Below are 55,432 nucleotides of genomic sequence, written 5' to 3' on the forward strand. Positions count from 1 at the left end.
CATCCCGGCGGATGTCACCGAGCTTCCCACCGGCGCCGGCGCGAGCGACGAGACGCTCCCCGGGAGCGCCTTCCACGTGCGCAACGACGGTGGCGGCCTGAGCTTCATGGGCGCCGCTCCCCCGGAGGGCGACCAGCCGCACCGCTACTTCTTCGTCGTGCACGCCGTCGGCGAGGAGACGCTCGGCGTCGACGGCTCGGCCTCCCCCGCTGTCGTCGGGTTCAACCTCGCGTTCAAGACGCTCGGCCGCGCCATCATCCACGGCACCTGGCAGGCCTGACCCGCACGGTCAGCGGCGACGGGCGGTGAATCCCTCGGTGACCCGACAGTTGCCGGCCGTCCGGTACGTGTAGCGGGCCTGGGTCATCTTCGTGCCGGCCACGCGGCCGCGCAGCGTGGCCGTGTACCAGACGTTGCCCTTGCGGTACTGCTTGGTCGCGTCCACGTAGCCGTGCCGCGGCACCTTGACCTTCGGGAACGTCAGCGAGACGTTCCGGTAGGTCGGGAAGCCACCGAAGCCACCACCGCAGGTCATGCGCATGTTGGCGCCGCGGAACCCGGCGATGCGACCGTTCTTGACCTTGAAGGTGAAGGTCTTGTTCGAGCTCCGCCAGGCGCCGGCCCGCGGCTTGGCCGGTGCCTTCACGGCCCGGACCCGGATGGCGCGGCTTGCGCTGACGCCCGACCCGCTGACGGTGATCCGCACCGCGGTGCGCTTCTTCTTGCCCGTCAGGCGCAGCGGCACGTCGACGGCGAGCTCCTCCCCCGGCTGGAGCGCTCCTACCTTCTTGCGGACGGTCTTCATTCCCTTGCCGCGTGCCGTCACCACGATGTTCCGGGCTCGGTACCGGCCGGAGTTCTTGACGAGGACCTCGTGCCGGTGCACGACACCCCGGACGAGGCGGACCTGCTCCTGTGTCCTGCCGAGCAGGCGGGGCTGCGAGACGGTCAGACGGGGCTCCGCGTACTGGTTGGTGAGCCGCGCGCCCATCGCATCGACCGGCGCGTCAGGGTTCTCACGATCGATCATCATCACGACCACGCAGTCCCAATCGCGCGGACTCCGCAGACCTCGCTCCCACACCCAGTACTTCCTGCCGTCGGGGACGACCCCGTCGTCGTAGTGTCCGGTCAACTGGCACTGACTGCCCGACGTGACTCCCAGGTGCGCACGGACCGCCGTGTCCCGGTCGATCGGGTCGCCCTTCACCCACGCATCGGCCTCGAGGACGATGTCGCCGTCCTCGTCGTAGTGCACGGAGACGTTGACTCGCTGCAGCTGGCGGTGGGCGGGCGTTGCGGGCCGCGGGAATCCGGGGAGCGACGTCGTGAGAACCGCCGTCTTCTTCTCGAGCCGACGTTCGGGCGCGGCCTGGGCCGGTGCACCGCCGACCGACGACAGGACGGTGCCGACGAGTGCGGCGGTGATCAACGCGACGGACAGTCTTCCCCGGGACATGCCGAGATGCTACGACATCAGCGTGTGCACGCGGGCTACTTCGCGTAGCTGTCGGCGATGCCGCGGACCTTCTCGACGTAGGCCATCGAGTTGTTGTAGGCGTAGACCGCCTTGACCCAGCCGTCGCCCGACAGGTCGCGCTCGCGGTAGCACAGGTGGTTGGCGGCGCCGAGGGCCGCGTCGTCGATGTCGTGCGGGTCGGCCACGCCGTCACCGTCGGCGTCGGCGCCGTACTGCTCCCACGACGACGTGAGGAACTGGAACGGGCCGACGGCCCGGTCCCACTCCTCGTCGCCGTGCAGGGCGGTCGACGCCTTGGTCGCCTCGATCGCGCGCGTGCCGTTCTCGCCGTTGAGCGGCGGGCCGACGATCCGCTTGCTCGGCACGCCCGCCGCGTCGAGCCCGGCGCCACCCAGCGTGCCGTGCGCCGACTCGACCGAGCCGACCCCGGCGAGCGTGTTCCACCGCAGGCTGCACGTGGGCTGCGCCTCACGCTGGCTGATCTCGGTGCGGGCGTACGCCTGCATCGCGCGCACCGGGATCTGCCGGTCGGCCGCGGTCCGGGTGACCCAGTCCTCGTCGGGCTCGGTCGTGGAGCCGGCGGCCAACGGGACCTTCTCGGCCTGCTGGGCCGGCGGTCCGCTGACCGGGTCGTCGTCGGTGCGATCGACGACGAGCCACGCCACGACGATCGCCACCGTGGCGAGCACGGCGGCACCGAGGGCGAGCCGGCCTCGGTGCATCAGACCGCGGGGGGCTGGTCCGTCGGCGGCTGGTCCTGGGTGGAGACCGGCGACTCGGCCTGCTTGGCCGCGCGGATGGCCTCCTCGACGGCGCTGCTGGTGTTCTCCTGCCCGTAGGACGACTCCGTGACGACCGGCTCGTCCAGGTCGATCCGCCGACGCGAGCCGCCACCGTCGGTCGGGATCGAGCCGACGACGTTGCCGATCTGGCTCAGCGCCGCGGTGACCTCGGCGGGGATGATCCACGTCGAGGCGTTGTGACCCTGCGCGATCTTCGGCAGCGTCTGCAGGTACTGGTACGACAGCAGCTTCTGGTCGGGGTTGCCGTCGTGGATCGCCTGGAAGACGGTCTCGATGGCACGGCCCTCGCCCTGCGCGGTCAGAATCGCTGCGGTCTTCTCGCCCTCGGCGGTCAGGATGGCCGACTGCTTCTGGCCCTCGGCCGTGAGGATCGCGGCCTGCTTCTGGCCCTCGGCGCTGAGGATGGCCGACTGGCGCTCGCCCTCGGCGGTCAGGATCGCCGCGCGCTTGTCGCGCTCGGCGCGCATCTGCTTCTCCATCGCGTCGATGATGGTCGGCGGCGGATCGATGCTCTTGAGCTCGACCCGGCTCACCTTGATGCCCCAGCGAGCCGTCGCGGCGTCCAGCTCGGCGCTCAGCGTGCGGTTGATCTGGTCGCGGCTGGTCAGCGCGTGCTCCAGCGTCATGCCACCGATGATGTTGCGCAGCGTGGTCGTCGTGAGCTGGTGGATGCCCTCGATGTAGTTGACGATCTCGTACGTCGCGGCCACCGGGTTGTTGACCGTGTAGAGGATGACGGTGTCGATCTCGACCGTCAGGTTGTCCTCGGTGATGACGCCCTGCGGCGGGAAGGAGACGACCTGCTCACGCTGGTCGACGCGGTACCGGACGCGGTCCAGGAACGGGACGATCAGGTGGGGTCCGGGCGTCAGGGTGGTGCGGTACTTGCCGAGCCGCTCGACGATCCCGGCGAAGTTCTGGGGGATGATCTTGAGGCTCATCGTCGCGGTGACGATCAGCAGGATCACCAGCAAGAAGAAGAACACCAGCAGGGCGGACGCGAACATTCAGTGCTCCTTCCGGACGACCCGAGCGATCGGGCCGTCGATGGCGGCGACGAGCAGCTCGTCACCGGGTTCATAGGTCGCTTCGGGATCGACCGGACGGGCAGTCCAGAGGTCGGTGCCGATCAGCACCCGCCCGGCGTGCCGGTTGACACGCTCGTCGACGATGGCCAGCTCGCCCACGAGGCCGTGCTGACCGAGCGGGAGCGACGGGCCGTCGTGGACCTTCGCCGCGATGCGCGGGCGGACCAGGGCCAGCAGGGCCACCGAGACCACGCCGAAGAGGGCCAGCTGGATTGCGATCGGGGCACCGAGGCCGGCGGCCGCGGCCGCGGAGAACGCGGCGATGCCGAACATCAGGAAGATCAGCTCGCCACTGGCGAGCTCGATCAGGCCCACGATGACGCCGAGCGCGGCCCACGTGAGCCAGATGTCGTCCCCGAACCAGTCCATGTCCCCTCCTAGTTCGCTCGTCGCCGCACCGGCGGCCGGCGGGCCGAGAAGCGTCCCGCGTCGTGGATGACCTCGAGTCGCTGGCGGAACGCCGTCGACAGGTTCTGCGACGTGAGCGTCTCTTCGATGGGCCCGGAGGCTACCACGGCTCCGCCGGAGAGCAGGAGCGCGTGGGTGAAGCCCGGCGCGATCTCCTCGAGGTGGTGCGACACCATCACGAGCGACGGGCCGTACAGGTCGGAGGCGAGCGCCTCGAGGCTCTCGACGAGGTCCTCGCGGGCGCCGACGTCGAGCCCGGCGGCCGGCTCGTCGAGCAGGACCACCTCGGGGTCGGTCATCAGCGAACGGGCCAGCAGGACGCGCTTCTTCTCGCCCTCCGAGAGCGTCCCGAAGGTGCGGTGGGACAGCCCGGCGATGCCGAGCTCCGCGAGCATCGCCATCGCGCGCCGGTGGTCCTCGTCGTCGTACTCCTCGTTCCAGCGGCCGAGGACGGCGTAGGCGGCGGAGAGAATGAGGTTGCGGACGGTCTCGTCGCCCGGCACCCGGTCGGCGATCGCGGCGCTGGTGTGGCCGATGCGCGGCCGCAGCTCGAACACGTCGACCGCTCCGAGGCGCTCGCCGAGGATCTCGGCGGTGCCGGAGGTGGGGTGCATGTTGGCCGAGGCGACCTGCAGCAGCGTCGTCTTCCCGGCGCCGTTGGGGCCGACGATGACCCAGTGCTCCCCCGGTTCCACGCGCCACGAGACGCGGTCCAGCAGAGGCTTGCCCGAGCGCACGATGGTGACGTCGGTCAGGTCGAACACGGCGGTCACACCACCAACCTATCGGTTGGGTGCAACGACCTGGGGATACCCTCGACACGATGAGCACCCCCGCCTCGGGACACGTCCCCACGCTGCACCTGACCGCCCCGACGGCACTGGTCACCTTCAGTGGTCCTGACCGCTCCGGCGTCTCCACCCGCGTCTTCTCCGCGCTGGACGCCCACGGGGTGGAGGTGATCGACGTCGAGCAGCTGGTCGTGCGCGGCCGCCTTGTCCTGAGCGTCCTGGTGACGACCCCCGACGACGTGCCCGCCTTCGAGGCCGACCTCGCCGCGGTGGGCGCCGAGATGGGGCTCGAGGCGGAGGTCGTCCACGGCACCGGCGACAACCGTCCCCGGCGGGTCGGCCGCGCCCAGGTCGTGGTGCTCGGCGCCCCCCTGATGCCCGATGCGCTGGCCGCCCTGACGCAGGGCATCGGCCGGCTCGGCGGCAACATCGACCGCATCGTGCGCATGGCCCGCTACCCCGTGACCGCGATCCGGATGGAGGTGTCGGGCGCCGACCCCGACGCGCTGCAGTCCGAGCTCGCGACGATCGGGCACCAGTACGGCACCGACGTGGCGGTCCAGGAGCACGGCATCCTGCGGCACGCCCAGCGGCTCGTGGTGATGGACGTCGACTCGACCCTCATCCAGGGCGAGGTCATCGAGATGCTGGCCGCCCACGCGGGCTGCGAGCAGGCGGTCGCGGCGGTCACCGAGCGGGCGATGCGCGGCGAGCTCGACTTCGCGGCCTCCCTGCACGAGCGGGTCGCGCAGCTGCGCGGCGTGCCCGAGTCGGCGCTGGACGACGTCTACCGCAACCTCGAGTTCACGCCCGGCGCGCGCACCATGATCCGCACGCTCAAGCGGCTCGGCTACCGGTTCGCGCTCGTCAGCGGCGGGTTCACCCAGATCATCGAGCGCATCGCCGACGACCTGGACATCGACTACTTCGCGGCCAACGAGCTCGAGGTGCAGGACGGTGCGCTGACCGGTCGCGTCGTCGGCCGCGTGGTCGACCGCGCCGGCAAGGCCACCGCCCTGCGCGACTTCGCCGGCCGGGCCGGCATCAACGTGCGCAACACCGTCGCGATCGGCGACGGAGCCAATGACCTCGACATGCTGGCCGCCGCGGGCCTGGGCATCGCGTTCAACGCGAAGCCGCTCGTGCGCGACCAGGCCCGGACGTCGGTCAACGTCCCGTACCTCGACGCGATCATCTATCTGATGGGCATCACCCGCGAGGAGGTCGAGGCGGCCGACGCCGCCGACGCCGCCCCGCGGGTCGAGTGGCGCTGAGTCCTACTCGTCGTCCTCGAGGCGGAAGCCGATCTTCATCGTGACCTGGTAGTGCTCGACCTCGTTGTCGACGATCTGGCCGCGAATCCCGACGACCTCGAACCAGTCCAGGTGGCGCAGGGTCTGCGAGGCCCGGCCGATGCCGCTGTCGATGGCCTCGCTGACGCCGTCCGGGGACGTGCCGACGATCTCGGTGACGCGATAGGTGCGGTTGCTCATGGGGCCATCGTCCCACCCGCTCCCGCGGGCCGCCCGGGACCCACGGCGTAGACTGCATGCATGGCACGCGGCGACTCCGAAGAGGTCCACTCGATCACGAGTGCGCGCGAGCCCCACAGCGCCCAGGTCGACCATCGCGAGCGCAACTACCTCATCTCGATGGCGATCCGCGTGGCCTGCTTCCTGTCCTTCGTGGCCGTCGACCACTGGATCCGCTGGGTGTTCCTCGTCGGTGCGGTCTTCCTGCCCTACGTCGCCGTCGTCATCGGCAACTCCGCCATCCGCAACTCCGGCGACGGTCCGTCCCCGTTCGGGGTCGACCGCAAGCAACTGGGCCAGTAGCTTGTTGAGGTTCCTCCTGAGCCCGCGCTGGATCGGGCTCGCGATCTTCGTCGTGGCGATGGCCACCACCTGCTACGTGCTCGGCGGCTGGCAGTACGACCGCTGGGAGCAGCGCAAGGCAGACAACGCTGTCGTGCGCGCCAACCTCGACGCCGACCCCGCCCCCGTCTCCGACGTGGTCACCGGCGGCTGGGATCCCGACCTCGAGTACCGCAGCGTCACCGCCACGGGCACCTTCGATCCCGCGCACGAGCTGACGGTGCGCTTCGCCCACCGCGACGGCCGCCCGGGCGTGCAGGTGGTCACTCCCCTGCGCCTGACCGACGGCTCGGTCGTCCTGGTCGACCGCGGCTGGCTCGGCGGTCCACGCAACGGCGAAGCGCCCGAGGACGTGCCCGACGCCCCGTCCGGTCCGGTCACGGTCACCGGATGGCTGCAGCCCGCCAGCACGGCCGACCGGGCCGCCACCACCCCCCGCGACGGTCAGGTGCGCGCCGTGAACGGTGCGCGCTGGACCGAGTTCCTCGGCACCGAGCCGCTCCCGGGCTTCATCGCGATGACGTCACCCGAGCAGGACGGGCTCGAGGGGCCGGTCGATCCTGACCTCGGCACCGGACCGCACCTGTTCTACGCGATCCAGTGGTACTTCTTCCTGGGCTTGGCGCTGTTCGGCTACGTGTGGTTCGTCCGCGACGAGCTCCGCAACCCGCGTCAGGCCAGGCTGACCAGGTCGGCGTAGGTGTCGGACCAGAGGTCCTCCTCGCCGTCGGGCAGCAGCAGCACCCGGTCGGGCTCCAGCGCGTGCACCGCGCCCTCGTCGTGGGTGACCAGCACGATGGCGCCCTCGTAGGAGCGGATCGCCGCCAGCACCTCCTCGCGAGACGCGGGGTCGAGGTTGTTGGTGGGCTCGTCGAGCAGCAGCACGTTCGCCGACGACACGATCAGGCTGGCCAGCGCCAGGCGGGTCTTCTCGCCACCGGAGAGCACGCCGGCAGGCTTCGCGGTGTCGTCTCCGGTGAACAGGAACGAGCCCAGGACGCTGCGCGCCTCGGCGTCGTTCAGGTGCGGCGCGGCGCTCTGCATGTTCTCCAGCACGGTGCGCGAGGTGTCGAGCGTCTCGTGCTCCTGGGCGTAGTAGCCGACCTTGAGGCCGTGGCCTGGGATGATCTCGCCGGTGTCGGCCCGGTCGGCGCCGCCGAGGAGGCGCAGCAGGGTGGTCTTGCCCGCACCGTTGAGGCCGAGCACGACGACGCGGCTGCCGCGGTCGATCGCCAGGTCGACGTCGGTGAAGATCTCCAGCGAGCCGTAGGACTTCGACAGCCCGGTGGCCATGAGCGGGGTCTTGCCGCACGCGGCGGGCTTCGGGAACGCGATCTTGGCGACCTTGTCGACGGCGCGCACGTCCTCCAGCCCCGCCATCATCTTCTCGGCGCGCTTGAGCATCTGCTGCGCCGCGGTCGCCTTGGAGGCCTTCGCGCGCATGCGGTTGCCCTGGTCGATCAAGCGCTCGGCCTGCTTCATGGCGTTGGCGCGGTCACGCTTGCGGCGGGCCTCGTCGGCCTCGCGCTGCTTGAGGTACGGGCGCCAGCCCATGTTGTAGATGTCGATGACGCCGCGGTTGGCGTCGAGGTAGAAGACCTTGTTGACGGTCTCCTCGACGAGGTCGACGTCGTGGCTGATGATCACCAGTCCGCCGGAGAAGCTCTTCAGGAAGCCACGCAACCAGACAATGGAGTCGGCGTCCAGGTGGTTGGTGGGCTCGTCGAGCAGCAGGATGTCGGCATCCGAGAACAGGATGCGCGCCAGCTCGATGCGACGGCGCTGACCACCTGACAGCGTGCTCAGCGGCTGCTCGAGGACCCGTTCGGGCAGGCCGAGCGCCATGGCGATCGTCGCCGCCTCGGACTCGGCCGCGTAGCCGCCGCCGGCGCCGAACTCGGCATCGGCGCGGGAGTAGCGACGCATCGCGTCCTCGGCCAGCGCCGAGTCCTCCGAGGCCATCTCCTTCTCGGCCTTGCGCATCTTGCGCAGCGCCTCGTCCAGCCCGCGGGCCGCGAGGATGCGGTCGCGTGCGGTGACGCTGGGGTCGCCGACGCGAGGATCCTGCGGCAGGTAGCCGACGGTGCCCGTACGGGTGATCGTGCCCTTGGCGGGCTCGCCGCCGGCACCGGCCAGCATCTTCGTGAGGGTGGTCTTGCCGGCGCCGTTGCGGCCGACGAGGCCGATCTTGTCGCCCTTGGCGACCTGGAAGGAGACGTCGGACATCAGGACGCGCGCGCCGAAGCGCAGCTCCACGTGGGAAGCGGTGATCATGGGGAGTCTTTCGAGGTGAGTACGAACGGGTGACGGGGCGTGCTCACGTCACAGCAACAGGGGATGACTCACTCCTCCATGCTACGGGTCGAGGCACCCGGGCGACGAATCGCGCGGATGACGCACGAACGCCCACCCCTCCCGACTTTTGGAAACGGATTCACGTCCCGAACGGTCAAAGACGTGGATCCGGTTCCAAAAGTGGAGAAGGGGGGCGGAGTCGGCGGCTGGGTCAGCCGATGTTGAAGCCGAGGGCGCGCAGCATCTCGCGGCCGTCGTCGGTGATCTTGTCCGGGCCCCACGGCGGCATCCAGACCCACTCGATCCGGAAGTCGTTGACGAGGCCGTCGAGCGCGGCACGGGTCTGGTCCTCGATGACGTCGGTCAGCGGGCAGGCCGCGGAGGTGAGCGTCATCTGCAGGATCGTGTTGCTGTGCTCGTCGGTGTGGACACCATAGACGAGGCCCAGGTCGACGACGTTGATCCCCAGCTCGGGGTCGACGACGTCCTTCATCGCCTCCCAGATGTCCTCGTCGCTGGTGGCGCCGGGCTGCACGGTGACGTCGGGCAGGTCGCTGTGGTCGGTGGTCATGAGTCCTCCTTGGCCGAGGCTTGCGCCACGGCATCCTTCCAGGCCATCCAGGACAGCAGGGCGCACTTGACGCGTGCGGGGAACTGGGCGACGCCGGCGAAGGCGATCCCGTCCTCGAGCACGTCCTCGTCAGGTTCGACCTGACCGCGGCCCTGCATGAGCTCCTGGAAGGCATTCAGTGTGGTCAGTGCGTCGTCGACGTCCTTGCCGACGACCAGGTCGTTGAGCACCGAGGCCGAGGCCTGGCTGATGGAGCAGCCGACGGAGTCGTACGACACGTCGGCGACACGGCTCCCCTCGAGATGCACGCGCAGCGTGATCTCGTCGCCGCAGGTCGGGTTGACGTGGTGGACCTCGGCCCCGAAGGGCTCACGCAGGCCCGCACCGTGCGGATGCTTGTAGTGGTCCAGGATGATCTCCTGGTACAGCGCATCGACGTTGGAAGCGTTCATTCTCAGGCTCCGAAGTACGACTGGGTGTGGCGGATCCCCGCGACGAGCGCGTCGATCTCGGCCTCGGTCGTGTACAGGTAGAACGACGCGCGCGTCGTGGACTGGACGCCGAAGCACTGGTGCAGCGGCTTGGCGCAGTGGTGGCCCGCACGGACCGCGACGCCCTGCGAGTCGAGCAGCTGCGCCACGTCGTGGGGATGGACCCCGTCGATGGTGAAGCTGATCGCTCCCCCGCGGTCGACGGGCTCCTTCGGGCCGACGATCGTGACGCCGGGCAGCTCGTTCATCGCGCTGAGCGCGTACGCCGTGATCTGCTGCTCGTGCGCCGCGACGTTCTCCATGCCGAGGTCGGTCAGGTAGTCGACCGCGGCACCGAGTCCGACCGACTGCGCGATCGGCGGCGTGCCCGCCTCGAACCGGTGCGGCGGAGCGGCGAAGGTCGTGCGCTCCATCGACACGGTCTCGATCATCTCGCCGCCACCGAGGAACGGCGGCAGCTCGGCGAGCAGGTCGTAGCGACCCCACAGGACGCCGATGCCAGTCGGACCGACCATCTTGTGTCCGGTGAAGGCGACGAAGTCGGCACCCAGGGCGGCCACGTCGACCGGCAGCTGGGGCACCGCCTGCGACGCGTCGATGACGACCAGCGCGCCCACCTCGTGGGCACGTCGGACGATCTCGGCGACGGGGTTGATCGTGCCCAGCATGTTCGAGACCCACGTGACCGCGACGACCTTGGTGCGCTCGGTCAGCGTGTGCGAGTCGAGGTCGAGACGCCCCTCGGGCGTGACGCCGTACCAGCGCAGGTCGGCACCCGTGCGCTGCGCGAGCAGCTGCCACGGCACGAGGTTGGAGTGGTGCTCCATCTGGGTCACCACGACCTCGTCGCCGGCACCGACCCGGCCGCCGTCCCCGAGGACGCGCGCCACCAGGTTCAGCGCCTCGGACGCGTTCTTGGTGAACACGACCTCCTCGCGACGCGGGGCGCCGATGAAGGCCGCCACCTTGTCGCGACCCAGCTCGAAGGCCTCGCTGGCCTCCGCGCCGAGCTGGTGCATCGCCCGGGCGACGTTCGCGTTGTGCTCGAGGTAGTGGCGCTCGATCGCCTCGACGACCTGACGCGGCTTCTGCGACGTGTTGGCGCTGTCCAGGTACACGAGCGGACGATCGCCCGCCATGGTCCTGGAGAGGATCGGGAAATCCTTGCGGATCGCCTCGACGTCGAAGCCGGTCATGATCAGACGGCCGCCTTCGTGAACTTGTCGTAGCCCTCGGCCTCGAGCAGCTCTGCGAGCTCGCGGCCACCGGTCTCGGCCAGGCGGCCCGCGACGAACACGTGCACGTAGTCGGGCTCGATGTAGTTCAGGATGCGCGTGTAGTGCGTGATCAGCAGCACGCCACGGTCGCCCTGGGCCGAGTAGCGGTTGACGCCGTCGGAGACGACGCGCAGGGCGTCGATGTCCAGGCCGGAGTCGGTCTCGTCGAGCACCGCGAACTTCGGGTTGAGCAGCTCGAGCTGGGCGATCTCGTGGCGCTTCTTCTCGCCGCCGGAGAAGCCCTCGTTGACCGAGCGCGACGAGAACGACGGGTCGAGCGTCATCCGCTCGAGCGCGGCGTTGACGTCCTTGACCCACGTGCGCAGCTTGGGGGCCTCGCCGTCGATGGCGGTCTTGGCGGTGCGCAGGAAGTTCGCGACCGACACGCCCGGGATCTCGACCGGGTACTGCATCGCGAGGAACAGGCCCGCGCGGGCGCGCTCATCGACGCTCAGCTCGAGGATGTTCTGGCCGTCGAGGAGGACCTCGCCGTCGGTGATCTGGTACTTCGGGTGTCCGGCGATCGAGTACGCGAGGGTGGACTTGCCGGAGCCGTTCGGGCCCATGATGGCGTGGACCTCGCCGGAGTTGATGGTCAGATCGACGCCGCGGAGGATCTCCTTGGCGCCGTCCTCGGTGTCGACGGACACGTGGAGGTTCTTGATCTCCAGGGTGCTCATGCGTTTTCTCCTTGGTTGGGGAGGTCGACCCAGACGGTCTCTCCCTCGATCTTGGTCTGGTAGACGGGGACCGGTTCGGTGGCCGGCAGGCCCAGGGCCTTGCCGGTGCGCAGGTCGAAGCGCGACCCGTGCAGGAAGCACTCGATCTCGCAGCCCTCGACGTCGCCGTCGGACAGCGGGATCTCGGCGTGCGAGCACCAGTCCTGGATGCAGTAGACGGTGTCGCCGTCACGCACCAGGGCCAGGTCGTGGCCCTCGAACTCGATGCCGAGCGCCGCGCCCTCGGGGACGTCGGCGAGCTTCGCGACCTCCTGGAAGGTCATGCAGTCACCGCCGCAGGGTTGCCGACCACCGTGGCCAGCTCGTCCTCGATGGCGGACATGAGGCGCTCCTGCAGGTCCTCGACACCGATCCGACGGATGATGTCGTTGAAGAACCCGTGGACCACGAGGCGCTTGGCCTCGGTGGGGTCGATGCCGCGGCTCTGCAGGTAGAACAGGTGCTCGTCGTCGAAGCGACCCGTGGTGGACGCGTGACCGGCGCCGGCGATGTCGCCGGTCTCGATCTCGAGGTTCGGCACGGAGTCGGCGCGGGCGCCGTCGGTCAGGACGAGGTTGTCGTTCTGCTCGAACGTGTCGATGCCCTCGGCGATCTTGCGGATCAGGACGTTGCCGATCCACACGGTGTGCGCGTCCTGGCCCTGCAGCGCGCCCTTGTACTCGACGTTGCTGCGGGTGCGCGGCGCCGTGTGGTCGACGAACTGGCGGTGCTCGAGGTGCTGGCCGGCGTCGGCGAAGTAGATGCCGAGCAGGTCGACGCTGCCGCCGGGGCCCCGGTAGTCGACATTGGTCGACGAGCGGACGAGGTCGCCGCCGAGCGTGAACTCGAAGAAGCGCACCGCCGCGTCACGACCGACGCTGATGCCGTTCTGGACCGCGTGGACGGTGTCGTCGTTCCAGTCGGCCAGGTTGACGACGTCGAGCTGCGCGCCGTCGCCCACCACGTAGGTGACCGTGGAGGCGTAGGTGGCCGAGCCGACGTGGTCGAACGTGATCGTGGCCTTCGAGAAGGGCGCGACCTTGACCACGACGTGGCCCCACACCGTCTGCTCGGTGGACGAGCCGCTGAGGACGATCCGCGCGGGCGAGTCCAGCTCGCCGTCGATCGTCAGCAGGGTCGCTCCCCCGGAGTTCTCCACCGCGAGCGCCGAGAGGCGGTCGAGCGGCGCGATGCCGCCGATCGCCTTGGCCTCGTCGGTGGTGATCGTCGTCAGCGTGGCGCCGGCGGGGAGCTCGTCCTTCCACTCCAGGCACGCGTCGGACGGCTCGCCGTCGAGCAGCCCACGCAGCCGCTTGAGCGGGGTGAAGCGCCAGATCTCCTCCAGGCCCGTGGGCTTGGGGTGGTCGGCGACGTCGTACGACGGCTCGGGGTGCAGGTGGCTCTGGACGTGGTCCAGCTCCAGCGCCGCCGCCATCTGGTTGCCGGTTCCCTCAACAGTTGCGGTCGTCATCCGACAGCGCCCTCCATTTGCAGCTCGATGAGTCGGTTCAGCTCCAGCGCGTACTCCATCGGCAGCTCGCGCGCGATGGGCTCGACGAAGCCGCGGACGATCATCGCCATGGCCTCGTCCTCCTCCATGCCTCGCTGCATGAAGTAGAAGAGCTGGTCGTCGCTGACCTTGGAGACGGTCGCCTCGTGGCCGAGGGTCACGTCGTCCTCGCGGACGTCGACGTACGGGTACGTGTCGGAGCGGCTGATCTGGTCGACCAGCAGGGCGTCGCACTTGACGGTGCTGGCCGAGCCGTAGGCGCCCTCGTTGACCTGGAGCAGGCCGCGGTAGGACGTGCGGCCGCCGCCACGGGCGACGGACTTGCTCAGGATCGAGCTGGACGTGTTCGGCGCGACGTGCACCATCTTGGCGCCGGTGTCCTGGTACTGGCCCTCGCCGGCGAAGGCGATGGACAGCGTCTCGCCCTTGGCCTGCTCGCCCATGAGGTAGACGGCCGGGTACTTCATCGTGACCTTGGAGCCGATGTTGCCGTCGACCCACTCCATCGTGGCGCCGGCCTCGCAGGTGGCGCGCTTGGTGACGAGGTTGTACACGTTGTTCGACCAGTTCTGGATCGTCGTGTAGCGGACGCGGGCGCCCTTCTTGACGATGATCTCGACGACGGCCGAGTGCAGCGAGTCGGTCTTGTAGATCGGCGCGGTGCAGCCCTCGACGTAGTGGATGTAGGAATCCTCGTCGGCGATGATCAGCGTGCGCTCGAACTGGCCCATGTTCTCGGTGTTGATCCGGAAGTAGGCCTGCAGCGGGATGTCGACGTGGACGCCCTTGGGCACGTAGATGAACGAGCCACCGGACCACACGGACGTGTTCAGCGCGGCGAACTTGTTGTCGCCGACGGGGATGACGGTGCCGAAGTACTCCTCGAAGAGCTCGGGGTGCTCCTTCAGCGCGGTGTCGGTGTCGAGGAAGATGACGCCCTGCTGCTCCAGGTCCTCACGGATCTGGTGGTAGACGACCTCGGACTCGTACTGCGCGGCGACGCCCGAGACGAGGCGCTGCTTCTCGGCCTCGGGGATGCCGAGGCGGTCGTACGTGTTCTTGATGTCCTCGGGGAGCTCCTCCCACGTGGTCGCCTGCTTCTCGGTCGACCGGACGAAGTACTTGATGTTGTCGAAGTCAATCTGGTCCAGATCGGCGCCCCACGTCGGCATCGGCTTGCGGTTGAAGAGCTTGAGGCCCTTCAGGCGCAGGTCGAGCATCCACTGGGGCTCGTTCTTCTTGGCCGAGATGTCGCGCACGACGGCCTCGCTGAGCCCGCGCTGCGCGCTGGCTCCGGCGACGTCGGCATCGTGCCAGCCGAACTCGTAGTTGCCGACCTCCTTGAGACCCGGGTTCAGGTCTTCGATCGAGGTCGTGTCGTTCGTGGTCGTCATGACGACTCCCCTTCGTGGTGGGACACAGCGGTGGTGATGGTGGTCTGGGTGGCGCGGGGCAGGTGCGTGGTGCACACGCCGTCCCCGTGCGCGATCGTGGCGAGGCGCTGCACGTGCGAGCCCAGGAGCTCGGCGAACACCTCGGTCTCGGCCTCGCACAGCTGCGGGAACTCCTCGGCGACGTGGGCCACCGGGCAGTGGTGCTGGCAGATCTGCTCGCCGAGCGGGGTCGAGCTGGCCGAGGCGGCGAAGCCGTCGTCGGTCAGGGCCTTGGCCAGGACGGACGCCTGGTCCTCGACGGGGATGTCGGCCAGCAGCGTCGCGTAGCGGTGGCGGAAGTCGGCCAGCCGGTGGCGGGCGAAGTCCATGACCGCGGCGTCGCCCCCGGTGGCGCGCAGGAAGCGCAGCGCGTCAGCGGCCAGGTCGTCGTAGGAGTGCGCGAACGTGTCGCGACCGGCGGCGGTCAGGGCGAAGACCCGGGCCGGGCGGCCGCGGCGACGCTCGCCGCGGATGCGCTCCTCGCGGGAGTCGACCAGGCCCTGTTCGACGAGGTGCTCGAGGTGACGGCGGACGGCCGCCGGGGTGAGACCGAGGCGGGTGGCGAGGCTCGTGGCGGTGCTCGGGCCGTTCTCCAGGATGCTCTCGGCGACGCGATCACGCGTCGAGAGGTCGTCGACGGGCGACACCTCTCGATCCATGCTCACGTATTTCACAACGCCATTGTTGCGTTAATGATTCCCCCGGTTCAACGAAGGGGAGCCTCACCGTGTCGCACATCATCACTAGGATCACTTCCATGCTGACCAGGGGGATGCGCACGGTCACGTGCGCCATGGCCATGACGACCGCTCTCGTGCTGGGCGGATGCGGTGACGACGGCGACTCCGACCTGCCGGCCGCCAGCGCGCCGACCACGGCCGCATCCGGCGAGGACGAGGTCGTCGCCGTCCTGGAGGCCTTCTGGGCCGAGCGCGTGCGCGTGGAGTCGTCGGGACGGTACGACACCGCCGACTTCTCCGGGGTCCTCAGCACCACGATGCTCGAGCCGCAGCGTCAGCAGTACCAGCAGTACGAGGAGACCGGCTTCCGTCGCGTGGGCAAGCCGCAGCTGCGCGACTACACCGCCGAGGTCGACGGGGACACCGCGGTGGCCACCGTGTGCGTCCAGGAGGACGAGTGGGGCGCCACCGCCGACGTCAAGATCGCCGAGCCGGAGCCCCAGGGCTGGTACCCCAGCAGCCACCGCCTCGAGCGCACCGGCGACGCGTGGCTGATCGTCGACGCCGCCGAGCCTCCCGCGGGCGTCTCGTGCTGAGGTCGCTGGCGCGGATCGCGGCCGTGCTCGCCGGTGCCGCCCTCACGGTCGGCGGCCTGGCGGGAGCGGCCGACGCAGCGCGCACGTGCACCGCCTACGGGGACAGCGACCCGCGCACGCCCGGCATCCAGTACGGCTGCGTCGAGTGGTCGGGTGACGACACGTCGGACGACGACACCGGGTCGGACAACGGCAACGGCAACGACAACGGGTCGCCCGCCCCGCCCCAGTGCACGTTCCACGGCATCTACGACGACTTCTGCATCGGGAAGCGGGCCTGTTACAAGAACGACCCCGCGGCGGTCCAGGACGTCGAGCGGGCCCGCGAGGACACCCCGGGGCTCGCGGACAAGCCCGCCGACGCCGAGCGCCTCATCTTCACCGGCTGCCGGGAGACTCCCGACTCCGAGGAGGTGCGCCGCTACTACTGGGACACCGAGCTCGAGGAGACGACCGTCTCGGTCGTCGACCGCATCCGCGCCGCCCGCGGAGCGCTCCGGCTGCCCACCGTGACAGCGACCTTCAACCCGCCCACTCGCACGCTGGTCAACATCGAGACCTGGTGGTGGGCCCAGGGCGCACCCGCCGCCGAGATCGTGGGAACCCCCGCCCTGGGCATGCGCGCGATCGCCAGCCCGCGCGGCATGACGGTCAGCGTGGCCGGCCAGTCGGTCTCGTGTCCCCTGGTGACGAGGATGGCCGACACGTGCGCCATGCAGTTCCGGCGGGCCGGCGACCATCCCGCCACGATGACGCTCACCTACGACATCCGGTTCGAGATGGGCGGGACGGTCATCCCCGTCCCTGCGGGCGCCCAGGACCTGATGACCCTCACCACCACCGCCACGACCACGGTGCCCGTCCGTGAGGTCCAGTCGATCGTCACGGACGTCGACTGACCCTTAGGGTCGGGCCATGGGGGCAACAGCTGTCGAGATCGAGGCCGGCGGGCGCACCGTGCGCGTCTCGAGCCCGGACCGGGTCATCTTCGAGAAGACCGATCGAACGCCGGACATCACCAAGCTCGAGGTGGTCGAGTACTTCGTCTCCGTGGAGGACGGGCTCATGCGAGCCCTGCGCGAGCGGCCGACCACCCTGGAGCGCTGGCCGAAGGGCGTCCGCGAGGACATGGTGATGGCCACGCGAGCCGACGGCCACGGCGATGCGTTCTACCAGAAGCGGGTGCCCAAGGGCGCTCCCCCGTACCTCGAGACGGTGCGCATCCACTTCCCCTCCGGCCGTCGCGCCGACGAGATCTGCCCCACCGAGATCGCCGTGCCCGCATGGGCCGCCCACATGGGCACGATCACCTTCCACCCGTGGCCCGTCCGGCGCGCCGACGTCGACCACCCCGACGAGATCCGGATCGACCTCGACCCCCAGCCGGGCACCGACTTCCACGACGCGCAGCGCGTCGCGAAGGTCGCCAAGGAGCTGCTCGAGGAGATCGGCATCCGCGGGTTCGCCAAGACCAGCGGCAACCGCGGCGTCCATGTCTTCGCGCGGATCGAGCCGACGTGGACGTTCACCGACGTGCGACACGCGGCGCTCGCCTTCGGCCGCGAGCTCGAGCGTCGCGACGACGGCGTGACGACCGCGTGGTGGAAGGAGGAGCGCGGCGAGAAGATCTTCGTCGACTTCAACCAGAACGCGCGCGACCGCACGATCGCCAGCGCCTACAGCCTGCGCCCCAAGCCCGGGGCGCCCGTGTCCACGCCGCTGACGTGGGACGAGCTGTTCGACGTCGACGACCCGCGCGAGCTCAACCTCACGACGGTGCCGTCCCTGCTGGAGCGCCGGCCCGACCCCTGGACCGAGATCGACGACGTCCACCACTCGCTGCAGACACTCCTCGACTGGTACGACCGCGACGAGGAGAACGGCCTCGGCGAGATGCCCTACCCGCCCGACTACCCGAAGATGCCCGGCGAGCCTCGCCGGGTCCAGCCGTCCCGCAAGAAGACCGACTAGCCGTCCAGCGCCTCCGCGGCATCACGGGGATGCCCGGTGGTGGCGCGGGTGCGCAGCACGTCCTGGGCCACCTCGACGAGCCGCACGTTCTCGGCCTGGGAGCGACGACGCAGGTACGCGAACGACGTCTCGGCGTCGAGGTCGTACGCCTGCATGAGCACCCCCTGTGCCTGACCGATCACCGTGCGGCTGTCGAGCGCGACCTGCATGTTCAGGTGCGTCACGGCATTGGCGTACGCCACGGCCGCCTGCGACGCAAGCAGCTCCAGCACGTCAAGATCCGCCCGCGTGAACGCCGCTCGGCGCGTGTCGTAGACGTTCAGGGAGCCGTAGCTCCGTCCGCGCGACTCCATCCGCGCACTGATGCTGGACCGGTAGCCGACCTTCATCGCCTCCGGTCCCCAGCGCGGCCAGCGCTCGTCCGTCGCGACGTCCTCCACGAGGAAGACGCTGGTGTCGGTGCGGATCGCGTCGAGGCACGGCCCCTCGTCCAGCTCGGCCTGCAGCCGGTGCGCACGGGCGACCCCCTCGGACGTCTCGCCGAGCGTGTCGATCCGGCCCTTGGCCTTCAACAGCATGATGCCGGAGTCCTCCCCGTCGACCGCGGTGCGCGCGTACTCGGCGATGTGTCGCACCGCCTTCTCCGGCGCCTCGTGCACCTCGGCCGCCATCTCGATCAGCAACCGGTGAATTCCCTGGTCCATCCGCAGCAAGTCCTTCCACGGCCCCACTCGGGGCATCGACATCATCGTGTCACGAGCAAGGACGCGTGGCATCGCGGAGCGCTACCCTCAGGCGGTGACGCACGAGCAGGTGCCCGCGGGCTGGTACGACGATCCCGCCGGCAGCGGGGGCAAGCGGTTCTGGAACGGCCGGTCGTGGACCGAGCGGGTCGAGGGCGGTGCAGCAGGGCTTCCGTTCGGGCGCCTCGAGGCTCGGTCGCGTGCCACGGGTCCCTCGCGGTCGTCGCGGGCCCAGGACCGCATCCCCGACGGCTTCATGCTGCTCAACGGCCACCAGGTGCGGATCGGCGCGGGCCTGCCGCAGGAGCCCCAACGCACCGTCAACGTCCGCGGGATCGTCCTGGCCGTCGTGGTCGCCGCGCTCCTGCTCGCGTGGCTCGTCGGGCTCGCGAGCAGCATCGGCTGACCGTCGTCGGTCACTGCAGGACGTCACCGAGGTCGTACCGCGCGACCTCCTCCAGCTGGGCGTAGGTGCAGGACTTTGGCTCGCGGTCGGGCCGCCAGCGCTGGAAGCGTGCGGTGTGGCGGAACCTCGCCTGGTCGCCCTCGCCCTCCATGTGCTCGTAGGCGACCTCGACCACCCGCTCGGGACGCAACGGCACGAACGACAGGTCCTTCGTGCCGGTCCAGCGGCTCTGCCCGCCCGGCAGCCGACCCGAGGCCTGCGCGGCCTCGTCGCGCCACTGGTTCCAGGGGTGCGACTCCCCCTCGGCCAGCCGGAGCGGCGCCAGCTCGTCGATCAGCTCGGCCCGGCGGGCCTCGGTGAACGACGCCGCGACGCCCACGTGCTGCAGGCGCCCGTCGTCCGCGAAGATCCCCAGCAGCATCGACCCCAGCAGGGGGCGGTCGGCGGTCGAGTTCTTGTGCAGCCGGTAGCCCGCCACCACGACGTCGGCCGTCCGCGCGTGCTTGACCTTCACCATCGTCCGGCCGTTGGGCACGTAGGGAGTGTCCAGCCGTTTGGCGATCACGCCGTCGAGCCCGGCGCCCTCGAACGTGGTGAACCACTCCTCCGCCTCGGCGGGGTCCTCCGTCACGCGGGTGACGTGGACCGGAGCCGACGCCGACGCGAGCGCCTCGGCCAGAGCCGGTCGGCGGACCGACAGCGGCTCGTCCAGGAAGGACCGGTCGCCCAGTGCGAGGAGGTCGAACGCCACGAACGACGCCGGCGTCTCACGGCTCAGCATCGTCACGCGCGACTCCGCCGGGTGGATCCGGTTGCTCAGCGCGTCGAAGCTCAGCCTGCCGTCGAGGGCGATGACGATCTCGCCGTCGAGCACGCACCGGGCGGGCGTGTTCGCGCGGATCGAGGCGACGACGTCCGGGAAGTAGCGCGTCAGCGGCTTGGTCGACCGGCTCGCGATCTCGACCTCGTCGCCGTCGCGGAAGATCACCGCGCGGAAGCCGTCCCACTTGGGCTCGTAGAGCAGGCCGTCGCCGTGCGGCACCTGCTTGGCGGACTTGGCGAGCATCGGCGCCAGCGGCGGCATCACGGGCAGGTCCATGGCTTCAACCTGCCACAACTAGAATGTTCCGGTGCCCTCCACGACGTCCGTTCCCGCTGTCGAGGTTCGCGACCTCGTCATGCACTACGGCCGCGGCGACGGGCAGGTTCGGGCGGTCGACGGGCTGAGCCTCCAGGTCGCTCCGGGCACCGTCACCGCGATCCTCGGCCCCAACGGCGCGGGCAAGACCACCACGATCGAGACGTGCGAGGGATTCCGCCGCCCGCAGTCCGGACAGGTCCGGGTGCTGGGACTCGACCCGGTCGGCGACGCCGAGGAGCTGCGCCCCCGCGTCGGCGTGATGCTGCAGTCCGGCGGCGCGTGGCTGGGCGTGCGCGCCGGCGAGATGCTGCGGCACATGGCGTCGCTGTACGCCCACCCGATGCCGGTCGAGCCGCTCGTGGAACGGCTCGGGATGACCTCCTTCGCCCGCACCACCTACCGGCGGCTCTCCGGCGGGCAGAAGCAGCGGCTCTCGCTGGCGATGGCGATCGTCGGCCGGCCCGAGCTGGTCTTCCTCGACGAGCCCACGGCCGGCCTCGATCCCCAGTCCCGCCGCGCCACGTGGGACCTCGTCGACGAGTTGCGTCGGCACGGCGTCACCACCGTGCTGACGACGCACTACATGGACGAGGCACAGCAGCTCTCGGACTTCGTCCACATCATCGACGCCGGTCGCGTCATCGCGTCGGGCACGCCCACCGAGCTCGTCGCCGACGGCGCCCAGAACACGATCCGGCTGCGCACCCGCGCCGGCCTCGACACGGACTCCCTGGCCAAGGAGCTGCCCGCGGGCGCCACCGTCGCCGAGCCCGAGCCGGGCCACTACGTCCTGACGACCGGGGTCGACCCCGCCGTCCTGCACCGCCTCACCGGCTGGTGCGCCGCGCACGACGTGCTGGTCGACTCGGTCCTCGTCGAGCACCAGACCCTCGAGGACCGGTTCCTCGAGTTGACCGGGCGGGAACTGCGATGACCTCCCTCGACCTCTCCCCCGCCCCCGGCGCCGCCTCCCGGGCGCGCCGCCTCCGGGCGCAGACCGCGATGGAGCTGCGCCTCACCGTCCGCAACGGCGAGCAGATGGTGGTGACGTTCGTCATCCCGCTGCTGCTGCTGATCGTCGGCTCGCGCTCGGACCGGTTCATCGACAGCGACCGGCCCCTCGACGTGCTCGCGCCCGGCGTGCTGGGGCTGGCGATCGTGTCGACCTCCTTCACGTCGCTGGCCATCGCCACCGCCTTCGAGCGCCGTTACGGCGTCCTCAAGCGGCTCGGCGCCACGCCGCTGTCCCGCAGCGGACTGCTCGGCGGCAAGGTCGGCGCCGTCGCGATCCTGCAGGTCGCCCAGTTCGCGGTGCTCGGCGGACTGGCGGTGGCCCTGGGGTGGCGCCCCGAGGAGCCCGTCGCCGGGGTGGTCTGGCTGCTCGTGCTCGGCCTGCTCGGCACCATCGCCTTCGGTGGCCTGGGGCTGCTCCTCGCGGGCACCCTGCGCGCCGAGGCCACGCTGGCCCTGGCCAACCTGATCTACGTGCTGCTGCTGGTGGGCGGCGGTCTGCTGCTGCCGCTCGACCGTCATCCCGAGGCCGCCCGCGGCCTCGTCACCCTGCTCCCCTCCGGGGCCCTGGGCGAGGGCCTGCGCGAGGCCTTCGCGACCGGGTCGCCCGGTACGTTCGTCGTGGTGGTGCTCGCCGTGTGGGCCGTCGTGGCCGCGGCTGCCGCCGGAAGGTGGTTCCGATGGGAGTGAGTGCGGTCTCGCGACGCACCGTGTCGCAGGCGACGGTCGAGTGGTGGGCCTGGGCCAACCTGGTCGCCAACACCCTGATCATCCTCACCGGCGGGCTGGTCCGGCTCACCAGCTCGGGCTTGGGCTGCCCCACGTGGCCCCGCTGCACCGATGAGTCCTTCACCCCGCACGGCGCCCTCGGCTGGCACGGCGCGATCGAGTTCGGCAACCGGATGCTGACCTACGTGCTGGTCGTCATCGCGATCGGCGCCCTCATCGCCACCTGGCGCTGGACGGCGGCCACCCGCACGCAGCTGCGGCTCGTGCTCGGCATCGCCATCGGCATCCCGTTTCAGGGGGTCATCGGCGGCATCACCGTGCTGACGGACCTGAACCCGTGGATCGTGTCCCTGCACCTGGTGCTCTCGATGGGGCTCGTCGTCGCGGCGACGGTGTTCCTGGTCAGCCTGAAGCGCGGCGCGGGCACCGTCGAACGGGTGCCTGCCTGGATCGTGCAGGCGGCCTACGTCGTGCTGCTCGCCGTGATCTACCTCGGCACCATCGTGACCGGCAGCGGACCGCACGCCGGCGACGCCGATGCACCGCGCAACGACCTGGACCCCGCGTGGTGGAGCCGCATCCACGCGCTGAGCGTCTGGACGTTCCTCCTCCTCACGGTGGCGGCGATCGTGCTCACCCGGGGCCGCTCCCGCCGCGCGGGACTCTGGGTGCTGGTGGCCGGCCTGGCACAGGGCCTGATCGGCTACGTCCAGTACTTCACTGATCTGCCGATCGTCCTGGTGGCGGCCCACCTGGTCGGAGCGGCCGTGCTGCTGACGCTGGCCACCCGGTGGCTGCTGGCGTCGCGACCCGTCGCATCGTGAGCGTGTCCTCCGCGTCCGGCCGGTCGCCCGTCAGCACGAACCCGCAGCCCGCGTAGAACGCGATCGCGTCGCGGTTGTCGGCCATGACGCGCAGCCGCACCGGGCGGCTGCCGGCCACCTGCAGCACCGTCTCGACCAGCTGCCGGCCGGCGCCCGCGCGCCGCGCCTCCGGTGCCACCCACATCGAGATCAGCTCGGGCTCCTCGTCGGCGGTGAGGCCGATCATGCCGACGTCGCGGCCATGCTCGTCGGTCGCCAGGAACAGCCTCCCGCGCGCCGCGATCCGCGCGCGCCAGCGCTCCTCGGTGTCCCCGCCCTCGATCCACGCGTGGGCGCTGCAGGCGAAGGCGGCCGGGTCCTCGTCGAGCGCGCGCGTCCGCACCGCCCGCCAGCGGCGCCAGTCCCCCGGCGAGACGGGCGCGATCGTCAGCGTCACGACGCCGGCTGGTCGCGCGAGCGCCGCACGGCCGACGTGACGAGGACGAGCAGCGCGCCGAACACCGCGGTGCCGAACACGACCATGCCCCAGCCCACGATGAACAGGCCCGAGTCGTCGTCGGGCGCCCAATCGGTCCAGCAGGCCACGGCGACGCCGACGACAGCCGAGACGATGACCCCCAGCAGCTCCGTGCGCCGGGCGAGCCACCCACAGGCGACGCCGACCAGCAGCAGCACGACGACGAGTCCCAGGACCTGGGCCACGGAGTACTGGCCGTCCGCATCCGTGCCGAGGAACGCCCACCACGCGGCGAAGGTCGCGACTGCGGGAAGGAGCCAGGCCAGGAGTGCGCGCATGACGCGAGCCTAGGGCCTGCCGCTCAGCCGATGAAGGGGTCGACCGCGGCGGCGACGAACAGCAGCGCCAGGTACGCGTTCGAGAAGTGGAACAGTCGCATCGGCTTGATGATCGACAGCTCCTCGGTCTCGCGCGCGCGGGCCCGGAGGTCGTACGCCTCCAGCAGGAAGACGATGCCCAGCAGGATCGCCATCGACGGGAAGAACCAGCCCGTGTCGGCGACCGGCCACACCAGCACCGACGTCAGGACGGTGGCCCACGTGTAGCGGACGATCTGTCGGCCGACCTCGGCCGAGGGGGCGACCGACGGCAGCATCGGCACGTCGGCGGCGGCGTAGTCCTCGCGGTAGCGCATCGCCAGCGCCCAGAAGTGCGGCGGCGTCCAGAAGAAGACGACCAGGAACAGCAGGAACGGGGTCCACGCGAGCTCGTTGGTGACGGCGGTCCAGCCGATCAGCGGCGGGAAGCAGCCCGCGGCGCCGCCCCACACGATGTTCTGGGTGGTGCGCCGCTTGAGGATCATCGTGTAGCCCACGACGTAGAAGACGTTGGCGGCCAACGCGAGGGCCGACGACAGCCAGTTGACCGTCAGGCCCAGCCACGCGGTCGAGAGCACGCCGAGCACGAGGCCGAAGACCAGCGCGTCCTGCGTGCTGACGTGGTGACGCGGCAGCGGCCGGCGTGACGTGCGACGCATCTTCTGGTCGATGTCGGCGTCGACGACGCAGTTCAGCGCGTTGGCCGAGCCGGCCGAGAGCGACCCGCCGACCAGGGTGGCGACGACGAGCCACAGGTCGGGAACGCCCTTCTGCGCCAGGAACATCACCGGAACGGTGGTCAGCAGCAGCAGCTCGATGATGCGGGGCTTGGTCAACGCCACGTACGCAAGCACCACATCGCGGCGGCTGGGCCGCTCGATACGGGTGTGCTCGTCGGCGGCGTGCGGAGTGACGGTCACATGGCAGAGTCTAATGCCCGACGGATAGGCTCAAGACGCAGACCTTGTTCGACCAACCACGTGACGACCCAGGAGTGCCGCGGTGACCAACGCCCCCCAATCCACCGAACCGACGATCGAGTGGTCGGATGTGGACGACCGCGCCGTCAACACGGCGCGTCTGCTGGCGGCGGACGCCGTCCAGAAGGCCGGCCACGGCCACCCCGGCACCGCGATGAGCCTGGCGCCCGCGGCGTACCTGATCTACCAGAAGCTGATGCGCCACGACCCGGCCGACCCGACGTGGATCGGGCGTGACCGCTTCGTCCTGTCGTGCGGTCACTCGAGCCTGACGCAGTACATCCAGCTCTACCTCGCCGGCTACCCGATGTCGCTCGAGGACCTGCAGTCGCTGCGCACCTGGGGCAGCCAGACGCCGGGCCACCCCGAGTACGGCCACACCCCCGGCGTCGAGGTCACGACCGGTCCCCTCGGCCAGGGCGTCGCCAACGCGGTGGGCATGGCGATGGCCGCCCGCCGCGAGCGCGGGCTCTTCGACCCCTTCGCGGGCCCGGGCGAGAGTCCCTTCGACCACGACGTCTACGCGATCTGCTCCGACGGCGACCTCCAGGAGGGCGTCTCGGGCGAGGCCTCCTCGCTCGCGGGCCTGCAGCAGCTGGGCAACCTCACGGTGCTGTACGACGACAACAAGATCTCCATCGAGGACGACACCGACGTCGCGTTCACCGAGGACGTGGCCCTGCGCTACGAGGCCTACGGCTGGCACGTGCAGACGGTCGACTGGACCCACGGTGGCGGCGAGTACCGCGAGGACGTCCACGCCCTCGCCGACGCCTTCGCGGCCGCGAAACTCGTCTCCGACCGGCCGAGCCTCATCGTGCTGCGCACGATCATCGCCTGGCCCGCCCCGAACGCCCAGAACACCGGCGCCGCGCACGGCTCGGCCCTGGGCGACGACGAGATCAAGGCGACGAAGCAGCTGCTGGGCTTCGATCCCGAGGTCGACTTCGCCGTCGACGACGAGGTGCTCGAGCACACCCACGGCGCCCTCGAGCGCGGCGCGACGGCGCACGAGCAGTGGCAGACCCGCTTCGACCTGTGGGTCACGGCCAACGGCGAGCGCAAGGCCCTGCTCGACCGCCTGACGAGCCGCGAGCTGCCCGACGGCTGGGACGCCGACCTGCCGGTCTACGAGCCCAGCGAGAAGGGCGTCGCCACGCGCGTCGCCTCCGGTGACTTCCTCTCCGCCGCGGCCCCGAAGCTGCCCGAGCTGTGGGGCGGCTCGGCCGACCTCGCCGGCTCGAACAACACGACGCCGAAGGACCAGCCGTCCTTCCTGCCGCCGCAGAACTCCACTAAGAAGTTCACCGGTGACTGGTACGGGCGCGTGCTGCACTTCGGCATCCGCGAGCACGCGATGGGCTCGATCATGAACGGCATCGCGCTGCACGGCCCCACCCGGCCCTACGGCGGCACCTTCCTGGTCTTCAGCGACTACATGCGACCCGCCGTGCGCCTCGCCGCCCTGCAGGAGCTGCCCGTCACCTACGTCTGGACGCACGACTCCATCGGCCTCGGCGAGGACGGCCCCACGCACCAGCCGGTCGAGCACCTCGCGGCGCTGCGGACGATCCCGGGCCTCGATGTCGTCCGGCCCGCCGACGCCAACGAGACCGTGGCCGTCTGGTCCACGATCCTGCAGCGCCACCACCGCCCGTCGGCGCTGGCGCTGAGCCGCCAGAACCTGCCGGTGTTCCCGCGCGATGGCGAGTACGCGCCCGCGTCGGAGGCCGCCAAGGGCGCCTACGTCCTGCTCGACTCCCCCGCCGACCTGCACCACGCCACGCCCGACGTCGTCATCGTCGCCACGGGCTCGGAGGTGCAGCTCGCCGTCCAGGCGCGGAGCGTCCTGGCCGAGGAGGGCATCGGCGCGCGCGTCGTGTCGATGCCGTGCCGCGAGTGGTTCGAGGAGCAGGACCAGGAGTACCGCGACAGTGTCATCCCGCCGCACGTCCGCGCCCGCGTGGTCGTCGAGGCGGGGGTCGCGTTCGGCTGGCGCGACATCGTCGGCGACGCCGGACGCATCGTCTCGCTCGAGCACTTCGGCGCCTCCGCCAACTACAGCGAGCTCTATGAGCGCTTCGGCATCACGGCGGCCTCGACGGCCGACGCGGCCCGGGAGTCCATCGCCGCGGCACAGCGTGAGGGCGGCGTGCCCGTCTTCGCGCGCCCGACCGGACCGGTGCTCCCCGACACCACCCACTGACCACCATCACAGGAGTGATCGACATGACCGAACGACTGAAGGCACTCAGCGACGCGGGGGTGTCGATCTGGCTCGACGACCTCTCCCGGGAGCGGATCGAGACCGGCAACCTCGCCGAGCTCGTCACCCAGCGCCACGTCGTGGGTGTGACGACGAACCCGACGATCTTCGCCTCCGCGCTGGCCAAGGGCGAGCGGTACGAGGCCCAGGTGCGCGAGCTCAAGGCGTCCGGCGCCGACGTCGACGCCACCGTCTTCGCGCTCACCACGAAGGACGTCCGTGACGCGTGCGACGCCCTGAAGCCCGTGTACGACGCCACCGACGGCGTCGACGGCCGCGTCTCGATCGAGGTTGAGCCGGGCCTGGCGAAGGACACCGACGGCACCGTCGCGATGGCGGAGCGCCTCTGGAACGAGATCGACCGCCCGAACCTGCTGATCAAGATCCCCGCCACCCGCGAGGGCCTGCCGGCGATCGCCGCGTCGATCGCCAAGGGCATCAGCGTCAACGTGACCCTGATCTTCTCGCTCGAGCGGTACCGCGGCGTGATGGACGCTTACCTCTACGGCCTCGAGCAGGCCGACGCCGAGGGCCGCGACCTGTCGCAGATCCACTCGGTCGCGTCGTTCTTCATCAGCCGTGTCGATGCCGAGGTCGACAAGCGCCTCGCCGACGACAGCCCGCTGCGCGGCAAGGCGGCGCTGGCCAACGCCTGGCTGGCCTACGCCGCGTTCCAGGAGGTCTTCTCCTCCGACCGCGCGAAGGCCCTCCTGGCCAAGGGCGCCCGCCCGCAGCGCCCGCTGTGGGCGTCCACCGGCGTCAAGGACCCGGCCTACTCGGACACGCTGTACGTGTCGGAGCTGGTCGTGCCGGGCACGGTCAACACGATGCCCGAGAAGACGCTCGAGGCCTTCGCCGACCACGGCGAGGTCACCGGCGACACCGTCACCGGCCGCGCGTCCGAGGCCCAGCAGGTCATCGACGACCTCGAGAAGCAGGGCATCTCGTACGACGAGGTCGTCGAGCAGCTCGAGGTCGAGGGCCTGCAGAAGTTCGACGACTCGTGGGCCGAGTTGCTCGAGACCGTCCGCGCCGAGCTCGACAAGGGCTGACATGACGTACCGACTCCGCATCCACACGCCCCGGGACGAGTCGGTCGACGAGGCCGTCGAGGCACTCGTCGCGGAATGCTTCGCGTCACGGCTGTTCGACGAGGACGGCACCCTGTGGGGGCCCGAGGCCGAGTCCGAGGCCTCGATCCGGCTCTCGTGGGTCACGCTGCACGAGTCCTCCCGTGCCCTCGTGCCCGAGATCGTGGCGCTCCGCGACGACCTGCGGTCCCGCGGCGTGACGCGGGTCGTCCTGTGCGGCATGGGCGGGTCGTCGCTCGCGCCCGAGGTGATCTGCACGGCCGCCGGGGTGCCCCTGGACGTGCTCGACTCCTCGCAGCCGGACATGGTGCGGTCGGCGATCCGCGACCTCGCGTCCACGGTCGTGGTGGTGTCGAGCAAGTCCGGCGGCACGGTCGAGACCGACAGCCAGCGGCGCATCTTCGAGGAAGCCTTCCGCGACGCCGGCTTCGATCCGAGCGAGCACCTGGTGATCGTCACCGACCCCGGCTCCCCGCTCGACGAGGAGGCCACGGCCGCCGGGTACCGCGTCTTCCGGGCCGATCCCCACGTCGGGGGTCGCTACTCGGCGCTCACCGCCTTCGGGCTCGTCCCCAGCGGGTTGGCGGGAGCCGACATCATCGGCCTGCTCGACCAGGCCGGCGAGGTCGTGCCCGACCTGAGCGACGACACCACCTCGAACCCGGGGCTCCGGCTCGGCACCGCCCTCGGCGTGGCCGCCCGGCAGGGGGTCGACAAGGTCGTGCTGCACGACCACGACCGCCACGGCCTCGGCGACTGGATCGAACAGCTCGTGGCCGAGTCGACCGGCAAGGAGGACACCGGCATCCTGCCGGTCGTCGCGCTGACGCCCGACGACCCCTTCACCTCCGACGAGTTCGTCGTCCACCTCGGCACCAACGAGGCACCCGGTCACCCCTGGGCGGCCGGGGTCGACGCGTCGCTCGGCGCCCAGTTCCTGCTGTGGGAGGTGGCCACGGCGGTCGCCGGCCGACTGTTGGAGATCGACCCGTTCGACCAGCCCGACGTCGAGAGCGCCAAGGCCGCGGCCCGCGAGCTGCTCGGGGGCGACGCCTCGCTGCCCGAGCCCGACCACACGAGCGAACTCGCCGACTTCTACGGGTCGTCCGCCGCGTCGATCGGCGAGGCGATCGCCGACCTGCTCGAGGAGGTCGGCGACGACGAGTACCTGGCGCTGCAGTTCTATCTCGACCGCTGGGCCCTGTCCGGCCTGGAGTCGCTCGCCCCCACCGTGGCCGCCCGCCTGCACCGCCCCGTGACCTTCGGCTGGGGCCCGCGGTTCCTGCACTCGACCGGGCAGTACCACAAGGGCGGCACCCCGGTCGGCGTGTTCCTGCAGGTCACGTGCGACCCGATCGAGGACCTGCCCGTCCCCGGCCGCGACTTCACCCTCGGCCAGTTCATCGTGTCCCAGGCCGCGGGCGACGCCCAGGTCCTGCGTGACAAGGGACGGCCCGTGCTGCGCCTGCACCTGCACGACCGCAAGGCGGGCCTCGCCGCGATCAAGGAGGCGCTGGCATGAGCCCCAACCCGCTGCGCGACCCCCGCGACCGCCGGCTCCCGCGCATCGCGGGCCCGTGCACGGTGGTCATGTTCGGCGTCACCGGCGACCTCGCCCGCAAGAAGCTCATCCCGGCCATCTACGACCTGGCCAACCGCGGCCTGCTGCCGCCGGGCTTCGGCCTCGTCGGCTTCGCCCGTCGCGACTGGGGCGACGGCACCTTCGCCGCGCTGCTGAAGAAGGCCGCCAAGGCCGGCGCGCGCACCGAGTGGAGCGAGACGGTCTGGAAGCAGCTGGCCGCCGGGATCAAGTTCGTCCCGGGCCAGTTCGACGACGACGATGCCTGGGAGGAGCTGGCCAAGACCCTGACCAAGCTCGACGAGCGTCAGGGCACCGGCGGCAACCACGCGTTCTACCTCTCGATCCCGCCGGGACTCTTCCCCACGGTCGTGTCGAAGATCGACGAGCACGGGCTGGCCAAGCCCGGCAAGGGCTGGCGGCGGGTCGTCATCGAGAAGCCCTTCGGCCACGACCTCGAGTCCGCCAAGGAGCTCAACCACCTGATCGGCAACGTGTTCGAGGCGGAGTCGGTCTTCCGCATCGACCACTACCTGGGCAAGGAGACGGTCCAGAACATCCTGGCCCTGCGCTTCGCGAACCAGATGTTCGAGCCAGTGTGGAACGGCAACTACGTCGACCACGTCCAGATCACCATGGCCGAGGACATCGGCATCGGCTCGCGTGCCGGCTACTACGACGGCATCGGCGCCGCGCGCGACGTCATCCAGAACCACCTCCTGCAGCTGCTGGCGCTCGTCGCCATGGAGGAGCCGGTCGCCTTCGACGCCGCCAGCCTGCGCGTGGAGAAGCAGAAGGTGCTGCGCAGCGTCCGCCTGCCGGAGGACCTCGACCACCACACGGCACGAGCCCAGTACGTCGAGGGCTGGGCGGGTGGTCAGCCGGTCGTGGGCTACCACGACGAGGACGGCACCGACCCGAAGTCCCTGACCGAGACCTTCGCGGCCCTGCGCCTCGACATCGAGACCCGCCGCTGGGCCGGGGTGCCCTTCTACCTGCGCACGGGCAAGCGGTTGGGCCGACGCGTCACGGAGGTCGCCGTCGTCTTCAAGAAGGCGCCGCACCTGCCCTTCGAGAACATCGACGTCACCGAGCTGGGCCACAACGCGCTCGTGATGCGTATCCAGCCCGACGAGGGCGTCACGATGCGCTTCGGGGCCAAGGTGCCCGGGACGACGATGGAGATCCGCGACGTCAACATGGACTTCGTCTACGGCGGCTCGTTCGTCGAGAGCAGCCCCGAGGCGTACGAGCGCCTGATCCTGGACGTCCTGCTGGGCGACCCGCCGCTGTTCCCGCAGCACCGTGAGGTGGAGCTGTCGTGGCAGATCCTCGACCCCGTGATCGAGCACTGGTCACGCAAGCGCTCGATCGACACGTACCCGGCCGGGACCTGGGGTCCGCAGTCCGCGATCGACATGCTGGCCCGTGACGGCCGCGTCTGGAGGCGACCCTGATGGACCTCACCCTCGAGGACACCAGCGCCTCCGCCGTGGCCAAGGCGCTGACGAAGGGCCGCTCGCTGGCCGGCAGCCCCGCGATGGACATGGCCCTGACCCTGCTCATCATCACCGACGACAAGAACGTGGCCGAGGCGATGAAGGCCGCGACCGTCCTGCAGCACGAGCACCCCTCCCGCGTCCTGGGCGTCATCCTGGGCGACGGCCGGGGCAAGCCGCGCCTCAATGCCCGGGTGCGCGTGGGCGCGGGCTCTCCGGGCGAGTCCGTGCTGCTGCGGATGTCCGGCCCGCTGGTCAAGCACGCCGAGTCGGCCGTCCTGCCCCTCCTGCTGCCCGACTCCCCCGTCGTCGCGTGGTGGCCGGGCGTCGGACCGCTCGAGCCGTCCACCGATCCCATCGGCCGACTCGCTCGGCGTCGCCTCACCGACGCCGAGCGCACCCCGGCGCCGGTGGACTGGCTGCACAAGCTGGCTCCCGGCTACCAGCCCGGCGACACCGACCTGGCCTGGACGCGACTCACGCTGTGGCGGGCCCTGCTGGCCGCGGCGCTGGACCAGACCTCGGGCAGTGCGACCGGCGGCCGCATCCTGGCCGACGACGTCAACCCCGTCGCCGTCCTGCTGAAGGCGTGGCTCGAGTGCCGTCTGGGCGTGCCGATCGAGTTCGTCGACGACGACTCCGGCTCCCAGATCCAGCGCGTCACCCTCTTCACCGACGTGGGTGACATCGACATCCGGCGCACGGACGAGATGACCTGCGAGTTCAGCGTCCCGGGATCCTCCTCGCGCGTGGTGCCGATCCGGCGTCGCGAAATCGCCGAGCTGCTCGCCGAGGACCTGCGCCGGCTCGATGCCGACGAGATCTACGGCGAGACGCTGCTTCACCTCGACAACGGAGGGTCATGACATGACGATCGAGATCTTCGACAGCGGCGACGACCTCGCGCTGGCCGTGTCACGCCAGCTCGCGGCCCGCGTGCACTCGGTCGCCACCGTGGGCCGCACCCCGAAGGTGGTCCTGACCGGCGGCTCGATCGCGACCAGGATCTACGGCCGGCTCTCGGCCGAGAACGCCGACTGGAGCCGTGCCGAGTACTGGTGGGGCGACGAGCGGTTCGTGCCCGAGGGCCACGAGGACCGCAACGACCGGCAGGCCCGTGAGGGCTTCCTCGACCGGCTCGGCGTCCCCGCCGAGCACATCCACGCCATGCCGGCCCACGGGTGCGACCTGTCGATGGCCGAGGCCGCCGACCAGTACGCGACGACGCTCCCCCAGGACCCGTTCGACGTCGTCCTGCTCGGTGTGGGACCCGACGCGCACATCGCCTCGCTCTTCCCCGGGCACCCCCAGGTGAACGAGACCGAGCGGCTGGCCGTGGAGGTCTTCGACTCCCCCAAGCCGCCGCCGCAGCGGATCACGCTCACCTATCCCGCGCTCAACCACACGAAGGTGACCTGGTTCGTCGTGGCGGGCGCCGACAAGGCCGACGCCGTCGCGAAGGCGCTCGGCGGCGCGCCGATCGAGGAGGCGCCCGCCGCCGGCGCCCGCGGACTCGAGGAGACCGTCTGGTTCCTCGACACGGCCGCGGCGTCGAAGCTCAGAAGATGATCTCGCCGGTCTTGCGCTTGCTGCGCAGGGTGTCGAGGGCTTCCTTGAGGATGTCGGCGGCCTCGGTCTCGGAGCGGCGCTCCTTCACGTAGGCCAGGTGCGTCTTGTACGGCTCGGTCTTCGGCGCGTCCGGCCGGTTGTCCGAGTCCATGCTGGCGGGCATGCCGCACTTGGGGCAGTCCCACTCGACGGGGACCTCGGCCTCGATCGCGAACTGCAGCGTGATCGCGTGGTCGTTCGTGCAGAAGTACGAGATCGCCTGGCGGGGAGCCGCCTCGCCGCGCTCGGCCTCGCCCATGGGGCCCGAGCCGATGCGGCTGCCACGAATGGCGCCGGCGGCCATCAGTTGCTCACCTTCAGCAACAGGCCGAGCGCGAAGACGCACACGACCCAGACCGTGGCGACACCGACGGTGATGCGGTCGAGGTTGCGCTCGGCGACGGACGAGCCGCTGAGCGAGCTCGAGACACCGCCACCGAACATGTCGGACAGTCCGCCGCCTCGGCCCTTGTGCATCAGCACGAGGATGATCATGAGCAGGCTGCTCAGGGCGAGCAGCAGGGAGAACGCGATGACCACGTCTCTCCTTTCGTCAGGACCTCGTGAGGTCGGGCATGTCGTAGAACCGGACGATCCCGGCGAACTCCTCCGCGACCAGGCTGGCCCCACCGACGAGCGCGCCGTCGACGTCGGGCTTAGCCATGATAGCGGCCACGTTCGCAGCCTTGACCGATCCGCCGTACAGGATACGTGTCTGGTCCGCCACGTCCGCACCCCAGGTCTCCGCGAGGCGACCACGGATGGCCGCGCACACCTCCTGGGCGTCCTCGGGGGTCGCCACCTCACCGGTGCCGATGGCCCACACGGGCTCGTACGCGACGACCAGTCCCGCGACCTGCTCGGCCGAGAACCCGGCCAGCGAGCCGTCGATCTGGGCGAGCGTGTACGCCACGTGCTCGCCGGCCTGGCGGACCTCGAGGCCCTCACCGACGCAGACGATGGGCGTCATGCCGGCGGCGAGCGCCTTGGCGGCCTTCTCGTTGACGACCTGGTCGGACTCGGCGTGGTACTCGCGCCGCTCGGAGTGCCCGACGACGACGTAGGAGCAGCCCAGCTTGGCCAGCATGGCCGCCGAGATCTCACCGGTGTACGCACCGCCGTCGTGCGCCGAGACGTCCTGCGCGCCGTAGCCGATCGGCAGCTTGTCGCCGTCGATCAGCGTCTGGACGCTGCGTAGGTCGGTGAACGGCGGGATGACCACGACCTCGCTCTTCGCGTAGTCGTGCTTCTTGTCCGACAGGGTCCATGCCAGTTTCTGGACGAGGACCACCGCCTCCTGGTGGTTCAGGTTGGACTTCCAGTTGCCCGCCATCAGCGGTGTTCGGGTCATGCGCTCTCCTCCGAGCCGGATTCGTCCAGGATCGCCAGACCCGGGAGCGTCTTGCCCTCCAGGTACTCCAGGCTCGCGCCGCCGCCGGTCGAGATGTGGCCGAACTGGTCGTCGGTGAAGCCCAGCTGCCGCACGGCAGCCGCGGAGTCGCCGCCGCCGACGACGGACAGGCCGTCCACCTCGGTCAGGGCCTGCGCGACGGTGCGGGTGCCGGCCGCGAAGGCCGCCATCTCGAACACGCCCATGGGGCCGTTCCAGAACACCGTCTTCGACCCGCGGATGACCTCGGCGAACGCCTCGGCGGACTCCGGGCCGATGTCCAGGCCCATCTGGTCGTCGGGGATCTGGTCGACCGCCACGGTCGTGGCCGGGGCGTCGGCCTTGAACTCGGGAGCGACGACGACGTCCGTCGGCAGCACGATCGAGACGCCCAGCTCGCGGGCGCGCGACAGGTACTCCTCGGCGACGCCGATCTGGTCCTGCTCGAGCAGCGACGTCCCGACACCGTGACCCTGCGCGGCGAGGAACGTGAACACCATGCCGCCGCCGATCACCAGGGTGTCGGCCTTGGTCAGCAGGTGGTCGATGACGCCCAGCTTGTCGGAGACCTTGGAACCGCCCAGGACGACCGCGTACGGCCGCTCCGGCGACTCGGTGAGGCGCTTGAGCACCTCGACCTCGGCCTGCACCAGACCGCCGACGGCGGCCGGGAGACGCTCGGCGACGTCGTAGACGCTGGCCTGCTTGCGGTGCACGACGCCGAAGCCGTCGGACACGAACAGGTCGGCCAGCGCGGCGAGCTGGTCGGCGAAGGCGCCGCGCTCGGCGTCGTCCTTGCTGGTCTCGCCGGCGTTGAACCGGACGTTCTCCAGCAGGGCGACCTCGCCGTTCCCGAGCTCGGCGACGGTGCGCTGGGCGTCGACGCCCACGGTGTCGGAGGCGAAGCGGACCGTTGTGCCGAGCAGCTCGCTCAGCCGCGAGGCCACGGGAGCCAGCGAGTACTGCGGGTCGGGCTCGCCCTTCGGACGACCCAGGTGCGCGAGGACGATGACGCGCGCGCCCTCGTCGACGAGCCGCTGGATCGTCGGGACGCTCGCGCGGACGCGCCCGTCGTCGGTGATCGTCGCGCCGTCGAGCGGCACGTTGAGGTCACTGCGGACCAGGACGCGCTTGCCCTTGAGCTTGCCCAGGTCGTCGACCGTCTTCACGACCGGCCTCTCAGAGCGAGGAGCCGACGAGGGACACAAGGTCGACGAGGCGGTTCGAGTAGCCCCACTCGTTGTCGTACCAGCCGACGACCTTGACCTGGTCGCCGATGACCTTCGTCAGCGGAGCGTCGAAGATGCACGAGTGCGGGTCGGTCACGATGTCGGTGGAGACGATCGGATCGGTGTTGTACTTGAGGAACCTCGAGCCCTCGGCGGCCTTGCGGACGATCTCGTTGATCTCCTCGACCGACGTCTCGCGGCTGGCCGTGAAGGTCAGGTCGGTGGCCGAGCCCGTGGGAACCGGCACGCGCAGCGCGTAGCCGTCGAGCTTGCCCTTCAGCTCGGGCAGCACGAGCGAGACGGCCTTGGCCGCACCCGTCGAGGTCGGCACGATGTTCAGCGCGGCGGCGCGGGCGCGGCGGAGGTCGCTGTGGGGCGCGTCCTGGAGGTTCTGGTCCTGTGTGTAGGCGTGGATCGTGGTCATGAGGCCACGCTCGATGCCGATGCCGTCGTTGAGGGCCTTGGCCATCGGGGCGAGGCAGTTCGTCGTGCACGAGGCGTTCGAGATGATCGTGTGCTTCGACGCGTCGTACAGGTCGTCGTTGACGCCCATGACGATCGTGATGTCCTCGTTCTTCGCCGGGGCGGAGATGATGACCTTCTGGGCGCCGCCGTCGAGGTGAGCCTTGGCCTTCGTGGCGTCGGTGAAGAAGCCGGTGGACTCGACGACGATGTCGGCGCCGACCGACGACCAGTCGAGGTTGGCCGGGTCGCGGTCCTCGAAGGCGACGATCTTCTGGTCGCCGACGTAGATCGCGGTGTCGTCGAAGGTGACGTCGGCGTCGAGGCGACCCAGGATCGAGTCGTACTTCAGCAGCGTCGCGAGCGTCTCGTTGTCGGTCAGATCGTTGACGGCCACGATCTGGATGTCGGCTCCGCTGGCACGCACCGCGCGGAAGAAGTTACGACCGATGCGGCCGAAGCCGTTGATACCTACACGAACAGTCACGGGATGCTCCTGAGTTGCCGGGTGAAAGACTCGTTACGCCCTCACCCTACCGACGCGGCGGCGCGCCCTGCAGGGGGCATCGGACCTGCGAGACGGGTCAGCCGTCGGCGAGCTGGTCGGGGTTGAGGCCGGCCTCGGTGTCGGCGATGCCCAGGTCGTGGGCCCGCTTGTCCGCCATGGCGAGCAGGCGGCGTATCCGCCCGGCGATCGCGTCCTTCGTCAGCGGCGGCTCGTGCAGTTGGCCGAGCTCCTCGAGGCTGGCCTCGCGGTGCTGGACGCGCAGGTCGCCGGCCATCCGCAGATGGTCGGGCACCTCGTCGCCGAGGATGTCGAGCGCGCGCTGGGCGCGGGCACCGGCCGCGACGGCCGCGCGGGCGGAGCGTCGCTGGTTGGCGTCGTCGAAGTTGGCCAGCCGGTTGGCCGTGGCGCGGACCTCGCGGCGCATCCGGCGCTCCTCCCAGGCCAGCAGCGTCTCGTGCGCACCGAGCCGGGTGAGCAGGGCGCCGATGGCCTCGCCGTCGCGGATGACGACGCGGTCGCCGCCGCGGACCTCGCGGGCCTTGGCCGAGACGCCGATGCGGCGCGCGGCGCCGACCATCGCCAGCGCCGCCTCGGGTCCGGGGCAGCCGATCTCGAGCGCGGACGAGCGGCCGGGCTCGGTGAGCGAGCCGCGCGCCAGGAAGGCGCCGCGCCACGCGGCGACGGCGTCGCACGACGGGCCGGAGACGACCTGCGGCGGGAGGCCGCGCACGGGACGCCCTCCCCCGTCGACGAGACCGGTCTGGCGGGCGAGCAGCTCCCCGCCGCGGGCGATGCGCACCACGTACAGGGTGGTCTTGCGGACGCCGGCGCCCTGCTGGACGATGATCTCGCTCTCGTGGCCGTAGACGTCGGCGATCTCCTGACGGAGCCGGCGCGCGGCGGCGGCGGTGTCGAGCTCGGCCTCGATCACGATGCGACCCGAGACGATGTGCAGGCCGCCGGAGAATCGCAGGATCGTCGACACCTCGGCTTTGCGGCAGCACGCCTTGGTCACCGGGATCCGGGCCACTTCCGCCTTCACCTGTGCCGTCATCGCCATCGATCCACACACCTCCAGTTCAGCGGTCCCGAGAAGCCCGCTGGGCCACTCTATGCCTGCGCTGGTGAGCCCGTGGCGAACGTGCGGACAAAGACGTCGGCCAGCGCAGCCGGATCGTGCTGGCCCGGATGCGTGGGAGAACGCACGTCGGCCGTCACGAGCTCGGCGCCGAGCGACCGCGCCGCGCGCTCCAGCGCCCGGACGTCGCCCGTGGCCTGCGTGTCGGCGACCACGACGTCGAGGTGCAGATCGGGCGCGTGCGCGGCCAGCACCTCGAGGTGCTGCTCGGGCGTGAGGTGCTCGGTCTCGCCCGGCTGGTTCACGAGGTTGAGGACCAGGGCACGCCGGGCCGGCGTGCGCAGCAGCGCCTGGCGCAGCTCCGGCACGAGCAAGGTGGGCATGACGCTCGTGAACCAGGAGCCGGGACCGATCGTGACCCACGCGGCGTCCTCGAGCGCCTGGAGGGCCTGCGGGCACGCGGCGGGGTCGGTGGGGTCGAGGCGGACCTCCAGGATGCGTCCCGAGGTCGTCGCGACCTCGGTCTGCCCGCGGACGACCCGGACGCTCTCGGTCGGCCCGAAGTCGACGTCCGCCTCGATGTCGAGCGGCACGTTGGCCATCGGCAGCACGCGACCGCGAGCCCGCAGCAGCTCGGCCACCATGTCGAGTCCGGTGACCTGGTCGCCCTCCATGTCCCACAGCGCGGCCAGCAGCAGGTTGCCGACCGGATGGCCGGCGAGCGGGCCGTCACCGCCGAAGCGGTGCTGCAGGATCGCGGCCCAGCCCCAGCCCCAGTCGTCGTCGCCGCACAGAGCGGCCAGGGCCATCCGCAGGTCGCCGGGCGGCAGGATCCCGAACTCGGTGCGCAGGCGCCCGGACGAACCGCCGTTGTCGGCGACGGTCACGATGCCCGTCAGCCGGTCGGTCACCCGCCGCAGCGCGGAGAGCGTGGCGGCGAGGCCGTGACCCCCGCCCAGCGCGACGACGGCCGGCCCTCCCCCCAGAGCCGAGCTCATTCGCGACCCAGGTCGCGGTGGACGACGAGGGTGCGGACGCCCCGGTCGCGCAACCGCTGGTCCAGGGCCTCGGACATCGCGACGCTGCGGTGGCGGCCTCCCGTGCAGCCGATCCCGACGGTGAGGAAGAGCTTGTCCTCCTGCAGGAACCCGTTGGTGATGAGCGACAGCAGCTCGACGTACCGGTCGAGGAACTCCTCGGCACGGTCCTGGCTGTGGACGTACTCGCGGACCGCCGGGTCCTGACCGCTCAGCGAGCGCAGGTCGTCGACCCAGAACGGGTTGGGCAGGAAGCGCATGTCCGCGACCATGTCGGCGTCGATCGGGATCCCGTACTTGAAGCCGAAGGACACGATCGTGACGTGCAGGCCCCGCTCGTCCTCCACCTCGAACGCCTGGCGCACCCGGTGGGCCAGCTGGTGGACGTTGAGCCGGCTGGTGTCGATGACGATGTCGGCACGACCCCGGATGGTCCGCAGCAGGGCGCGCTCGTGGATGAACCCGTCCATCAGGCGGCCCTGACGGCTCAGCGGGTGGGGCCGGCGCGCGGCCTCCTGCCGGCGCACGAGGATCTCGTCGGCGGCCTCCAGGTACAGCGTGCGGACGTGGATGCCCGCGTCGAGCACCGCCTCGATCGCGTCGACGAGGCCGAAGAAGAAGGTGCGCGACCGGGAGTCGACGACCACGGCCAGCCGGTCGATGTCCTCGGCGGCGTCGACCGACGCCACGAGCTCGCCGAGCATGCCCGGCGGGAGGTTGTCGACCACGTAGTAGCCGAGTTTCTCGAGCGCCTTGGCGGCGGTGCTGCGCCCCGCCCCGGTCATCCCGGTGACGAGGACGAACTCGGTCAGCTTGGTCATGTCGGCCTCAGTCCTCCAGGATCTCGCCCGTGGCCATGTTCACGGCCGGGGCGGGGGGCTCTCCCTCGTGGAGCGCCGCCACGATGGATTGTGCCGTAGCCAGCCCGATCCCGGGGACGTCTGTGATCTCCTCCACGCTCGCGGCGCGCAGCTTCTTCAAGGAGCCGAAGTGGCGCATGAGCGCGCGGCGGCGCGTCTCACCCAGGCCCGGCACCGGGTCGAGCAGGCTCTCGACCATCGACTTGCTGCGGCGCTGGCGGTGGTGCGTGATCGCGAAGCGGTGGGCCTCGTCGCGGACGCGCTGGAGCAGGTAGAGGCCCTCGCTGGTGCGCGGCAGGATCACCGGGTCCTCGTCCTGGGGCAGCCACACCTCCTCGAGGCGCTTGGCCAGCCCACACAGGGCCACGTCCCGGACGCCGAGGGCCTCCATGGCCTGGCGGGCCGCCTCGACCTGCGGGGGTCCGCCGTCGACGACGACCAGGGACGGCGCGTACGCGAACCGCCGGGGCTTGCCGGTCTCGGGGTCGATGCCCGGCTCGGTGCCCTCCTGGCGCTCGACGGCCTTCAGGTGATGGGTGAACCGGCGGGTGATGACCTCGTGCATGGCGGCGACGTCGCTCTGACCCTCGTGCCGGACCGTGAACCGGCGGTACTCGGACTTGCGCGGGAGCCCGTCCTCGAAGACCACCATCGAGGCGACGATCTCGGTGCCCTGCAGGTTCGACACGTCGAAGCACTCGATCCGCAGCGGCGGCGCCGGCAGGTCGAGGGCCAGCTGGATCTCCTCCAGCGCCCGGCTGCGGCTGGTGAGGTCGCCCGACCGCTTGAGCTTGTGGCGGCCCAGCGCCTGCTTCGCGTTCTGCGCGACGGTGTCGAGCAAGGCGCGCTTGTCGCCGCGCTGGGGCACCCGCACCGTGACCTTGCCGCCGCGGCGCTCCTCGAGCAGCTCGGTGACGGCCTGGTGGTCGGAGGGCAGCGCGGGCACCAGCACCTCGCGCGGGATCGCGGCCGGCGCGACGTCGGCGTAGAGCGTCATGATGGCGCTCTCGACCAGCTCGGGGAGCCCGGCGTCGTCGCCGCGGTCGGCCACCCAGCCGCGCTGCCCCCGGATGCGTCCGCCCCGGACGTTGAAGATCTGGACGGCCACCTCGAGCGGGTCGACCACGAACCCGAGCACGTCGGCGTCGGTGCCGTCGCCGAGCACCACCGACTGCTTCTCCAGCACCCGGCGCATCGCCATCAGGTCGTCGCGGTACTTGGCGGCGAGCTCGTACTCCTGGGAGGCGGCGGCGTCGCGCATCCGCTCCTCGATCCCCCGCTCGAACCCGGCCGTCTGACCACCCATGAACGACAGGAAGTCGTCGACGATGTCGCGGTGCTCGTCGGGCGTCACCCGTCCCACGCACGGGGCCGAGCACTTGCCGATGTCGCCCAGCAGGCACGGCCGGCCTGCCGCCTGGGCGCGCTTGAAGACACCCGCGCTGCAGGACCGCATGGGGAAGACGCGCAACAGGGTGTCGACCGTGTCGCGGATGGCCCAGGCATGCCCGTAGGGGCCGAAGTAGCGCACGCCCTTGCGCTGGGCGCCGCGCATGACCAGGACCCGCGGGATGTCCTCGCCGACCGTGACGGCCAGCCACGGGTAGGACTTGTCGTCGCGGTACTTGACGTTGAAGCGCGGGTCGTATTCCTTGATCCAGGAGTACTCCAGCGCCAGCGCCTCGACCTCGGTGTTGACGACCGTCCACTCGACGGACGTGGCCGTGGTGACCATCTGGTGCGTGCGCGGGTGCAGGTGGCCGACGTCCTGGAAGTAGGAGTTCAGCCGCTGGCGCAGGCTCTTGGCCTTGCCCACGTAGATGACCCGGCCCTGCTCGTCGCGGAACCGGTAGACGCCCGGGTCGGTCGGGATCTCCCCCGGCCGGGGGCGGTAGGTCGACGGGTCAGCCACGATCGGGCCTCACGACAGCAGGGGCTTGAGGAACCGGCCGGTGTGCGACTCCGGGTGGGCCGCGACCTCCTCGGGCGTGCCCTGGGCGACGACCATGCCGCCGCCGCTGCCGCCCTCGGGACCCATGTCGATGATCCAGTCCGAGGCCTTGATGACGTCGAGGTTGTGCTCGATGACGATGACCGAGTTGCCCGTGTCGACGAGGCGCTGCAACACGATGAGCAGCTTGCGGATGTCCTCGAAGTGCAGACCCGTGGTGGGCTCGTCGAGCACGTAGACCGTGCGGCCGGTGGACCGCTTCTGCAGCTCGGACGCCAGCTTGACGCGCTGGGCCTCGCCGCCGGAGAGCGTCGGCGCGGGCTGGCCGAGCCGGACGTAGCCCAGGCCGACGTCGACCAGGGTGCGCAGGTGACGCGCGATCGCGGGGATGGCCTCGAAGAAGTCGACGGCCTCCTCGATCGGCATGTCGAGCACCTCGGCGATCGTCTTGCCCTTGTAGTGCACCTCGAGCGTCTCGCGGTTGTAGCGAGCCCCGTGGCAGACCTCGCACGGCACGTAGACGTCGGGCAAGAAGTTCATCTCGATCTTGATCGTGCCGTCGCCGCGGCACGCCTCGCAGCGCCCGCCCTTGATGTTGAACGAGAACCGGCCCTGCTGGTAACCGCGCATCTTGGCCTCGGGCGTCTGCGCGAAGAGCTTGCGCACGTGGTCGAAGACGCCGGTGTACGTGGCCGGGTTGGAGCGCGGCGTGCGACCGATCGGCGACTGGTCGACGTGGATGACCTTGTCGACGTTCTCGGTGCCCTCGATCGTGCGGTGACGCCCCGGGATGGTGCGCGCCTTGTAGATCTGGCGGGCCAGCGAGGTGTAGAGGATGTCGTTGACCAGCGTGGACTTGCCCGAGCCGGACACGCCCGTGACCGACACCAGCTGGCCCAGCGGGAAGGACACGTCGACGTTGCGCAGGTTGTTCTCGCGCGCGCCCTTGACCGTCAGCTGGCGGCCCTTGTCGCGCGGGCGGCGGACCTCGGGGACCGGGATCGACGTGCGGCCCGAGAGGTAGGCACCCGTCAGGGAGTCGGGACTGGAGAGCAGCTCGTCGACGGTGCCCGAGACGATCACCTGTCCCCCGTGCTCGCCGGCGCCCGGGCCGATGTCGACGACCCAGTCCGACGCGCGGATCGTGTCCTCGTCGTGCTCGACGACGATCAGCGTGTTGCCGAGGTTCTTGAGCCGCACGAGCGTCTCGATGAGTCGGTGGTTGTCGCGCTGGTGCAGGCCGATGGACGGCTCGTCGAGCACGTACAGCACGCCCACCAGACCGGCGCCGATCTGCGTGGCCAGCCGGATGCGCTGGGCCTCGCCTCCGGACAGCGACCCGGCGGCGCGGTCGAGCGCGAGGTAGTCGAGGCCGACGTCGAGCAGGAAGCGCAGTCGCTCGTGGATCTCCTTGAGCACGCGCTCGCCGATCTGGCGCTCGCGATCGCTCATGGTGAGGGTCTGCAGGTAGTCGGCAGCCTCGGCGATCGACAGGTGGCAGACCTCGGCGATGTTCTTCTTGCCGTACTTCTCGGACTCGAGGGTGACCGCGAGGATGACCGGCTTGAGGCGGGTGCCCTTGCAGGTGGGGCACGGGACCTCGCGCATGAAGCCCTCCAACCGCTCGCGGCTGGTGTCGGACTCGGTCTCGGAGTGACGGCGCTCGACGAACGCACGGGCGCCCTCGAACTCGGCCCAGTAGGAGCGCTGGCGGCCGTATCGGTTCTTGTACTGGACGTGGACCTTCGTGGCGTGCCCGTTCATCAGGGCGTCCTGCACCTCGTCGGACAGGTCCTGCCACGGGGTGTCGACGTCGAAGCCCATCTCGTCGCCGAGCGAGCGCATGAGCCGCAGGAAGTAGTCGGACACCTGCGTGTACGACCACGCCGTGATCGCGCCCTCGGCGAGCGTCTTCTCGGGGTCGGGCACGAGCAGCTCGGCGTCGACCTCCTTGCGCGAGCCGAGGCCGTGGCACTCGGGGCACGCACCGTACGGGGCGTTGAACGAGAACGACCGCGGCTCGAGCTCGTCGACCTGCAGGGGGTGATCGTTGGGGCACGACAACTTCTCGGAGAAGCGGCGACGGCGCTGCGGGTCCTTCTCGTCGAGACCGACGTAGTCGATGATGACGAGACCCTCGGCCAGGCCGAGCGCGGTCTCGATCGACTCCGTGAGGCGCTGCTTCGAGGACGGCTTGACGGTGAGGCGGTCGACGACGACCTCGATCGTGTGCTTCTTCTGCTTGGCGAGCTTGGGCGGCTCGTCGGCGAGCATGTGGACCTCGCCGTCGACGATGGCGCGGCTGAAGCCGGCCTGCTGCAGCTGGCGGAACAGGTCGAGGTACTCGCCCTTGCGCCCGCGGACGACCGGCGCGAGCACCTGGAACCGGGCACCCTCCTCGCCGGCCTGGATGCGGTCGACGATCTGCTGCGGGGTCTGGCGGCCGATGGGCTCGCCGCACGTGGGGCAGTGCGCCCGCCCGGCGCGCGCGTAGAGCAGCCTCAGGTAGTCGTAGACCTCGGTGATGGTGCCGACCGTGGAGCGCGGGTTGCGCGAGGTCGACTTCTGGTCGATCGAGACCGCGGGCGACAGGCCCTCGATGAAGTCGACGTCGGGCTTGTCCATCTGGCCGAGGAACTGCCGGGCGTACGCCGAGAGCGACTCGACGTAGCGGCGCTGGCCCTCGGCGAAGATCGTATCGAACGCGAGGGACGACTTGCCCGAGCCGGACAGACCCGTGAACACGATGAGCGAGTCACGGGGCAGATCTACGGAGACATCTTTGAGATTGTGCTCGCGGGCACCCCGGACGACGAGACGATCAGCCACTGGTCCAGCGTACTGACGGAACCTGACAGAAACCTCTCGACGATAGGCTCGCGACCATGACGTACACCGGACAGGTCACGGTCGGGGGCGCCCCCGACACCCGCGAGGCCGGCGACCTGGTGATCACCAAGATCGCCGTGGGCCCGATGGCCAACAACGCCTACCTGCTGCGCTGCGCCCTCACGGGCGAGCAGGTGCTGATCGACGCCGCCGACGAGGCCCCGCGCCTGCTCGAGCTCATCGGCGACCGGGGCCTGGCGCGCGTGATCACGACCCACCGCCACGGCGACCACTGGCAGGCCCTGGCCGAGGTGGTGGCGGCCACCGGCGCCGAGACCGTCGCCGGCGAGGACGATGCCGACGAGCTCCCGGTCGACGTGGACGTCCGCGTCCGCACCGGCGCCCGGGTCCGCGTCGGCTCGTGCGAGCTGGAGGTCATCGAGATCGTCGGCCACACGCCGGGCTCGATCGCGCTGGCCTACGACGACCCCGACGGCGTCACCCACCTGTTCACCGGCGACTCCCTGTTCCCCGGCGGCGTCGGGCGCACGTGGTCGCCCGACGACTTCCTGCGGCTCATCGGCGACGTCGAGGGCAAGCTGTTCGCGCGCTTCGACGACGACACGTGGTTCTACCCCGGCCACGGCGACGACTCGACGATCGGCGCCGAGCGCCCCGGCCTGTCCGACTGGCGCGCCCGCGGCTGGTGACCGTCAGAAGGTGACGGGCAGCGACTCGATGCCGAAGACGAAGCTGAGCTGACGGAACTCCAGCTCGGACTCGGGCACGGCGACGCGCAGGTCGGGGAACCGCTGCAGCAGCCTCGGCAGGGCGATCCGCAGCTCCATCCGGGCCAGCTCTGCGCCGATGCAGCGGTGGATGCCGTGCCCGAACGCGAGGTGGCCGCTGGCCGGGGTGCGCGTCGGGTCGAACGTGTCGGGGTCCGCACCGGCGGCGCGCGGGTCGCGGTCGGCCGCGCTGAGGGACACCAGCAGGACGTCGCCCGCCTCGATCCTCTGGCCGAAGAGCTCCATGTCCTGCTTCGCGAACCGGGGGAACGCCACCTGGACCACCGAGAAGTAGCGCAGCAGCTCCTCGATGACGCGGTCGAGCGTCTTGCGATCGCCCGAGCGCACCAGCTCGGCGTAGGCGGGGTCGCGGGTGAGCATCAGGGTGCTGAGCGCGATCATCCCGGCGGTCGTCTCGTACCCGCCGGTGAAGACCCCGTCCGCGAGCCCCGCCAGGTCCTGGTCGGAGATCAGCTCGCCCTCGTCGCGGATGATCTGCCCGATGAGGCCGGGTCCGGGCTCCTTGCGCTGGCGGGCCACGGCGTCGAAGAGGAACTCGCGCTGCTCCGACACCGCGCCGAACGCCGCCGCTCCCCCGTTGGTCGCGTCGAACCGCGCGCTGCCCAGCTTCGAGAAGGCCTGGGTGTCGTCGTAGTCGAGGCCCAGCAGCGCGCAGATCGTGTTGAACGGGATGGGGAACGCCAGCACCCTGGCCAGGTCGGCGCCGGGACCGGCCGCCTCCAGCTCATCGAGGGCCCGCTCGACGAACTGCTCGATCAGCGGCTCGAGCCGCGCCAGGCGGCGCATCGTGAACTCAGGGGTGATGATCTTGCGCAGCCGGGTGTGCACCGGCGGGTCGGTGAACCCCAGTCCCCCGATGTCGTCCGACGTGGCGGGGCCGTCGCCGGAGAACAGGTGCCGGATGTCGGTGGAGTACGTGTCGCGGGCCGTGAGCACCTGGCGCGCCTCCTCGTACCCCGTGACGAGGTACGCGGTGAAGTCGAACGGCAGGTCGAGCCGGTGCAACGGCTCGGACTCGCGGATCTGGGCCAGTCGCGGCACCGGATCCAGGCCCACGCGCTGCAACGGCGCCTTGGTGGGCTCGGGGATGAAGGAGAAGCTGGCGAGGTCGATCCCGCGCTTGCTGACGTGTCGCCGGGCGACCGACGTCAGCACTCTCGAGCGGACTCCCCGCAACCATCTCACCCGCACACGATAGACCGTCGGGGTTGCCGGATCGGGCACACGGCGCGACTCTGAAGGCACCACACGAGGGGGAGCCATGGCGACCAGCACCGAATCGACGCAACAGCCGACCGAACTCCGACGGGTCCTCGGGCCCAAACTCCTGTTGCTCTTCATCGTCGGCGACATCCTGGGCACCGGCGTCTACGCCCTCACCGGCCAGGTCGCCGCCGAGGTGGGCGGCGCCGCCTGGCTGCCGTTCCTCATCGCGTTCGCGGTCGCGCTGCTGACGGCGCTGTCCTACCTCGAGCTGGTCACCAAGTACCCGCAGGCCGCCGGTGCGGCGCTCTACGTGCACAAGGCCTTCGGGGTCCACTTCCTGACGTTCATGGTCGCGTTCACCGTGATGTGCTCGGGCATCACGTCGGCCTCCACGGCCTCACGCGCCTTCGCCGCGAACCTCGCCGTCGGGTTCGACTGGGAGGCGTCGAACCTCGAGATCATGCTGATCGCCCTGGCGTTCATGCTGCTGATCGCGGCGATCAACCTGCGCGGGGTCAGCGAGGGCGTCAAGACGAACGTCGTGCTCACGCTGGTCGAGCTCTCGGGCCTGCTGCTGGTGATCCTCGTCGGGCTCTGGGCGATCGCCGGCGGCGACGCCGACTGGGGCGCGGTGGTCGCGTTCGAGACCCCTGACGACAAGAACGTCTTCCTCGCCGTGACCACGGCGACCTCGCTGGCCTTCTTCGCGATGGTCGGCTTCGAGGACGCCGTCAACATGGCCGAGGAGTGCCACGAGCCGAACCGGATCTTCCCCAAGATCATGCTGACCGGCCTGGGGCTCACCGGCGTCATCTACATCCTCGTCTCGATCTGCGCCGTCGCGATCGTCCCCGTCGGCGAACTCGCCGGCAACGACACCCCGCTGGTGACCGTGGTCGAGCAGGGTGCCCCCGACATCCCGATCGACACGATCCTGCCGTTCATCTCGATGTTCGCCGTCGCCAACTCGGCGCTCATCAACATGCTGATGGCCAGCCGTCTGCTGTACGGGATGGGCAAGCAGGGCGTCATCCCCCACGGCCTGGCCAAGGTCAGCAAGCGCCAGACGCCGTGGGTGTCGATCGCGTTCACCACCGCCTTGTCCCTCGGCCTGATCGCCTACGTCTCGAACGCCAGCACCGAGGCGGTCGCCGTGCTCGGCGGCACCACCAGCCTGCTGCTGCTCGCCGTCTTCGCGGTCGTCAACACGGCCGTGCTGGTCCTGCGCAAGGACACGGTCGACCACTCGCACTTCCGCACCGCGGCCCCGGTCGCCCTGCTCGGCATCGTGACGTGCGTCTACCTCGTCACGCCGCTGTCGGGTCGCCCCGGCTCGCAGTACGAGATCGCCGGGATCCTGCTCGTGATCGGACTCGTCCTGTCCGTGCCGATGTACTTCCTGAGCCGTCGCCGGGGCGAGCGCCTCGAGACGAACCCCGACGACCTGCCGCCGCACGAGATCCCCTGAGGGACCCCGGCGGCGGCGAGGTCAGTGCCCGCCGCCGACGCGCTCGGGGTACTTCTTGGAGTACCAGAGGCTCGCCACGGCCGTGATCGTCAGCGTCGCGATGATCACGCCCAGGCTCAGCAGGGTGGGGATCTCGGGGATGGGCACCGGACCCACGTGGTGCACGGGCTCGCCGCCGTTGATGAACGGCAGCTCGTTCTCGTGCAGCGCGTGCAGCACCAGCTTGACGCCGATGTAGAACAGCAGGAACGCCAGGCCGTAGGACAGGAACACCAGGCGCTGCAGCAGGTCGCCGAGCAGGAAGTAGAGCTGGCGCAGGCCCATCAGCGCGAACACGTTCGCGGTGAAGACGATGTACGGCTCCTTGGTGAGGCCGAAGATCGCCGGGATGGAGTCCAGCGCGAACAGGATGTCCGTGGTGCCCAGCGCGATGATCACCAGCGCCATCGGCGTGATCGCGCGGCGGCCGTTCTCGCGGACGACGAGCTTGAGCCCGTCCCACTTGTCGCTGAGGTTGAAGCGCTTCCGCGCGAACCGGACGACCGCGTTCTCGACGTCGTCGTCCTCGTCGTTGTCGGCCACCAGCTTGACCGCGGTGTAGAGCAGGAACGCACCGAACACGTAGAAGACCCACGAGAACTGCTCGATGGCCACGGCGCCGACAGCGATGAAGATGCCGCGGAACACCAGCGCCAGGATGATGCCGACGAGCAGCGCCTCCTGCTGGTACTTCCGCGGGACGGCGAAGCTGCTCATGATGATGATGAAGATGAACAGGTTGTCGATCGACAGGCTGTACTCGGTCAGCCAGCCGGCGTAGAACTCGATGCCGTACTGGCTGCCGTGGAAGGCCCAGACCCAGGCGCCGAAGGCGACGGCCAGGCCGATGTAGACCGACAGGTAGACCGCACACTCCTTCGTCGTGGGCTCGTGCGGCTTGCGGGCGATCACGACGATGTCGAACAGCAGGATGGCGATGGTCACCGCGAGGGTGACTCCCCATTCGAGCATGCTGACGTTCACAGGCGGTCCTCTGTTCTCTCCGGGTCGTCAAAGACTCGGAGGTCTCTTCCACCGGACTGCAGACGATGACCGGTCCGGCGCCCCGGGATGGTCGACAGTGACCCCCGTGCTGACGAGACGCCGGTGATGGGAATACTCCCCTCCGCGGTCCAGTCTGACAGCCGGGCGAAGGCGGCGCGAACTCAGGTGCCGGCGCCGATCATGCCGCGCAGCTCGCGCTTGAGCTCGCTGATCTCGTCGCGCAGGCGCGCCGCCACCTCGAACTGCAGGTCGGCCGCCGCCTGGTGCATCTGGTCGGACAGCTGGTCGATCAGCGAGGCCAGCTCGCCCGAGGGCAGGTCGGCGAGGTTCTTCGTGTGCTGGCCCAACGGCACCGCCGCGCCCTTGCGGCGGTGGTCGCCGGTGGCGGCCAGCAGTGCGCGGGTGTCCTCGTCCTCGCGGGCGAGCATGTCGGTGATGTCGCCGATCTTCTTGCGCAGCGGCTGCGGGTCGATGCCGCGCTCGGTGTTGTAGGCGACCTGCTTGGCCCGGCGGCGGTTGGTCTCGTCGATCGCCGACGCCATCGAGTCGGTGATCCGGTCGGCGTACATGATGACCTGTCCGGACACGTTGCGCGCCGCGCGACCGATCGTCTGGATGAGCGACCGGGCGGAGCGCAGGAAGCCCTCCTTGTCGGCGTCGAGGATCGCCACGAGGCTCACCTCGGGCAGGTCGAGACCCTCGCGCAGCAGGTTGATGCCGACCAGGACGTCGTACTCGCCCATCCGCAGCTCGCGCAGCAGCTCGACGCGGCGCAGCGTGTCGACCTCGCTGTGCAGGTATCGCGTGCGGATGCCCGCCTCGAGCAGGTAGTCGGTGAGGTCCTCGGACATCTTCTTCGTGAGCGTCGTGACCAGCACGCGCTCGTTGCGGGAGACCCGGTCGTTGATCTCGCCGATCAGGTCGTCGATCTGGCCCTTCGTGGGCTTGACGATGACCTCGGGGTCGATCAGGCCCGTGGGGCGGATGACCTGCTCGACGACGTCTCCCCCGACCTTGTCCATCTCGTAGTTGCCCGGCGTGGCCGACAGGTAGACCGTCTGGCCGATGCGCTGGAGGAACTCGGGCCACTTGAGCGGACGGTTGTCCATCGCGCTGGGCAGCCGGAACCCGTGCTCGACCAGCGACCGCTTACGGCTCATGTCACCCTCGTACATCGCGCCGATCTGCGGGATCGTGACGTGCGACTCGTCCACGACGAGCACGAAGTCCTGCGGGAAGTAGTCGAGCAGGCAGTTCGGCGCCGATCCCGGCGGGCGGCCGTCCATGTGCAGCGAGTAGTTCTCGATGCCCGAGCAGGTGCCGACCTGCTCCATCATCTCGAGGTCGTACGTGGTGCGCATGCGCAGCCGCTGGGCCTCCAGCAGCTTGTTCTCGCGCTCGAGCACCTCGAGGCGCTCCTCGAGCTCGACCTTGATCCGCTCGATGGCGCGGGCCATCGTCTCGGGGCCGGCGGCGTAGTGGGTGGCCGCGCCGACGAAGAGCTCCTGGTCGTCGCTGAGGATCTCGCCCGTGAGCGGGTGCAGCGTCATCAGCCGCTCGATCTCGTCGCCGAAGAACTCCACCCGCACCGCCATCTCCTGGTAGACGGGGAAGATCTCGACGGTGTCGCCCTTGACCCGAAACGTGCCCCGCGTGGCGCTGACGTCGTTGCGGACGTACTGGGCCTGCACGAGCGTGCGCAGCAGGTGGTCGCGCCCCATCTCGTCGCCGACCTTGAAGCCGATCCGGCGCTCGAGGTACTCCTGTGCCGAGCCGAGGCCGTAGATGCACGACACCGTGGCCACGACGATGACGTCGCGACGGGTGAGCAGCGACCACGTGGCCGAGTGCCGCAGCCGCTCGACCTCCTCGTTGATCGAGGAGTCCTTCTCGATGTAGGTGTCGCTCTGGGCGATGTACGCCTCGGGTTGGTAGTAGTCGTAGTACGACACGAAGTACTCGACGGCGTTGTTCGGCAGCAGCTCGCGCAACTCGTTGGCGAACTGGGCCGCGAGCGTCTTGTTGGGCAGCATCACCAGCATCGGGCGCTGCAGCTGCTCGGCGAGCCAGGCCGTGGTGGCCGTCTTGCCGGTGCCGGTGGCGCCCATCAGCACGACGTCGTCGGTGCCGCCCTGGATGCGCTTCGTGATCTCGGCGATCGCGGCCGGCTGGTCGCCGGCGGGCTGGTACTCGGAGACGACCTCGAACGGCGCCACCTGTCGCGTGAGTTCGGAGACGGGTCGCATGGTTCGAGCCTACGGGCGCGGTCCGACACTTTCCTCGTGACGGCCGGGGCTCTCCGCCGACGGACGGTCAGCGGTCGGGCGCGATGCCCAGCGTGCGGATGGTCGTGGCCAGGCCCCGGTACTGGCCCACGAGCAGGCACAGCTCGATCGCCTGGCGCTCGTCCCAGTACGCCCGCAGCCGTCGCCAGGCGACGTCGTCGACGTCCTCGGCGGCCAGCAGCTGGTCGGTCGCCTCGAGGAGCACGGCGTCCGCTGGCTTCCACCCCGTGGGCTGCTCGTCACGGACCCGCTCCATCTCCTCGTCGCTCAGGCCCGCACGGCCGCCGAGCCGGACGTGGTGGCGCCGCTCGTAGTCGCTGTCGCACCGGTGGGCGACGCGCAGGATGACGAGCTCGGTCTCGCGCCGCGGCAGGCGACCGCGCAGCATGAGGGCCCCGGACCAGGCCAACCACCAGCGGAAGAGCGAGCGGTGCCGGCCGAGCGTCGTGAACAGGTGCGCCTCGCGGACCCCGGCGCCGCGGGACAGGACCTTGCCCAGCAGGTGGTTGACCGGTCCGAGCTGGCGCAGCCGACCCGGTGCGATCCTCGGCTCCCTCATCTCGCCGCCTCCTTCTGCGCCTGGGCGAGTGCCCGCGTGAGCTTGCGGTTGAGCGCCCGCATCACCAGCGCGTACGCCGGGGGGCACCAGCGCTGGGCGTAGTGACCGATGCGGATGTCGCGGGACGTGTAGACCCAGTACCTACGGCGCACCAGTCCCGACACGATCGCCTCGGCCGCCTCCGCGGGGCTGATGGCGTGACGCAGGAACTGCTGCTCGACCTTCTGGATCGACGGCGCCGAGCGGTCGACCCCCACCACCTCCAGTCCCTGGACCAGCGGCGTGGCCACCGCGCCGGGGCAGACGAGGCTGACTCCGATCCCGTGGTGTCTGAGGTCGAAGCGCAGCACCTCCGAGACGCCGCGCAGCCCGAACTTGCTGGCGCTGTAGGCCGCGTGCCAGGGCAGCCCGAAGATCCCGGCCGCGCTGGAGACGTTCACGATGTGTCCCCCGCGTCCCGCGTCGATCATCGCCGGCAGGAAGGACGACAGGACGTGCACGGGCCCCATCAGGTTGACGTCGATCAACCGACGCCAGTGCTCCTCCTCGAGGCGGTCGATCGTGCCCCAGACCGAGATCCCGGCGATGTTGAGCAGGACGTCCAGCGACCCGAACCGGGCGTCGACGCCCTCGGCGAAGGACCTCACGGACTCCGCGTCCGTGAGGTCCAACGCCGTGGCGACGAGGACCTCGCCACCCGACGCGCGCAGCTCGTCGGCCAGCTCGTCCAGCGCCCCCTGGTCGAGATCGGTCAGCACGAGTCGGGCTCCCTCCCGGCTCAACGCTCGTGCGGTCGCCGCACCGATCCCTCCCGTCGCGCCCGTCACGAGACACGACTTGGTACGTATGTCCAACTTCGCCATGCCGACACCTTAGGGGTCAGCGAGATCACACTCAAGGGAATCGACGTCAGGATGCGGACCCGCCCGAGATGTGGTCGTTGACCCAGCCGATAGGGTCGTTGCATGGCCATCGTGGAGCGCCGGGCGCAGCGCACGCGCGAGATCCTTGACGCGACCCGGGCGCTCTTCGACGAGCGTCGCATGCGGGAAGCCCAGATCGAGGACATCGCGCGCGCCGTCGGCATCAACCGAGCAATCATCTACCGGCACTTCACCACGAAGGAAGAGCTCTTCGCGATGACGCTGGTCGACTACCTCAACGAGCTCGAGCAGCGGCTCGCGAAGTCAGACGACCCCGAGATGAGCCCCGCCGAGCGGATCGACGTCATCACCGTCGAGTTCCTCGAGTACGGCAGCTTCTACCCCGCGTTCGTCGACTGCGCGCAGTCGCTGCTGCGCCATCGCGGGTCCGAGCTGCTCGAGCAGATCAGCCTCGAGCGCCTCACCGAGCTCGGCGCAGCCATCAACCGCTGCTTCGACCACATCACCAGCGCGATCGAGGCCGGCAACGCGTCGGGGGCCTTCGACGTCAAGGACCCCGAACTCATCGCGAACATCATGTACACCCAGGGCCTGGGCATCCTGAACCTCGTGACGTTCCAGCGCTCGATCCGCGAGATGAACTCCGGCCTGCCCGCCATGGAGCACCTGCCGATGCCCGAGGTCGTCGACCTCGCGAAGCGCTCGATCCGGGCGATCGTCGAGCCCGAGGACTGACCCTCCCCCAGACGAGAACGGGGCCGGTGGCGACTGCCACCGGCCCCGTTCCTGTCTCAGGTCAGCGCTCGAGGATCGCGACGACGCCCTGGCCGCCGGCGGCGCAGATCGAGATCAGGCCACGGCCCGAGCCCTTCTCCTCCAGCAGCTTGGCCAGGTTGGCGATGATGCGACCGCCCGTCGCGGCGAACGGGTGAGCCGCCGCGAGCGACGAGCCCTTGACGTTCAGCTTGCTGCGGTCGATGGCGCCCAGCGGGCTGTCGAGACCCAGACGCTGCTTGCAGAAGTCCGCGTCCTCCCACGCCGCGAGCGTCGACAGCACCTGGCCGGCGAACGCCTCGTGGATCTCGTAGAAGTCGAAGTCCTGCAGGGACAGGCCGTTGCGCTCGAGCATCCGCGGCACGGCGTAGGCCGGAGCCATCAGCAGACCCTCGCCACCGTTGACGTAGTCGACCGCGGCCGTCTCGTAGTCGACCAGGTACGCCTTGACGTCCCAGCCGCGACGCGCGGCCTCGTCCTCGGAGGCGAGCAGCGCGACCGAGGCGCCGTCCGACAGCGGGGTGGAGTTGCCGGCGGTCATCGTGGCCGCGTCGCCGAGCTGCTTGCCGAAGACGGGCTTGAGCTTGGCCAGCTTCTCGACCGTGGAGTCCGGGCGCAGGTGGTTGTCGCGCTCGACGCCGTTGAACGGCGTGACGAGGTCGTCCTGCCAGCCCGACTCCCACGCGGCGGCGAGGTTCTGGTGCGACCGGGCGGCCAGCTCGTCCTGGGCCTCACGGGTGATGCCCCACTCGTGGGTGGTGAGCGCCTGGTGGTCGCCCATCGACAGGCCGGTGCGCGGCTCGGCGTTGCGCGGCTGGTCGGGCGCCAGGTGGCCCGGGCGGATCTGCGCGAGCAGCTTCAGCAGCGCCTTCTTGTCGCCCTTGGCGTTGGCCTGGTTGACCTGCAGCAGGATCTTGCGCAGCTTGTCGTTCAGGGCCAGCGGGGCGTCGGACGTCGTGTCCGTGCCACCGGCGATGCCGAACTCGATCTTGCCGAGCGCGATCTTGTTGGCGACCTGGAACGCAGCCTGCAGGCCGGTGCCGCACGCCTGCTGGATGTCGGTGGCGGGCGTCGCCGGCGACAGCTTGGAGCCGAGGACGACCTCGCGGGTCAGGTTGAAGTCGCGGGCGTGCTTCAGGACGGCGCCGGCGACGACCTCGCCGGCACGCTCGCCCTCGAGCCCGAAGCGGTCGACGAGGCCGTCGAGCGCCGCGGTCAGCATCTCCTGGTTGGAGACGCCGTTGTAGACGGTGTTCGAGCGCGCGAACGGGATGCGGTTGCCGCCGATGACGGCGACGCGACGGATGGTGCCGGCGTCGGACGACGCGGCCTTCGAGGCCTTCTTGGAGGGCTGGTTAGCCATGAGAAACCTTTCGTCTGCGACGTACGTCGCTTTCCTTTGCCGAGGTGCTCTGGGGCAGGCTAGAGTCACCTTAACGCGTTCAGATACCGATGGTATCCGAGAGATCCGAGAGATAGGACACACCCTGCGATGAGCGACCGTTACAAGTCGATGATCCAGAATCCGATCGGTCAGTTCCTGGTGAAGAACTTGGGCCTGCCGAACCCGCCGGAGCTCCGGCGGTACCAGGGTGGCGCCCTCGTGGACGGCCCCGTCCTCATCGGCGGCGAGGGCCTGCTGACCGGCGCCCTCCCGGGCCTGCTCAAAGCCTCCGGCATCGACGCCACCAGCGTCCGCGCCGACGGCCGCCGCTACCAGGGCCTGGTCCTCGACGCCTCGGGCATCGACTCCGCCGCCGGCACCGTGGCCATCCAGGAGTTCTTCACCCCGGTGCTGCGCAGCCTGGCCAACAACGCCAAGGTCGTCGTCATCGGCCTGCTGCCCGAGCGCACCGACTCGATCGGCGCGGCGATCGCCCAGCGCGGGCTCGAGGGCTTCGTCCGTTCGCTCGCGAAGGAGATCGGCGCCAACGGCAGCACCGCCAACCTGGTCTACGTGACGCCCGAGTCGAAGGACGCGATCGGCTCGACGCTGGGCTTCCTCCTCTCGCCGAAGTCCGCCTTCGTCGACGGCCAGGTCGTCCGCCTCGGCACCACCGACCTCGTCGAGGCCGACTCCCCCGCCGACCCGGCGAAGCCGCTCACCGGCAAGGTCGCCCTCGTCACGGGCGCCTCGCGCGGCCTGGGCGCGGCGATGGCCCGCACGCTGCACCGCGACGGCGCCACCATCATCGGTCTCGACGTCCCCCCGCTGGCCGAGGACCTCGAGCATCTCATGGCCGAGCTCGGCGGATCGTCGATCATCTGCGACATCACCGAGCAGGACGCGCCCGAGAAGATCGCCTCCAGCCTCGGTGACGGCGTCGACTTCGTCGTGCACAACGCCGGCATCACGCGCGA

The 55,432-nt window shown here is 70.3% G+C and carries 57 protein-coding genes (1 of these 57 cut by a window edge); 21 read left to right on the plus strand and 36 right to left on the minus strand.

What is annotated here, in order from left to right:
• Window positions 1–280 (plus strand): YbhB/YbcL family Raf kinase inhibitor-like protein (locus AFL01nite_RS11580; RefSeq protein ID WP_371862828.1); only part of this gene is annotated, 280 nt, incomplete at its 5' end.
• A 9-nt stretch (window positions 281–289) separates the two neighbouring features.
• On the opposite strand, the gene AFL01nite_RS11585 is transcribed toward AFL01nite_RS11580, so the two are convergent.
• From AFL01nite_RS11585 to AFL01nite_RS11605, 5 genes are read right to left on the minus strand one after another with little or no spacing between them, the layout of a single operon-like run.
• Window positions 290–1,459, minus strand: coding sequence for a hypothetical protein (locus AFL01nite_RS11585; RefSeq protein ID WP_146827845.1), 1,170 nt, complete (start codon window positions 1,457–1,459; stop codon window positions 290–292).
• A 35-nt stretch (window positions 1,460–1,494) separates the two neighbouring features.
• On the minus strand, window positions 1,495–2,202 hold the full coding sequence (locus AFL01nite_RS11590) for a lytic transglycosylase domain-containing protein (protein ID WP_146827846.1): 708 nt from the start codon (window positions 2,200–2,202) through the stop codon (window positions 1,495–1,497).
• On the minus strand, window positions 2,202–3,290 hold the full coding sequence (locus AFL01nite_RS11595) for an SPFH domain-containing protein (RefSeq protein ID WP_146827847.1): 1,089 nt from the start codon (window positions 3,288–3,290) through the stop codon (window positions 2,202–2,204). Before AFL01nite_RS11595 ends, AFL01nite_RS11590 begins: the two co-directional genes overlap by 1 nt.
• Window positions 3,291–3,740: an NfeD family protein gene (locus AFL01nite_RS11600; RefSeq protein ID WP_146827848.1), complete on the minus strand. Its 450-nt coding sequence runs from the start codon at window positions 3,738–3,740 to the stop codon at window positions 3,291–3,293.
• An 8-nt stretch (window positions 3,741–3,748) separates the two neighbouring features.
• Window positions 3,749–4,552 (minus strand): ABC transporter ATP-binding protein, encoded by an 804-nt coding sequence (locus tag AFL01nite_RS11605; RefSeq protein ID WP_146827849.1) that lies wholly within the window; start codon window positions 4,550–4,552, stop codon window positions 3,749–3,751.
• Between the two features lie 50 nt (window positions 4,553–4,602).
• On the opposite strand from AFL01nite_RS11605, the gene serB reads away from it, so the two are divergent.
• Complete coding sequence (serB, locus tag AFL01nite_RS11610; RefSeq protein WP_146827850.1) at window positions 4,603–5,844, plus strand: phosphoserine phosphatase SerB; 1,242 nt, start codon at window positions 4,603–4,605, stop codon at window positions 5,842–5,844.
• Between the two features lie 3 nt (window positions 5,845–5,847).
• On the opposite strand, the gene AFL01nite_RS11615 is transcribed toward serB, so the two are convergent.
• Window positions 5,848–6,063: a dodecin gene (locus tag AFL01nite_RS11615; RefSeq protein ID WP_146827851.1), complete on the minus strand. Its 216-nt coding sequence runs from the start codon at window positions 6,061–6,063 to the stop codon at window positions 5,848–5,850.
• Between the two features lie 60 nt (window positions 6,064–6,123).
• Between AFL01nite_RS11615 and AFL01nite_RS11620 the strand changes: the two genes are divergently transcribed.
• Both AFL01nite_RS11620 and AFL01nite_RS11625 read left to right on the plus strand, forming a co-directional pair.
• Window positions 6,124–6,405, plus strand: a complete 282-nt coding sequence (locus AFL01nite_RS11620) for a DUF3099 domain-containing protein (RefSeq protein ID WP_146827852.1) — start codon at window positions 6,124–6,126, stop codon at window positions 6,403–6,405.
• 4 nt (window positions 6,406–6,409) lie between these two features.
• Window positions 6,410–7,144, plus strand: coding sequence for an SURF1 family cytochrome oxidase biogenesis protein (locus AFL01nite_RS11625; RefSeq protein ID WP_146827853.1), 735 nt, complete (start codon window positions 6,410–6,412; stop codon window positions 7,142–7,144).
• On the opposite strand, the gene AFL01nite_RS11630 is transcribed toward AFL01nite_RS11625, so the two are convergent.
• The 9 genes from AFL01nite_RS11630 to AFL01nite_RS11670 form a co-directional block, all read right to left on the minus strand.
• A complete protein-coding gene (locus tag AFL01nite_RS11630) occupies window positions 7,117–8,718 on the minus strand; it encodes an ABC-F family ATP-binding cassette domain-containing protein (RefSeq protein WP_146827854.1) in 1,602 nt (533 codons plus the stop codon). The two genes, AFL01nite_RS11625 and AFL01nite_RS11630, sit on opposite strands and share 28 nt — an antisense overlap.
• Before the next feature lie 232 nt (window positions 8,719–8,950).
• Entirely contained in the window at window positions 8,951–9,310 is a 360-nt protein-coding gene (locus tag AFL01nite_RS11635; RefSeq protein ID WP_146827855.1) for a metal-sulfur cluster assembly factor, read from the minus strand.
• The gene (sufU, locus tag AFL01nite_RS11640) at window positions 9,307–9,762 is read right to left on the minus strand and encodes a Fe-S cluster assembly sulfur transfer protein SufU (protein ID WP_146827856.1); all 456 of its coding nucleotides are present in this window, start codon (window positions 9,760–9,762) and stop codon (window positions 9,307–9,309) included. Before sufU ends, AFL01nite_RS11635 begins: the two co-directional genes overlap by 4 nt.
• A gap of 2 nt (window positions 9,763–9,764) precedes the next feature.
• Window positions 9,765–10,997 (minus strand): cysteine desulfurase, encoded by a 1,233-nt coding sequence (locus AFL01nite_RS11645; RefSeq protein ID WP_146827857.1) that lies wholly within the window; start codon window positions 10,995–10,997, stop codon window positions 9,765–9,767.
• A 2-nt stretch (window positions 10,998–10,999) separates the two neighbouring features.
• The gene (gene sufC / locus AFL01nite_RS11650; RefSeq protein WP_146827858.1) at window positions 11,000–11,758 is read right to left on the minus strand and encodes a Fe-S cluster assembly ATPase SufC; all 759 of its coding nucleotides are present in this window, start codon (window positions 11,756–11,758) and stop codon (window positions 11,000–11,002) included.
• Complete coding sequence (locus AFL01nite_RS11655) at window positions 11,755–12,081, minus strand: Rieske (2Fe-2S) protein (protein WP_146827859.1); 327 nt, start codon at window positions 12,079–12,081, stop codon at window positions 11,755–11,757. Before AFL01nite_RS11655 ends, sufC begins: the two co-directional genes overlap by 4 nt.
• Window positions 12,078–13,268 (minus strand): Fe-S cluster assembly protein SufD, encoded by a 1,191-nt coding sequence (gene sufD / locus AFL01nite_RS11660; RefSeq protein WP_246119694.1) that lies wholly within the window; start codon window positions 13,266–13,268, stop codon window positions 12,078–12,080. The genes AFL01nite_RS11655 and sufD overlap by 4 nt, the downstream gene beginning before the upstream one ends.
• On the minus strand, window positions 13,265–14,701 hold the full coding sequence (gene sufB, locus AFL01nite_RS11665) for a Fe-S cluster assembly protein SufB (protein WP_146827860.1): 1,437 nt from the start codon (window positions 14,699–14,701) through the stop codon (window positions 13,265–13,267). The genes sufD and sufB overlap by 4 nt, the downstream gene beginning before the upstream one ends.
• On the minus strand, window positions 14,698–15,414 hold the full coding sequence (locus tag AFL01nite_RS11670) for a helix-turn-helix transcriptional regulator (RefSeq protein ID WP_307724467.1): 717 nt from the start codon (window positions 15,412–15,414) through the stop codon (window positions 14,698–14,700). Before AFL01nite_RS11670 ends, sufB begins: the two co-directional genes overlap by 4 nt.
• Before the next feature lie 83 nt (window positions 15,415–15,497).
• Here AFL01nite_RS11670 and AFL01nite_RS11675 point away from each other — a divergent pair, with 83 nt between their 5' ends.
• From AFL01nite_RS11675 to AFL01nite_RS11685, 3 genes are read left to right on the plus strand one after another with little or no spacing between them, the layout of a single operon-like run.
• Entirely contained in the window at window positions 15,498–16,016 is a 519-nt protein-coding gene (locus AFL01nite_RS11675) for a hypothetical protein (RefSeq protein WP_146827861.1), read from the plus strand.
• Window positions 15,968–16,915, plus strand: a complete 948-nt coding sequence (locus tag AFL01nite_RS11680; RefSeq protein WP_146827862.1) for a hypothetical protein — start codon at window positions 15,968–15,970, stop codon at window positions 16,913–16,915. The genes AFL01nite_RS11675 and AFL01nite_RS11680 overlap by 49 nt, the downstream gene beginning before the upstream one ends.
• Before the next feature lie 16 nt (window positions 16,916–16,931).
• Window positions 16,932–17,987 (plus strand): DNA polymerase domain-containing protein, encoded by a 1,056-nt coding sequence (locus AFL01nite_RS11685; protein ID WP_146827863.1) that lies wholly within the window; start codon window positions 16,932–16,934, stop codon window positions 17,985–17,987.
• Here AFL01nite_RS11685 and AFL01nite_RS11690 read toward each other — a convergent pair.
• Window positions 17,984–18,727 (minus strand): GAF and ANTAR domain-containing protein, encoded by a 744-nt coding sequence (locus tag AFL01nite_RS11690; protein WP_186813929.1) that lies wholly within the window; start codon window positions 18,725–18,727, stop codon window positions 17,984–17,986. The two genes, AFL01nite_RS11685 and AFL01nite_RS11690, sit on opposite strands and share 4 nt — an antisense overlap.
• 58 nt (window positions 18,728–18,785) lie before the next feature.
• Between AFL01nite_RS11690 and AFL01nite_RS11695 the strand changes: the two genes are divergently transcribed.
• Window positions 18,786–19,136, plus strand: a complete 351-nt coding sequence (locus AFL01nite_RS11695; protein ID WP_222593515.1) for a DUF2510 domain-containing protein — start codon at window positions 18,786–18,788, stop codon at window positions 19,134–19,136.
• A 10-nt stretch (window positions 19,137–19,146) separates the two neighbouring features.
• Here AFL01nite_RS11695 and AFL01nite_RS11700 read toward each other — a convergent pair whose 3' ends face one another.
• Window positions 19,147–20,235 (minus strand): ATP-dependent DNA ligase, encoded by a 1,089-nt coding sequence (locus AFL01nite_RS11700; protein WP_146827866.1) that lies wholly within the window; start codon window positions 20,233–20,235, stop codon window positions 19,147–19,149.
• Window positions 20,236–20,266: 31 nt separating this feature from the next.
• On the opposite strand from AFL01nite_RS11700, the gene AFL01nite_RS11705 reads away from it, so the two are divergent.
• The 3 genes from AFL01nite_RS11705 to AFL01nite_RS11715 are packed head-to-tail and all read left to right on the plus strand — an operon-like array spanning window position 20,267 to window position 22,841.
• Entirely contained in the window at window positions 20,267–21,211 is a 945-nt protein-coding gene (locus AFL01nite_RS11705) for an ABC transporter ATP-binding protein (protein ID WP_246119695.1), read from the plus strand.
• Window positions 21,208–21,978 carry an ABC transporter permease gene (locus tag AFL01nite_RS11710; RefSeq protein ID WP_146827867.1) on the plus strand — a complete coding sequence of 257 codons (771 nt, stop codon included), beginning with the start codon at window positions 21,208–21,210 and terminating at the stop codon, window positions 21,976–21,978. Before AFL01nite_RS11705 ends, AFL01nite_RS11710 begins: the two co-directional genes overlap by 4 nt.
• Window positions 21,969–22,841, plus strand: coding sequence for a COX15/CtaA family protein (locus AFL01nite_RS11715; RefSeq protein ID WP_146827868.1), 873 nt, complete (start codon window positions 21,969–21,971; stop codon window positions 22,839–22,841). Before AFL01nite_RS11710 ends, AFL01nite_RS11715 begins: the two co-directional genes overlap by 10 nt.
• Here the strand turns inward: AFL01nite_RS11715 and AFL01nite_RS15340 are convergent.
• Genes AFL01nite_RS15340 through AFL01nite_RS11725 form a run of 3 tightly spaced genes read right to left on the minus strand, consistent with a single transcriptional unit; the run spans window position 22,735 to window position 24,595 of the window.
• Complete coding sequence (locus AFL01nite_RS15340) at window positions 22,735–23,277, minus strand: GNAT family N-acetyltransferase (RefSeq protein ID WP_186813930.1); 543 nt, start codon at window positions 23,275–23,277, stop codon at window positions 22,735–22,737. The genes AFL01nite_RS11715 and AFL01nite_RS15340 overlap by 107 nt on opposite strands.
• On the minus strand, window positions 23,274–23,636 hold the full coding sequence (locus AFL01nite_RS15345; protein ID WP_186813931.1) for a hypothetical protein: 363 nt from the start codon (window positions 23,634–23,636) through the stop codon (window positions 23,274–23,276). Before AFL01nite_RS15345 ends, AFL01nite_RS15340 begins: the two co-directional genes overlap by 4 nt.
• A 23-nt stretch (window positions 23,637–23,659) precedes the next feature.
• Window positions 23,660–24,595, minus strand: a complete 936-nt coding sequence (locus tag AFL01nite_RS11725; protein WP_246119696.1) for a heme o synthase — start codon at window positions 24,593–24,595, stop codon at window positions 23,660–23,662.
• Between the two features lie 82 nt (window positions 24,596–24,677).
• Between AFL01nite_RS11725 and tkt the strand changes: the two genes are divergently transcribed.
• Genes tkt through pgl form a run of 6 tightly spaced genes read left to right on the plus strand, consistent with a single transcriptional unit; the run spans window position 24,678 to window position 32,659 of the window.
• On the plus strand, window positions 24,678–26,861 hold the full coding sequence (gene tkt, locus AFL01nite_RS11730; RefSeq protein ID WP_146827871.1) for a transketolase: 2,184 nt from the start codon (window positions 24,678–24,680) through the stop codon (window positions 26,859–26,861).
• A 23-nt stretch (window positions 26,862–26,884) separates the two neighbouring features.
• Window positions 26,885–27,973, plus strand: coding sequence for a transaldolase (gene tal / locus AFL01nite_RS11735; protein ID WP_186813932.1), 1,089 nt, complete (start codon window positions 26,885–26,887; stop codon window positions 27,971–27,973).
• Between the two features lies 1 nt (window position 27,974).
• Window positions 27,975–29,534 (plus strand): phosphoglucose isomerase-related protein, encoded by a 1,560-nt coding sequence (locus AFL01nite_RS11740; RefSeq protein ID WP_146827872.1) that lies wholly within the window; start codon window positions 27,975–27,977, stop codon window positions 29,532–29,534.
• A complete protein-coding gene (gene zwf, locus AFL01nite_RS11745) occupies window positions 29,531–31,048 on the plus strand; it encodes a glucose-6-phosphate dehydrogenase (RefSeq protein WP_146827873.1) in 1,518 nt (505 codons plus the stop codon). The genes AFL01nite_RS11740 and zwf overlap by 4 nt, the downstream gene beginning before the upstream one ends.
• On the plus strand, window positions 31,048–31,956 hold the full coding sequence (locus tag AFL01nite_RS11750) for a glucose-6-phosphate dehydrogenase assembly protein OpcA (RefSeq protein WP_146827874.1): 909 nt from the start codon (window positions 31,048–31,050) through the stop codon (window positions 31,954–31,956). The genes zwf and AFL01nite_RS11750 overlap by 1 nt, the downstream gene beginning before the upstream one ends.
• Before the next feature lies 1 nt (window position 31,957).
• The gene (gene pgl, locus AFL01nite_RS11755; protein ID WP_146827875.1) at window positions 31,958–32,659 is read left to right on the plus strand and encodes a 6-phosphogluconolactonase; all 702 of its coding nucleotides are present in this window, start codon (window positions 31,958–31,960) and stop codon (window positions 32,657–32,659) included.
• On the opposite strand, the gene AFL01nite_RS11760 is transcribed toward pgl, so the two are convergent.
• The 10 genes from AFL01nite_RS11760 to uvrA form a co-directional block, all read right to left on the minus strand.
• Window positions 32,649–33,005: an RNA polymerase-binding protein RbpA gene (locus tag AFL01nite_RS11760; protein ID WP_371862829.1), complete on the minus strand. Its 357-nt coding sequence runs from the start codon at window positions 33,003–33,005 to the stop codon at window positions 32,649–32,651. The two genes, pgl and AFL01nite_RS11760, sit on opposite strands and share 11 nt — an antisense overlap.
• The gene (gene secG / locus AFL01nite_RS11765) at window positions 33,002–33,238 is read right to left on the minus strand and encodes a preprotein translocase subunit SecG (protein WP_146827877.1); all 237 of its coding nucleotides are present in this window, start codon (window positions 33,236–33,238) and stop codon (window positions 33,002–33,004) included. Before secG ends, AFL01nite_RS11760 begins: the two co-directional genes overlap by 4 nt.
• Before the next feature lie 13 nt (window positions 33,239–33,251).
• Complete coding sequence (gene tpiA, locus AFL01nite_RS11770; protein WP_146827878.1) at window positions 33,252–34,049, minus strand: triose-phosphate isomerase; 798 nt, start codon at window positions 34,047–34,049, stop codon at window positions 33,252–33,254.
• Complete coding sequence (locus AFL01nite_RS11775; RefSeq protein WP_146827879.1) at window positions 34,046–35,257, minus strand: phosphoglycerate kinase; 1,212 nt, start codon at window positions 35,255–35,257, stop codon at window positions 34,046–34,048. Before AFL01nite_RS11775 ends, tpiA begins: the two co-directional genes overlap by 4 nt.
• 10 nt (window positions 35,258–35,267) lie before the next feature.
• Window positions 35,268–36,266, minus strand: a complete 999-nt coding sequence (gene gap, locus AFL01nite_RS11780; RefSeq protein ID WP_146827880.1) for a type I glyceraldehyde-3-phosphate dehydrogenase — start codon at window positions 36,264–36,266, stop codon at window positions 35,268–35,270.
• Window positions 36,267–36,363: 97 nt separating this feature from the next.
• Window positions 36,364–37,347, minus strand: a complete 984-nt coding sequence (gene whiA, locus AFL01nite_RS11785) for a DNA-binding protein WhiA (RefSeq protein ID WP_146827881.1) — start codon at window positions 37,345–37,347, stop codon at window positions 36,364–36,366.
• Between the two features lie 50 nt (window positions 37,348–37,397).
• On the minus strand, window positions 37,398–38,363 hold the full coding sequence (locus tag AFL01nite_RS11790; protein WP_146827882.1) for a gluconeogenesis factor YvcK family protein: 966 nt from the start codon (window positions 38,361–38,363) through the stop codon (window positions 37,398–37,400).
• Complete coding sequence (gene rapZ / locus AFL01nite_RS11795) at window positions 38,360–39,223, minus strand: RNase adapter RapZ (protein ID WP_146827883.1); 864 nt, start codon at window positions 39,221–39,223, stop codon at window positions 38,360–38,362. Before rapZ ends, AFL01nite_RS11790 begins: the two co-directional genes overlap by 4 nt.
• 7 nt (window positions 39,224–39,230) lie before the next feature.
• Window positions 39,231–41,174 carry an excinuclease ABC subunit UvrC gene (gene uvrC / locus AFL01nite_RS11800; protein WP_146827884.1) on the minus strand — a complete coding sequence of 648 codons (1,944 nt, stop codon included), beginning with the start codon at window positions 41,172–41,174 and terminating at the stop codon, window positions 39,231–39,233.
• A gap of 9 nt (window positions 41,175–41,183) precedes the next feature.
• The gene (uvrA, locus tag AFL01nite_RS11805) at window positions 41,184–44,042 is read right to left on the minus strand and encodes an excinuclease ABC subunit UvrA (protein WP_146827885.1); all 2,859 of its coding nucleotides are present in this window, start codon (window positions 44,040–44,042) and stop codon (window positions 41,184–41,186) included.
• Window positions 44,043–44,098: 56 nt separating this feature from the next.
• On the opposite strand from uvrA, the gene AFL01nite_RS11810 reads away from it, so the two are divergent.
• Window positions 44,099–44,752 (plus strand): MBL fold metallo-hydrolase, encoded by a 654-nt coding sequence (locus AFL01nite_RS11810; protein WP_146827886.1) that lies wholly within the window; start codon window positions 44,099–44,101, stop codon window positions 44,750–44,752.
• A 3-nt stretch (window positions 44,753–44,755) separates the two neighbouring features.
• On the opposite strand, the gene AFL01nite_RS11815 is transcribed toward AFL01nite_RS11810, so the two are convergent.
• Window positions 44,756–46,036 (minus strand): cytochrome P450, encoded by a 1,281-nt coding sequence (locus tag AFL01nite_RS11815; RefSeq protein WP_246119697.1) that lies wholly within the window; start codon window positions 46,034–46,036, stop codon window positions 44,756–44,758.
• A 76-nt stretch (window positions 46,037–46,112) separates the two neighbouring features.
• Here AFL01nite_RS11815 and AFL01nite_RS11820 point away from each other — a divergent pair, with 76 nt between their 5' ends.
• Window positions 46,113–47,525, plus strand: a complete 1,413-nt coding sequence (locus AFL01nite_RS11820) for an APC family permease (protein ID WP_146827888.1) — start codon at window positions 46,113–46,115, stop codon at window positions 47,523–47,525.
• Between the two features lie 21 nt (window positions 47,526–47,546).
• Here the strand turns inward: AFL01nite_RS11820 and AFL01nite_RS11825 are convergent, their stop codons facing one another.
• The 4 genes from AFL01nite_RS11825 to AFL01nite_RS11840 all read right to left on the minus strand — a co-directional run bounded on the left by AFL01nite_RS11825 (window position 47,547) and on the right by AFL01nite_RS11840 (window position 52,276).
• A complete protein-coding gene (locus AFL01nite_RS11825) occupies window positions 47,547–48,536 on the minus strand; it encodes a TerC family protein (protein WP_246119698.1) in 990 nt (329 codons plus the stop codon).
• Window positions 48,537–48,730: 194 nt separating this feature from the next.
• Entirely contained in the window at window positions 48,731–50,815 is a 2,085-nt protein-coding gene (uvrB, locus tag AFL01nite_RS11830; RefSeq protein WP_146827890.1) for an excinuclease ABC subunit UvrB, read from the minus strand.
• Window positions 50,816–50,882: 67 nt separating this feature from the next.
• On the minus strand, window positions 50,883–51,413 hold the full coding sequence (locus AFL01nite_RS11835; protein WP_146827891.1) for a carboxymuconolactone decarboxylase family protein: 531 nt from the start codon (window positions 51,411–51,413) through the stop codon (window positions 50,883–50,885).
• The gene (locus AFL01nite_RS11840; RefSeq protein WP_146827892.1) at window positions 51,410–52,276 is read right to left on the minus strand and encodes an SDR family oxidoreductase; all 867 of its coding nucleotides are present in this window, start codon (window positions 52,274–52,276) and stop codon (window positions 51,410–51,412) included. Before AFL01nite_RS11840 ends, AFL01nite_RS11835 begins: the two co-directional genes overlap by 4 nt.
• Before the next feature lie 102 nt (window positions 52,277–52,378).
• Here AFL01nite_RS11840 and AFL01nite_RS11845 point away from each other — a divergent pair, with 102 nt between their 5' ends.
• On the plus strand, window positions 52,379–53,032 hold the full coding sequence (locus AFL01nite_RS11845) for a TetR/AcrR family transcriptional regulator (RefSeq protein WP_146827893.1): 654 nt from the start codon (window positions 52,379–52,381) through the stop codon (window positions 53,030–53,032).
• A 61-nt stretch (window positions 53,033–53,093) separates the two neighbouring features.
• Here AFL01nite_RS11845 and AFL01nite_RS11850 read toward each other — a convergent pair whose 3' ends face one another.
• Window positions 53,094–54,434 (minus strand): acetyl-CoA C-acetyltransferase, encoded by a 1,341-nt coding sequence (locus AFL01nite_RS11850; RefSeq protein ID WP_146827894.1) that lies wholly within the window; start codon window positions 54,432–54,434, stop codon window positions 53,094–53,096.
• Window positions 54,435–54,563: 129 nt separating this feature from the next.
• Here AFL01nite_RS11850 and AFL01nite_RS11855 point away from each other — a divergent pair, with 129 nt between their 5' ends.
• A protein-coding gene (locus AFL01nite_RS11855; protein WP_146827895.1) for a 3-oxoacyl-ACP reductase crosses the window boundary here: on the plus strand, window positions 54,564–55,432 show its 5' portion. 463 nt of this gene lie beyond the right edge of the window; only the first 869 of its 1,332 coding nucleotides appear in the window; the start codon lies at window positions 54,564–54,566; the stop codon falls past the right edge of the window.

Source organism: Aeromicrobium flavum, from assembly GCF_007992115.1.
Classification (GTDB): domain Bacteria; phylum Actinomycetota; class Actinomycetes; order Propionibacteriales; family Nocardioidaceae; genus Aeromicrobium; species Aeromicrobium flavum.

Coding starts and splice junctions, on each gene's coding strand:
- AFL01nite_RS11585 (WP_146827845.1), bottom strand. CDS start 1,459: ATGTCCCGGGGAAGACTGTCCGTCGCGTTGATCACCGCCGCACTCGTC.
- AFL01nite_RS11590 (WP_146827846.1), bottom strand. CDS start 2,202: ATGCACCGAGGCCGGCTCGCCCTCGGTGCCGCCGTGCTCGCCACGGTG.
- AFL01nite_RS11595 (WP_146827847.1), bottom strand. CDS start 3,290: ATGTTCGCGTCCGCCCTGCTGGTGTTCTTCTTCTTGCTGGTGATCCTG.
- AFL01nite_RS11600 (WP_146827848.1), bottom strand. CDS start 3,740: ATGGACTGGTTCGGGGACGACATCTGGCTCACGTGGGCCGCGCTCGGC.
- serB (WP_146827850.1), top strand. CDS start 4,603: ATGAGCACCCCCGCCTCGGGACACGTCCCCACGCTGCACCTGACCGCC.
- AFL01nite_RS11615 (WP_146827851.1), bottom strand. CDS start 6,063: ATGAGCAACCGCACCTATCGCGTCACCGAGATCGTCGGCACGTCCCCG.
- AFL01nite_RS11620 (WP_146827852.1), top strand. CDS start 6,124: ATGGCACGCGGCGACTCCGAAGAGGTCCACTCGATCACGAGTGCGCGC.
- AFL01nite_RS11630 (WP_146827854.1), bottom strand. CDS start 8,718: ATGATCACCGCTTCCCACGTGGAGCTGCGCTTCGGCGCGCGCGTCCTG.
- AFL01nite_RS11635 (WP_146827855.1), bottom strand. CDS start 9,310: ATGACCACCGACCACAGCGACCTGCCCGACGTCACCGTGCAGCCCGGC.
- sufU (WP_146827856.1), bottom strand. CDS start 9,762: ATGAACGCTTCCAACGTCGATGCGCTGTACCAGGAGATCATCCTGGAC.
- AFL01nite_RS11645 (WP_146827857.1), bottom strand. CDS start 10,997: ATGACCGGCTTCGACGTCGAGGCGATCCGCAAGGATTTCCCGATCCTC.
- sufC (WP_146827858.1), bottom strand. CDS start 11,758: ATGAGCACCCTGGAGATCAAGAACCTCCACGTGTCCGTCGACACCGAG.
- AFL01nite_RS11655 (WP_146827859.1), bottom strand. CDS start 12,081: ATGACCTTCCAGGAGGTCGCGAAGCTCGCCGACGTCCCCGAGGGCGCG.
- sufD (WP_246119694.1), bottom strand. CDS start 13,268: ATGACGACCGCAACTGTTGAGGGAACCGGCAACCAGATGGCGGCGGCG.
- sufB (WP_146827860.1), bottom strand. CDS start 14,701: ATGACGACCACGAACGACACGACCTCGATCGAAGACCTGAACCCGGGT.
- AFL01nite_RS11675 (WP_146827861.1), top strand. CDS start 15,498: ATGCTGACCAGGGGGATGCGCACGGTCACGTGCGCCATGGCCATGACG.
- AFL01nite_RS11685 (WP_146827863.1), top strand. CDS start 16,932: ATGGGGGCAACAGCTGTCGAGATCGAGGCCGGCGGGCGCACCGTGCGC.
- AFL01nite_RS11690 (WP_186813929.1), bottom strand. CDS start 18,727: ATGCCCCGAGTGGGGCCGTGGAAGGACTTGCTGCGGATGGACCAGGGA.
- AFL01nite_RS11700 (WP_146827866.1), bottom strand. CDS start 20,235: ATGGACCTGCCCGTGATGCCGCCGCTGGCGCCGATGCTCGCCAAGTCC.
- AFL01nite_RS11710 (WP_146827867.1), top strand. CDS start 21,208: ATGACCTCCCTCGACCTCTCCCCCGCCCCCGGCGCCGCCTCCCGGGCG.
- AFL01nite_RS11715 (WP_146827868.1), top strand. CDS start 21,969: ATGGGAGTGAGTGCGGTCTCGCGACGCACCGTGTCGCAGGCGACGGTC.
- AFL01nite_RS15345 (WP_186813931.1), bottom strand. CDS start 23,636: ATGCGCGCACTCCTGGCCTGGCTCCTTCCCGCAGTCGCGACCTTCGCC.
- tal (WP_186813932.1), top strand. CDS start 26,885: ATGACCGAACGACTGAAGGCACTCAGCGACGCGGGGGTGTCGATCTGG.
- AFL01nite_RS11740 (WP_146827872.1), top strand. CDS start 27,975: ATGACGTACCGACTCCGCATCCACACGCCCCGGGACGAGTCGGTCGAC.
- zwf (WP_146827873.1), top strand. CDS start 29,531: ATGAGCCCCAACCCGCTGCGCGACCCCCGCGACCGCCGGCTCCCGCGC.
- AFL01nite_RS11750 (WP_146827874.1), top strand. CDS start 31,048: ATGGACCTCACCCTCGAGGACACCAGCGCCTCCGCCGTGGCCAAGGCG.
- pgl (WP_146827875.1), top strand. CDS start 31,958: ATGACGATCGAGATCTTCGACAGCGGCGACGACCTCGCGCTGGCCGTG.
- tpiA (WP_146827878.1), bottom strand. CDS start 34,049: ATGACCCGAACACCGCTGATGGCGGGCAACTGGAAGTCCAACCTGAAC.
- whiA (WP_146827881.1), bottom strand. CDS start 37,347: ATGGCGATGACGGCACAGGTGAAGGCGGAAGTGGCCCGGATCCCGGTG.
- AFL01nite_RS11790 (WP_146827882.1), bottom strand. CDS start 38,363: ATGAGCTCGGCTCTGGGGGGAGGGCCGGCCGTCGTCGCGCTGGGCGGG.
- rapZ (WP_146827883.1), bottom strand. CDS start 39,223: ATGACCAAGCTGACCGAGTTCGTCCTCGTCACCGGGATGACCGGGGCG.
- AFL01nite_RS11810 (WP_146827886.1), top strand. CDS start 44,099: ATGACGTACACCGGACAGGTCACGGTCGGGGGCGCCCCCGACACCCGC.
- AFL01nite_RS11820 (WP_146827888.1), top strand. CDS start 46,113: ATGGCGACCAGCACCGAATCGACGCAACAGCCGACCGAACTCCGACGG.
- AFL01nite_RS11825 (WP_246119698.1), bottom strand. CDS start 48,536: ATGCTCGAATGGGGAGTCACCCTCGCGGTGACCATCGCCATCCTGCTG.
- uvrB (WP_146827890.1), bottom strand. CDS start 50,815: ATGCGACCCGTCTCCGAACTCACGCGACAGGTGGCGCCGTTCGAGGTC.
- AFL01nite_RS11835 (WP_146827891.1), bottom strand. CDS start 51,413: ATGAGGGAGCCGAGGATCGCACCGGGTCGGCTGCGCCAGCTCGGACCG.
- AFL01nite_RS11840 (WP_146827892.1), bottom strand. CDS start 52,276: ATGGCGAAGTTGGACATACGTACCAAGTCGTGTCTCGTGACGGGCGCG.
- AFL01nite_RS11845 (WP_146827893.1), top strand. CDS start 52,379: ATGGCCATCGTGGAGCGCCGGGCGCAGCGCACGCGCGAGATCCTTGAC.
- AFL01nite_RS11850 (WP_146827894.1), bottom strand. CDS start 54,434: ATGGCTAACCAGCCCTCCAAGAAGGCCTCGAAGGCCGCGTCGTCCGAC.